Raw genomic sequence first — 57,671 nt, 5'->3', positions numbered from 1 at the left:
GTTCAGGAAAAAGTACCCTATCCGCCACACTGGCAGGCAAGGATGATTACGAGGTCGTCAGTGGTGAGATTGTTTTCAAAGGTCAAGATCTTACAGAGCTAGATCCAGAAGAAAGAGCCGGTGAAGGGGTATTTTTAACCTTTCAGTACCCTGTCGAAATTCCAGGTGTCAGTAACAAACTCTTTCTAAATACAGCTCTCAACGAGGTTCGTGAATATCGAGGCTTAGAACCAATCGATCGTTTTGACTTTGAAGATCTATTGGAAGAAAAAGCGCAATTGTTGAAGATGCCGGACAATTTACTCCAACGCTCTGTCAATGAGGGATTCTCTGGTGGAGAGAAAAAGCGCAATGACATTCTACAAATGGCGGTGCTCTCACCTGATCTTTGTATACTAGACGAGACCGACTCCGGTCTAGATATTGATGCTCTTAAAGCCGTCTCTGAAGGTATAAACGCGCTACAGAATGAAAAACGAGCTTTCATTTTAGTCACGCACTATCAACGTATCCTCAATTACATCAAACCAGATTTCGTGCACGTGTTGTACCAAGGGAAAATTGTAAAATCTGGTGACCATACGTTAGCTCAAGAATTAGAAGAGAAAGGCTATGGGTGGATCATTGATGAACAATAAACATTCATTGCTTGATTCATTTGAAACCCTTGTTCGACCGCATGAGTGGCAAAAAAAACAATGGTCTAAATTGCTTGGGGTTGAGTTACCGTCCCCTCAACATGAGGACTGGAAATACACGCCTCTTGACCGATTAAACGAACTAGAGCTAAGCAGCGCACCACAGCAGTCGACAGCTAACACGCCATACAACAAATTCAGTTTAGACATTGATGCTTATCGATTAGTCTTCGTCGACGGCTTCTTTTTAGCTCGATACTCCGACTGGATTCCAAAAGTTCGAGTGACTCCCATCTGCGCGCTCTCTCCAATTGAAATCGATGAGCTATCTCGTTCAATAAAGCCAGACGCTTTTACCTATATTACTGATGCTACCGCTTCAAGTGGCATATTAATCGAAGTCGAAGCTAACTCGCAGGTATCGAAACCTATTTATCTTCTGCATATCAATTCCGGAAAACAAGGTGATGTATCAAGCTACAGAAGCCATATTGAAGTCGCAGATCATGCGGAAGTCACCGTCATCGAACACCATGTTTCACAAGGTAGTGGTAGAGGCGTAACATTATCTCGCTTAACACAACACGTTGGTTGCGGTGCTCACTATCATCACACTAAAATTGTCGAAGAGGCCTTAAGTCAACATCACTTCGGTCATAACGATTTGGTGATTAATGCGCATGCTAGCGCCTACTCTTGTTGCTTGCTCTACTCCGGCCAATTGATACGACATCAAGTAAGTTCAGAACTAACTGGCGAACAAGGTTTTGTCGCTATGGACAGTATTTCCCTACCTCAAGGTGAGGCAGTTTTTGATACTCGCACCTATTTGAAGCACAATGCAGCTCACTGCCAAAGTGAACAAAATCATAAAACCATTGCCCGAAATCAATCTAAGTCTGTTTTCGACGGCATGATCTATGTTGACCCTACCGCGCAAAAAACAGACGGACAAATGGACACCCACAGTCTGATTCTAGGCGATGACGCCCAGGTAAACTCTAAACCTCAATTAGAGATTTATGCCGATGATGTCAAATGCAGCCATGGTGCAACAACAGGGCAAATAGACCCAAGCCAAATCAACTACTTACGCTCTAGAGGTATCCCAAAAGAACGAGCAGAACACATGATTACCTCTGCGTTTGTCATTGACGTTACCGAGAGAATTAAACACCCCGCCCTAAGACAATCTGCGATAGATAAAATCAATGCGTCACTCAATAAAGGATGTCCTAATGATTGATTCGAGCGAAAAGACAAGCCCTTGGTTTAATGACTTCCCAGCTCTAAGAACTCAAGTTTACGACAAGCCTTTGGTCTATTTAGACAGTGCTGCAACGGCCCAAACCCCTCAAGTCGTTATCGACCGCATGACTCAGTTTTATCAACATGATTATGCGAGTGTTCATCGCGGTGTCCATTACCTAAGCTCTAAAGCAACCGAAGAAATGGAACAAGTAAGAGAAAAACTTGCTCAGTTCATTTCAGCTAAATCCAGAGAAACTATTGTTTTTACCAAAGGGACGACAGAGGCCATCAATCTCGTTGCGAATAGCTATTTGCGCCCTAGGTTAAAAGCGGGTGACGAAATCATCGTGACGGAAATGGAGCATCACGCCAACCTTGTTCCTTGGCAGATGCTTTCTGAAATTTATAATGTCAACATTCGTGTTTGGCCAATGGCAAAAAATGGCTATTTGAATCTCAACGACCTTGTCTCGCTAATGAATACAAAGACAAAGCTGCTGGCGATTAGCCACGTATCGAATGTTCTAGGCCGCGTAAACCCAATTAAAACGATAGTCAAAGCTGCACATAAAGCAAAAGTCCCCGTGTTAGTCGACGGGGCTCAAGCTGTCATGCACGATGAAGTCAATGTGACGGACCTCGATTGTGATTTCTACGCCTTCTCTGGGCACAAACTGTATGGCCCGACAGGCATCGGCGTGCTTTATGCAAAAAAAACACACCTCGACAACATGGTGCCATGGGAAGGCGGCGGAGCCATGATCGATCAAGTTACACTGCCTTTGGGAACCTCGTTTGGCCAAGCTCCGTGGAAGTTCGAAGCGGGCACTCCGAATATTGCAGGCATTTTAGGTTTAGGCGCCGCTCTAGACTACATAGAAACTATCGGCTTCAAAGAGATCTCTGACTATGAAAAAAATGTAATGAATTATTTGGTGGAGAGCATTAGACAGATACCAGCAATAGAGCTCTATGGCGATGATGATAACCGCACGGGCGTTTTGGCTTTTAATATGAAAAATCAACACTCTTTTGATGTGGGTTCATTCTTAGATAGATATGGTATTGCGATTCGTACCGGGCATCTCTGCGCAATGCCCCTTATAAAACGACTCGGTCAGAACTCGCTGTGTCGCGCATCGATTGGCATGTACACAAGGCCCAAAGACATAGACGCCTTGTGCCAGTCACTAAAACGAATCCACCAACTGTTAAGGTAGCTTATGTCCCCTGAAAAGCTCCAGAAAAACTTCGAGCGATGCGCTGACTGGGAAGAACGTTATATGTATTTGATAGAATTGGGGGACCGATTAGAGCCCTTCCCTGTGACAAAGATGAATAAAACACATCTTATCGCAGGCTGCCAAAGTAACGTATGGCTAGATCTTTCCATCAGTCAACAGAACAAAATGTCGATACAAGCGACCAGCGATTCTTCATTAGTTAAAGGTTTGCTGGCATTGGTGTTGATCGCCTATAACAACCAACAACCCGCGAGCGTTCTAGAATTCGATATTAAAGACTGGTTCCGCCAGCTAGACCTAAAATCTCAGCTTAGCGCCAGTCGGAGTCAAGGTTTAGAAGCCATAATAAAACATATTCGGTGTCACGCTCGGGCTGTTTAACCGCTCAATGCACGACAGTCCGGGATCATTAGACCACACAAGGGTTACCGCCCTTGGATAGTGTCTATGCTCTGGTTATAGGCGTTTCCTAGCATCTAATGCATCGTGCATTTCTCACGTGTTTTACAAGAAACAGCTCATTTACAAGAAGCAAGTAAAGAGTTTCGTGTTATTAAGTTTTGGTACATGACTATGATCACCGTTCTCAATAATACGTATCGATAACTCTAAACAAATACCCCCCTCTATAACAATGGAGAACAACGTATGTCTTTACGAATAATCACAACAACGATAGCTCTTATTGGTGCCAGTTTTACCGTTCAAGCAAACTCGGAATGTGAAGTATCGATTGATGCCAGTGATCAAATGAAGTTTTCAACCGATATTTTAAGTATCCCTTCAAGTTGCAAGGAAGTAAAAGTAACGCTAAACCACACAGGCTCCCTGCCAGCACAATCAATGGGGCACAATATTGTGATAACAGATACTGCGTTATTCCAAGCAGTGGGGATCGATGGCATGTCAGCAGGTATCGACAACAACTATGTTAAGCCAAATGACAACCGCGTTTACGCGTTTACAAGAATCATTGGCGGTGGTGAATCCACTTCTGTTACCTTCAGCACCGAGAAAATGAAAGCGGGTGGCGATTACTCCTTTATTTGTTCTTTCCCTGGTCATTGGGCTATCATGAGAGGAAAATTTGAATTCAAATAAAATGTACGCTCTTTATTTCTTTTACGTTTAAAGTAACGAACATAAAAAAGCCCCAATCTAAGTTGGGGCTTCGTTTTATCTATCTAACTATCTAACTATCTAACTATCTATAATTACACCTTAAAACGGCTGATTTCACTTTCTAGTTCATGAGACAGTTCAGAAAGCTGAACAGCTTTAGAACCGACTTAAGCGTGAAATAGAAAGCAAACGAGCAATGTAATTACAACTGCTGCAATAATTGGTTTAGTCGAGAACAACAGCAGCATCTAAACTCAAAGTAATATTGAAATCAGACAGTTAAGGCAAACAAGAAACCTTTCCGAATATTTAAGCTATCAATGTTAAAACACACCAAAATCACACGTTAGCAAACCGTGTACTTTCGGTTATTACTTAAACAATCCAATAGATAAAAATATCAGCACAAACCCAAGCAATGTTGCTAATCAGGAGTTGAAAGTTGAAACGTATTTATCTAGCAGGACCAGAAGTATTTCTAAGTGACGCTGTCTCTATCGGTGATCAAAAGAAGAAGATTTGTGAAGCTTATGGCTTCGAGGGTATTTTCCCACTCGACAATATTATAGAGTTGAATGAACCTAGCCCTCAGCAAAATGGCTTAAAGATTGGCCGTGCTAATGAAGAGCTGATTAAAAGCTGTGATGCAGTAATTGCGAATATGACGCCTTTCAGAGGCGCGAGCTGCGATGTAGGAACTGCGTATGAAATGGGCTTTAGTAAAGCGTTAGGGAAAACCGTACTTGCTTATACCAACAGTACTGACCTTTTTTTAAAACGAAACTTAGAGCAACTGCCCAACGCACAACAAGTAGATAATCAAAGCTATGTTGATGGCATAGGTATGACTCTAGAAAACTTCGGCTTGATTGATAATCTTATGCTTGATAACGCTGTATCAGGCCAAATTGAGTTAGAAAATGTAGCCATTTTTGACGACCAAACAGAAGTATATCGAAACCTACGCGCGTTTATTCGCTGTTTAGAACAATTAAAAAACATTTAAATGTGCAAACGACCCTCCTGGCACCTCATGGTGTCAGGAAGGATAAGTACAAGTACAAGTACAAGGGCAAAATATGAATGATACTTGCATGATGTCTCTTACAAGAAGCGAATTGTCAGAAAGAAAAGATTACGATGCGATTAAAAAATCGTTAGAAGAATTATTATCAGCGGTTAAAGAAAATCAAGATGTACTCGTCAGCATTTGTACCAGTGAAGGTATCTGCCTTTTTATCGAAAGAAAAGGTTTATTATATAACATCAAGCTAGGCGTAGATCATAATCAAGAGTACATATCGTTCGCACTTAGCGAACTTAGATATGAAGCGGTCGAGGAGTTACTCCATAGCTATTGCACATACAGCAAAAGCGAATTACTCCAGTTAATAAAGCGTAAAAATACAGGACCTTGAACATAATATCCTACCTAATATATCCCTAGTCAACATCACCTTTGTCCTAGTCATTCAATTAGGCATTACTTATCAATCTATTGATTTTATTTAGCGTGACATTAAAAAACCAGCCTCTCAAAAGAGAGGCTAGTAAATAGAAAAATAGATGTATTAAGTTAAAAGTAACCATTCGATTACTATCATTAGCAAAGTTAATAAAATATTAACCCAGGGATTTTCTTTTATTTTTTGAATAGGTTTTATTGCTCAGATAGACACTTAATCTAAATTTTTCACCCGGCTGATCATCATATTGTTCAATCTTATTCACTGGATAAGATTTGGGCAAATCCAAATAGTACCCTTGATAGTAATCGGCATTATATCGTTCTGCCGTTTCTAGATTATAACTATTTTCAACACCTTCAAAGATAACTTTAATACCTTGTAATCTCGTTATTGTGTTTAGCTCTTCAAGGGGGTTGTTCTCTTTTGAATCACTCATTCCAAATTCAATGAGCATTTCTCGGCTGACTTTAATATAGTTAGGTTTCACAACGGCCATACGACTATACCCAGACCAACCTGTACCAAAATCGTCTAACGCGAAAGATAGACCTATACTTTTCAAGTATTCTGTACCTTTGTGTAAACTCTCAATGTCGGCTAAAGGGCAATAGTCCTCTACAATTTCAACAACGATTTGACTCAGTTCTACCTTCTCCTCTTTTATCTGAGGGAGGTACAAATTATCCAAATCTTGCCCCTGCGAGAAATACTTAAAAAAACATGGCGTTAAATTGAGAAACAATTTGGTTTCTCGATGATAAATTCTCGAATTTCTAAAGTTTCTTAAATGCATAATATTCATTAAAAACTTCAATCTAAACTCTGACTTCTCACCAAGGTCTTCTAGAATCTTAAAAAAATGTTTTATATTAACCTGCTCACCTTGCCTCTCAACACGGCAGAGTGCTTCGTATCCAAACACCGATAGATCAGAGCCGTTAATCGATTGGAATACGCTATGTACTCTAAATCCAAGAACCGCCATCTCGTATCGATGGTTATCAGAGTTCCACTCAATCATAAGATAACCTCAGTTAAATTGACTGTTATTGCACACCGATTTTAACGAATTCAATAATATTATTTCCGCCTCTTCTAACTCCATATTTTGAGCAAAAGCAACTTCAACCGTTACTAACTCTTTGATATGGTCTAACAAGGTTTGTCGATCATCGTCAGAGATGACTTTACTCCTCAGGCTACATAAACGAATAAGTAGACTTATAGCATCCAGTCCTTTTGATTCGACGCAAGCAAGTTGTTTGTACTCTTCAATACCATCTAAGGCACTTGCTACACACTCTTTAGAAAAAATTTTCATTCTCATCTCCGACGCAAATTAAGCTATTAGTTATCCCTATTAATTGACGTGCTATCCATGATAAATCCTACACTACATAAACAACGCTGAAATCACATCACCACGCGCTCACCAAAAAAACACAAAAAAAACACAACACACATTTTTCAAATTAACCCAATTTTCGGTAGCCAAAACCACGAAAAAAAATAGAATCGAAGCAAATGGGTTAAAGCAATAAAAGCGATTATAATTAACTTTTGAGACATAAAATGAATAATGATAATTCACTAGTAATTAATGACGAGCTACATATCAACTTAAGTGATCGTTCGATCATGAACATAGGAAATAAAACCTTAATCAAACTAAGGCCAAAGCCATTTCGAGTTTTACTCTATCTATACACTCATCGAGGCCGCTGCGTTAGCAAGGACGAGCTTTTTTCCGAATGTTGGAATGGCGCAGTTGTATCCGATCAATCACTCACTAATACAATTAGCACATTAAGAAAGGCACTCAATACCGTTGAAGTAAACAATATTAAGCTAACAACAGTCAGTAAAGCAGGGTACTTACTAGAAAATACAAGTAAATATGAACAGGTTGATATACAGATTGCACACGAAGCCGAGACTGAGGACTTTGTAGAAACTAAAATAAGAAAGCTTCACCTATCTAAAGAGGCAGATAAGAGTAACGATATATTATTATACTCAAACTATGATAAATTTTCATACCTTAAGAAGTTAGTAATGCTAATACTGGCTCTTACATCTATTTCATTAATTATAGGTTACTACAACACTAATATCATTGAAAATAACATGAACCAGAATTTAGTCTCTACAGAATACATTTCATATAACCTTGTCGATTATACAGGAACATTAGATCTTAAGAACATGGAAGAACAAGTAAGATCAAAAAACTATAAAGATTGTAAAGCTAAACACATCGATATTACGGTAAAAAATAATAACAACGATTTCTATGCAACAGATTTTTCCATCACATACAAAAACAGGTCTCATAATTACTTGCAATTATATAAAATAAAAAAAGACACTCCCGAAATTCGTATAGTACAGCTATCGAGAATACTTAGCTTGTGTAAGCTTTCGTTTTAAACATTCGGGAATTTATAATTAACTCGTTGATAAAAATCACTACAATTACATTGGTGTTATTGTAATAATATATAATTCAACAAAACCTTTAAAATTAACTAGCGCTGACCGACTAGACACAACGATAAATTAATTAAAGAGACTAAACACTTATTTGGTTATAAGTCCGGCACGCAAATCAGCGAACCCGGCTTACTTGCTCGTAGTACTTTCGTTGTTGCAAATACAATAAAATCGCCCATACTCAAATAGTGTCATAGCCAGCTCTGTTCCTAGAGCCAAACAAAGCTTTTGAAGTTGCGGAACAGTACGCCTGAATATAGTCCTCCAATGAGCGAGCCCACTTAAATCCTAACTTCTTGAAAATATCTTCTGATACAAATATATTAGGCCAACTATCTATCACATTGGTAGAAATGGGTACAAAAAAACCGGATATGATATATCATATCCGGCTTCTAAATAACGTGTAGCGTATTCACTACTGTACGTTTATTAGTTCTGCTTTATCAATTGGCTTAAAGCTTAAAACGGCTGATTTCATTTTCTAGTTCATTAGACAGTTCAGAAAGCTGAGCAGCTTGTTCTGCAGCTTGGTGCGCTTCACCTGCTAGCTCGTTAGATACGTCACGGATTCCTTCAGTGTTACGAGTAATCTCAGACGTTACTGACGCTTGCTCTTCTGCAGCAGAAGCGATTTGAGTCGCCATATCACTGATACGTTCAACAGCAGCATGAATTTGCGTTAAGCTAGCGGCCGCTGAGTTTGAGTCATCAACACTGGTTTCAGCAAGCGTTCGGCTATCGTTCATGATACTTACCGCTTTGCCCGTTGTACCTTGCAGTAATTCAATCGTTTGTTGAATTTCTTGAGTTGAACCGTGTGTACGTTGGCTCAAAACTCTCACTTCATCAGCAACAACCGCAAAACCGCGACCTTGTTCGCCAGCACGGGCAGCTTCAATCGCCGCGTTAAGTGCAAGTAAGTTAGTTTGTTCAGCAATGCCTTGAATGTTAGACAAGATAGCGTTGATGCTATTGCCGTGCTCTTCTAGCTCAAGAATCACGTTCGTTGCAACTTGAACTTCTTGTGCAAGGTTTTGGATTGAGCTTTGAGTCTGTGTAACTTGACCCGTACCGTGCTCACACGCGCCAACGGCCTCAGATGAATTCTGTGCAGTTTGATCAGCGTTACCCGCAATCTCTTGTGTTGCTGCAGCCATTTCGTTCACGGCTGTTGCTACCATATTGATTTCGTCTTGTTGCATCTGAATGCGAGCACTACGCTCTTCAGCTTGAGAAGCTGTTTGACGTGCTTGGTTACCCAATGCAGCAGACACTTCACTTAGCTTGAGTACCATGGTGTGCATGTTGCCCACAAAATGATTGAAATTTGCCGCAAGTTTACCAATTTCGTCATCACTTTTAAGCTCAAGACGTTGAGTCAAGTCGCCCTCGCCTGAAGCAATTTCTTCAAGTGCCGCTGAAACGCGGTTTAAGTCGCGGAATAGGAAACTAACCAACATAGAAACCAACACGATAACGATCAGAGTAATTACAACCGCTGTAGTAATGAGTTGCGTAAGAAGTATTGAGTGATTCGCTTCTTCTGTTGCTTTGTCCATCTGAACTGCAAAAATCCAGTTCGTATTAGGCACATTAGTGAAGTAAAGAAGCTTCTCAGCACCGCGCTCTTTGATGATCTCGATGCTACCCGTACGCACTGCGTTTTCGATGATAGGCATAGAAATGTCGTTTGAAAGCTGGCTTACAGGCTTAAGGCTCAGTGCTGAGTCTGGGTGTGCTAGGAATGTGCCGTCAGAGGCATCAATGAGCATTGCGTAAGCGTTGTCACCAACATCTAAGCTGATAACATCGTTGACTAGTTGATCAATAAGTACATCCGCACCAACAACACCAACAAGCTTACCGTTATGACGAACAGGTTCAGCAATCGTAACTAGAAGCGCTTGGGTAATCGCATCTTGATAAGCGGTTGTAATAATTTGCTTACCGGCTGCGTTTGCTTCCTGGTACCAAGGGCGTTGACGAGGGTCGTAATCTGCACGATTACGTTCAGGATGTGAACGGTACATTCCGCCTTCTGGAGTACCTAAAAAGATATCGTCAAAGCCACCCGCTACACGAGCTTGCTTAAGGAAAGGAACAACATCATCCTCTCGTGAAAAGTCATTAAACGCTGATGCGATATCCGTGCGAATATCAATCCAGTTTTTAATACCTTCAGATGCTGCTTCAGATACGCTTTCAGCTCGTTGGTATACGCCATTACGAGTCTCTTCAAATAATTGGTTTGCTGATAACCAAGTCAAGGCTGTTGCCATGACGATAACAGCAGATAGGCTAGCACCTATCAACTTCTGCTTAAGTGTTAATTTCATTAGTAAGTTTCACGAGTGGTGGAAAATCTAGCGAATACTACCCAATTTAAGTAAACGATTCGAGCTATTTCACAGTTTCACATCACATTATATTTGCAATAAAACCAAAAACTTATCTTTCGCCAATTACTTGGCTTTTCGCCAAATTCAAGGCGCCATTTCAACGACAATTTAGACGACATATACGGTTCATCAGGCTGTAAAACGGATACAAAAAAGGCAGGAGAGTTTCCTCTTCTGCCTTTTGTTTTACTTTGTATTCAACTTCAAAAAATGAAAAATCGAATAGTAGGTAGTCTATCTTTTCTCTGTTCGCATACCCATTAGCAAGCTCACACACATCAACAATAGAATGATCGTGAATGGCAATGCGGTTGAGATTGCACCCGCTTGCAGAGCTTGAACGGCTTCAGTACCGCCAACCCACAATAGAGCTACTGCAATCGCACCTTCAAGGAACGCCCAGAACACACGTTGAGGCACAGGCGTATCAACTTTACCACCAGCAGTAATGCTGTCGATAACTAAAGAGCCCGAGTCAGACGATGTAATAAAGAATACGAGAACCAATACAACCGCAATGATTGAAAGCAGAGTACCAAACGGCAATACATCAAACATTTGGAACATTGCCAGTGATACATCAGTTAAGCCATTTTGACCTAGGGTACCAACCTTATTCACGATTTGATCAATTGCCATACCACCGAACACTGACATCCAAATGATAGTCACTGTCGTTGGAACAATCAGTACCGCTGTAATGAACTCACGAACAGTACGACCTTTAGAAACACGCGCGATAAACATACCGACAAATGGAGACCATGAGATCCACCAGGCCCAGTAGAATACAGTCCAACCATGTAACCAAGCTTCATCTTCACGACCGTGAGGGTTACTCAATGGAATGATGTTCTCGATGTATGCCATCAATGTTGTAGGGATTGAACCTAGAGTCACTGCGTAGCCGATTAGAGCTACTAGGATAAGCAGTAGGAAAGCAACCAACATGTTGATGTTACTGATAACTTTAACGCCACCATCAATACCACGAAGTACGGATACGACCGCTAGCAAAGTTACTACGGTAATAACAATGACTTGTAACCCTAAGCCTGCCTCAATGCCGAATACATGCTGAATACCACTTGCCGCTTGTTGCGCACCAAGGCCAAGCGATGTCGCCAAACCAAACAGGGTTGCAAGTACAGCAAGAATATCAACGATGTGACCAGCCCAGCCCCACGCTCTATCACCTAAAATTGGGTAGAAGATAGAACGAATTGAAAGCGGTAATCCCTTGTTGTAAGAGAAGAAAGCCAGTGAAAGCGCCACAACACCATAAATAGCCCAAGGGTGAAGCCCCCAGTGATACATGGTTGCACCGAGTGCTAGTTTTACAGCTTCTGGTGTATTTGCCTCTACGCCAAGTGGCGTTTCATACCAACCTGTGTAGTAAGCCGCAGGTTCTGCGACACTCCAGAACATCAAGCCAATACCCATACCTGCAGCAAACAGCATCGATAACCAAGACATGAATGAGTAATCTGCCGTTGCATCAACACCACCAAGGCGGATTTTACCAAACGGAGAAACAATCAAGCCTAAGCAAAAAATAACGAAAATATTGCCGGACCAAATGAACAACCAATCAAATGAATTGATAATTTGCCATTTAACACCATCCAATGCTGACTTTGCTGAAGCGGTATCTGTAAGCAGCACACCGATCAAGAACAAAGTGATGAGTCCCGCACTGATACCAAACACTGGGTTATGAACGTCAAAACCCCATTTTTGGACGTTATCTTGACCAACAGTGTAATCCGTACTGTCGATACTGTATTTATCTATACCTTTAGTCATTATTCCTCTCTACGGAATACTTATAAGGTCTGTTGACCTCATATCCCTTACTTTCCTGTGACTGAATCACAAACTCGAACATACGATCCAAGTAGTTCAAGCTGTTGTCACGATAATTCAAATACTTGGATGTCTGAAGTTTAGCAGGTTAACTTATTGTTTTCAGTAAACTAGAATCAGTTCGATGGATTTTCAAACAAAATATAGGTAATCACTTATATTTGCGGCGAAAAAAAGGCCGACTAAGTCGGCCTCTATTTGAAAAATACTTTTAGCTCAAAGCACTTTGCTGCTTAACCAATTGATTCTCTGTACGTAAACCAAGAAACAAACTTAGGCACATAAGCAATAATATGAAGGCAAATGGTAGTGCCATTGAGACTGTTCCAGCTTGTAATGCCTGAATAGATTCAGTACCACCAACCCACAGTAGAACCGCCGCAATCGCACCGCCCATCAATGCCCAAAATACACGCTGTGGAACAGGTGCATCGACTTTACCGCCAGAAGTAATGCTATCAATAACCAATGAACCTGAGTCTGATGAGGTGATGAAGAACACCATAATCAAACCAATCGATACCACTGAAAGCACTGAGCTCATTGGCAGCGCATCATAAGTGTGGAATAGAGAAAGTGTAATATCTTGCAGACCATTTATACCAATCTCACCCACTTTATTCGCCACCTGGTCAATCGCAATACCACCGAAAATAGCCATCCAAATGATAATGACAGACGTCGGGATAAATAAGACTGCAACGATGAATTCACGAATTGTACGACCTTTAGAGATACGAGCGATGAACATGCCTACGAATGGTGACCATGAAATCCACCAAGCCCAGTAAAATACCGTCCAACCTTGCATCCATGTTTCATCATCACGACCATGAGGGTTGCTAAGAGGAATAAAGTTCTCAATGTAGCCCATTAGCGCGGTTGGTATCGCCTTAATACCCGCCATGCCACCCGCGATAGTTACGAAGATCAGCAAGCCTAATGCAACAACCATGTTGACGTTGCTTAGAACCTTAACACCACCGTTAATACCGCGAATCACCGACATTGTTGCCAACAGTGTTACCACTGCAATAACAATAAGCTGCATACCAATACCGCCATCGGTACCAAATACATGGTTAATACCGCTTGCGGCTTGCTGTGCACCTAGGCCAAGTGATGTTGCAAGGCCAAACAATGTTGCAAGTACTGCGACAATGTCAACGATATGACCAAACCACCCCCAAGTTCTGTCACCGAGTAGCGGGTAAAAGATTGAGCGAATAGAAAGCGGTAAGCCTTTATTGAAAGTAAAGAAGGCAAGAGACAAAGCAACAACGGCGTAGATTGCCCAACCGTGCAAGCCCCAGTTGTAGATGGTTGCACCGAGTGCCAACTTAGCCGCTTCAGGAGAATACGCTTCAACACCGAGCGGTGTTTCATACCAACCGGTAAAGTAAGCTACTGGCTCTGCCACACCCCAGAACATCAAACCAATACCCATTCCCGCGGCGAATAACATCGACATCCAAGATAGGTTAGAGTGCTCTGCTTTAGCATCATCGCCACCTATACGTATCTTTCCGTACGGGGAGATAATGAGGACAAAACAGAAAAATACGAAAAGGTTCGCAGCCCACATAAAGAAACCATCGAAGTTACCGATGACTTTCCACTTAACGCCATCAAGTGCCGCTTTAGCTGTTTCAGGTTCTGCAACCAAAAGCGCAATCAGGAAAGCAATTATCGCCCCAGCACTGATTCCAAATACAGGGTTATGAACATCAAAACCCCATTTCTGAACATTATCTTGTCCTACGGTATAATCAGTATTATCAATACTATACCTATCCTTTACAGGCTCCATGCATCCTCTCTAATTAGTAGCGCACAATTTGCAACATTGCATTTGGCACTTAAATTTCGAAAGGAAGAATAACAACTCGTCGCAAAAATACTAAAAAACCATCAAAAAACGGGTGTAAACGGCACATTTGGTAATTAAATTACACATTCACTGTAATTTAGCGTAACATCACTCAACAAGCCCAGAGCTAACAGCATACTTGGCAAGCTCTGCCGTAGAGTGAATGTCGAGCTTATGCTTGATATTTTGTCTATGGGTTTCAACCGTTCGGTAACTGATATTTAATCCCTTCGCGATCTCTTTACTGCTCTCCCCTTTAGCCACTAATTTCAACACAGCTTCCTCACGCCTACTCAATGGGTTCTTCACAGATTGTGTGGGAGTAATAGGCTGAGTAAACAAGTTCTGAGTCACTTTTTCACAGAAATAGGTTGAGCCTTGATTGACCGTCTTGATTGCCTGCACCATTTTTTCAGCCGAAATTTCTTTCAACATATAGCCGACAGCACCCGATTGCATCACCTTCATGATGTATTCACGGTTGTTATGCATGGTCAGCATCAGCACCTTAGCTTGAGGATCTTCCTCTTTAATCAGGTGAGTGGCATCAATACCATTCATGATAGGCATGCTGATATCCATCAACACTACATCAGGGCGCTGGTCTTTAACCATTTCAACGGCTTCTAATCCATTGCTGGCTGTACCTATCACGCTAATATCAGGCTCGAGTTCTAATCTCGCCATAAAGCCATCCAGTACCACTTGGTGATCATCTGCAATCACAACTCGAATAACTTCACTCATTCACTAATCCCTCTAGTGTCAGTAACACTGTAATTTCCGTTCCAAAGCCAACCTCACTCATCAATTCAAAGTCACCACCGATGAACTCCACCCGTTCTCTCATGTTACGTAACCCAATACCTCGCTTTTCCATTGCTTTATAGGTATTAAAACCAACCCCATTATCTTGGATGAGCAACTGCAACACATTGCCAATTTGCTGTGCGATAACCGTTACTTTGGTCGCTTGTGCGTGTTTCTCTATATTATTCAGTGACTCTTGCACCACTCGATATAAAGTCGTCGCAGCTTCTGATTTCAACTTTCCCGGCTGCGTATTAAACAAGGTTTCCACTTCAATGCTCGAGTGTGCCTGAAAGTCTAATAACAGCGAAGACAACGCCGCTTCTAAGCCGATATCGTCCAATGAACTTGGTCGAAGTTGATGCGAAATATGCCTCACCTCTTCGATTGCCCGCATCAGTGAATGCTGAGACTTATTCAAATGCGCTTTAAGGTCTTCGCTTTGTAGCTTATTACCGAGCAGTTCTAAGTGACAGCGACTCGACACTAATAATTGGTTAATACCATCATGCAACTCACGCGCTAGATGCTTCTTTTCGTCCTCTTGAAACATCACCGTCTTATGCGCCAGTTCCTTCAAGTTGTTATCCGCTATCCGATGTTCATGCATGTTAATAGCCAAGGTCAGTACAATGATGACCGCGACCGTCACACTCAGAATCACCACAATCGAAAAGAACGTGGTTTCAATATTCTTGTTAATTGCGGCCTGCATCGAGGCCACTTCTTGATGCACGTCTTCAATATACAAACCCGTGCCAATCATCCAATCCCAACGTTCTAACCAAGCCGCATAGCTCAGCTTAGAGACCACTTCGCCGGTTGAAGGCTTTTGCCACAGGTATTGGTGAAATCCTCCGCCTGTTTGTGCTTCTCTTAACAAGGCTTCTATCAGAAAGTCGCCATCTTCATCTTGCAGTTGAAGTAAGTTTTGCCCTATCAACTCTGGCTGGATTGGATGAACCAAATTGGTTCCGTGGCGATCATACGCAAAGAAGTAACCGTCAGAGCCATACCTTAGTTTAGACAATATGGTTCGAACTTCTCTTTTGGCTTGTGCTTCTTGGATATCGGGATCGTTGTAGATATGTTCGATGGCATCAAATGCGAGATCAACAGTGTCTTTGAGGGCGTTTTCACGCGACTTTATTAAGCTGTCTCGGAAGATTTCGACCTCTTTCTCACCCAACGTCTTAGTTTGGTGTAACGAGATCCAACTAATGCTCGCCGTTACAATCAGCAACGGGAGTAGCGTCAGCAAAATCAGCTTAACTTTTAGAGGCATTCCTTTTCCTCACAAAAAACGGCTTATTGAACATCAATAAGCCGTTTTACTTTATCAATTTATGGATAGCCGTTGAAACATATCATTCACATTCTAGGCTTCACTCACATTCCATAGAAAGATGGGAAAGCGAGAAGTGATCCAAGTACGAGGATTTGAATCAAAATGAAAGGCATCACGCCTCGGTAGATATCCTTGGTAGTCACACCTTTTGGTGCCACCCCTTTTAGATAGAACAAACTGAAGCCAAACGGTGGCGTCAAGAATGAGGTTTGAAGGTTCATCGCGATAAGGATTGCGAACCAAGTCATGTTGATTCCCATCAGTTCAGCAACAGGCGCAATAATCGGCACAATGATGAAACAGATTTCTACGAAGTCGATGAAGAAACCCAGAATCAAAATCACCAACATGGTAATGATCAAGAAACCCCACTTCTCACCTGGCAGTTGTAGCATCCACTCTTCAACTAGATAATCACCACCAGTGTAGGTAAACGCCATTGAGAATGCCGTTGCACCCAACAAAATAGCAAATACCATTGCCGTTACTTTCACCGTCTCTTTAGAGGCGTCATACACCATCGACCAACTAAACTGACCGTAGAGCAAAGCGAGTACCATCGCACCCGCACCACCCAGAGCAGCAGACTCTGTCGGCGTAGCAACACCCGCAAAGATAGAGCCCAATACGACAATAATCAGCGCGAGTGGCGGTATGATTGCTTTCAATGCGTTGATGACTTCTTGTTTACGGCTGATGGAATCATCACGCTCAATTGGTTGAGCGGCTTCAGGGTTAAGCTTCGCGTATATTAAGATATAAACGATATAAGCCCCCACTAACATCACGCCCGGCCAAATCGCGGCTTGGAACAAGTCACCTACCGGAACACCCAATACGTCCCCCAATAGAATCAAGACGATGGATGGCGGAATGATTTGCCCTAACGTACCAGACGCACAGATGGTGCCGCAGGCTAAGCCTTTGTCGTAGTTGTACTTGAGCATGACGGGCAACGAGATAAGCCCCATTGCCACTACTGAAGCACCCACTACCCCTGTTGATGCGGCAAGTAGTGAGCCCACCAGCACGGTCGAGATAGCAATACCACCTCGAACACCACCAAACAGTCGTCCCATAGACTCAAGTAACTGCTCAGCAAGCTTAGTCTTTTGTAGAACAAGTCCCATGAAAACAAACAATGGAACGGCCATCAGCACCGTATTTTCCATGATTGATTGAATTCGATATGGCATGAAGGCAAACATTTCGATGCCTTCCGCCCAAACACCAAAGATTAGCGCGATACCACCAAAGGTAAACGCCACCGGGAAGCCTAGTAAAAGTGCAAACAAGGCTACGAAAAACATTACTATTCCAATCATGTTCAGCCTCTACTTATTCTTTGTATGAATATTGTTTGCATGCGTGTTATTTGCATGGATGAGATGGGGATTAAAAATTTTGTTCAACGAGTGCAGGATCAAACCGACTCCGCTGAGTGCCATCAAGAAAAATGACAGTGGAATCATGGCTTTGATGATCCATCGATATGGCAGGCCACCCGGGTCACCTGAGGTTTCGCCGAGGTTATAACTCTCTTTGGCAACATCAATACCAAACCAAGCAACCAGCAAACAGAAAGGCATCAGAAAGATCAGTGTGCCTAGCAGGTCAATAATGGCTTGCGCTTTAAAGCTCAATTGTTCGTAGAACACGTCTACTCGAACATGACCACCTGCCTTGATGGCATAAGGAACACCTAATAGAAAAACGGCGGAGAAAAGGTGCCATTCCATCTCTTGGAAAGCGATTGAGACATCATTGAAGGCATATCTCATGACAACGTCATACACAACGTTAGCGATAAGTAGAATGAACAACATACTGGAAAGCCATCCCAGTGCATCACCGATACGATTAAACAGGCGTTCAATATAAATTAGACTTCGCATTCCCGACTCCATGGAATTTGAAAAGACATCGCGCAGCACAACTAACCCAAACTAAAAACGATTCAGTTTATAGCTAGCAATAGGCACGACGTAGAAAGGGTTCTTGGGCATTTAATTATTATGGTTAAAATGAACCCGCCGCTTAGTCACTCTTAGTTACCTAACAAGAATAGCTTTGGGTTCATTTAGCTTCAGTTCAAAAACTGTCGATTATTTCGCTTGGCTATTTAAATAAGCTCTGTGTGAAATATCCGTCCATGAACGTACTTGCTCTAGGTAGCTTGCTTGTGAAGCTTGAATCTCTTTCGCCAGCTCATCTTTCTCAGCATGTGCAGCAAGTAGGCGATCGTTCGCTTCTTTCAGCGCCGACATTACTTCTGGCGGGAAATCTTTAACTTGTACGTCTGGGTATTCTGTTTTCATTGAAACCCAGTTCTTGCCACTTTCGTGCGTTGCTTGTGTGTACATGTCGTAAGCCGCCGTACGCATTGCAACACGCAAGATTTCTTGTAGGTCTTCAGGAAGCTTGTTCCATGTACGCTTGTTCACTAGGAATTGAAGCTCTGAACCCGGCTCATGCCAACCGGTGTAGTAGTAAGGCGCGATTTTGTGGAAACCCATACGCAAATCAAGAGATGGACCTACCCACTCTAGTGCATCGATTGTGCGACGCTCTAGAGATGTGTAAAGCTCACCTGGGGCAATATTGGTAGGTTTAGCGCCTAGCTCCGCTAGAATCTCACCAGCAAAGCCAGGAATACGCATTTTCAGACCTTGTAGGTCTTCCACACTGTTGATCTCTTTTTGAAACCAACCGCCCATCTGGATATCCGTATTACCACCTGGGAACGACATCAAATTATGTGGAGAGTAAACCTGCTCCATCAACTCCATACCACCACCGTGATAGAACCACGCATATTGTTCAGCTGGCGTCATACCGAAAGGCATAGAAGTGAAGTAAAGCGTGTTTGGAACTTTACCTTTCCAGTAGTAAGAGCCTGAGTGCCCCATGTCGTATTGACCAGACTTAACCATGTCAAAAACGCCAAGCGGTGCTTTGTGTTTGTTCGCAGAATCGATTCTGATTTGCAGTCGACCGTTCGACATTTTCTCAGCCATCGCAGCCATGTTCTTCGTCGCGTCACCGAATACAGGGAAGTTTGGTCCCCATGTTTCAGCAAGCTTCAAGCGATAAACCTTATCAGCAGCAGTTGCACCAGTAGCGACCAAAGCTAAACAAGCCGCTGCAGTAACTGCAACGTTTTTAAAAACTCGTGTGAGGGAGTTAGAAATGAGACTCATATTCACGTCCTTTGTTGGGTTAACACTCTTTCTATGAGCATTTTTTATGATTCAACATAAGAGTGCACCGTGATGTAGCAACAAGATATCAGGGAGAGCACGCACGACGGACTCACATAAACTGCGTATTAGACCAAAGGATTACGTAGAACTACGTAGGAGATAATTTAGCGATGTCGATTTTAAAGGCTCTGGGAGATTCGTTAGGGTAATTAGTATTGATAAATACCTAAGTAGTTATAGTGAAACTGCATTAACAATTGATTTCCATTTCGTGAGGAAGCTCTATTCTCGTCACACATCGAATACGCACTTAAATGCATTTATCCATATAAATCAAAGTTTCAGAGAATTAGAGGTCCTACTTTGGTGCCTACTGATTCGAAACATGGGACACGCGAAAGACAGGTGAATAACGGAAGAGGTCAGCCGATTGGAAGTAATTCTTCTGGGGCTAGGTTCGAATATGAGTATGGGGTCGAGTTTAGGATTTAGGATTTAGGATTTAGGATTTAGGATTTAGGATTTAGATTAACATGATCCGCCAGATACAAAAAAGCCTCGAAAATCGAGGCTTAAAAACTTAACGAAGCGAATGTAATCCCACAGGATTAGATAGCTTTGTAGATAACCTTGTTACCTGCAAGTTGCTCTTTCGCTACTAGGTTTTCTTCAAGAAGTTTTTTCAATGCGCCTGTTGCCCATGAAGCTGCTTTCGCGTCTTCTTGACCAGCTGCTAGGCCGATACCTTTAGGGTTAATGCCTTCAGCATTGCTAACAACGATGTCTAGAACTTGTTGTTGCTTAGGAGTCAGTGCTACTGCAACTTCTTTAGTTGCTGCTACTGCTTTCTCTACCGCTGGTTTTGCTGCTACAGTTTTTTCTGCTACAACTTTCTCTGCGACAGGCTTCGCTTTTTTCGGCGTTGCCACTGCTTTAACTACAGCCGCTTTAGTGCGTTTCTGCAGTTTAGCCTGCACCTTACGCTTATGAGCAAGTCTCATTGAATATTTCTCCAGTTCACTGCTCTTTTCGCAGTGGTGAAAATTTGAAGCGCGATTTATACCAAAAAACCGGAGCTATTTGTAGAGTGAAGCGTCGAAAGTCGACGAAAAATACCGATATTGTCTACTAGCGTCTATTATTTAATCATCGACTTATCAATTCAGGGTCATATACACTGGTTATCCATCCAGACAAAAATATGAAAATTTGGTGTTGCCTATGGACACTCGTCACCTTACAAATTTCTCTTTGCCTTCATTCAAACGTTCGTATCGTATTCTCGCCATCATTTTAGGCTTCGTTTGCTTGATCGTTGCGCTCTACAGTGACAACCCAAAGTTACTGATCGTGGGTGCTTTTTGCATTATTGCCCTACTAGGAACTGGCTATTATTTAATGTTGCGCAGCAGAGTGATCTTCACCCTCACACCGACTCATTTTCAGCAGCATTTTTATAAAGGCGGGTGGGTTTTAAAATGGAATAACATCCAAAAGATTGGGCTTTGTACCTATGAGCAAGATGGATGGCACCAACCTCTTCCTTGGATTGGTATCAAGGTTAAAGATTACTCGCCCTACCTCGATTCGATTTGCCCTAAAATCACTTGTGAATTACTGCTCAGCCAACGAGCACTTTTGTACTTGGGAGCGAAGCAAGCGGGTAAAGAATCGAACTTTGAAGATATGGTTTTAGACTCATCGCACTACCACACTCGTTGTACCGAAAACGGGTGTGTGGAATTAAGCCAATATAAAGAATCAAAGAATACCGACGAAGTGAGTTTCAGCACTCAACAAACGCAAATGGATGCGGATTCATCCGATAAAGCAAATAATCACAACGCGGTGATTAAAGATTATTCAGGATTACAGGCGATGCTTGCGAACAGGATGAAATATCAAAGAGGCTTCCACGGGTATGACATTTTCATATCAACACATGATCTGAATATCAGTGGGGAGGAGTTTGTTGGACTGGCTCGACGCTACTTGGCGGCAGCCGAACGTCTTTCTGATTAAAATTAAACAGGTTTAAAAGTAAAACCGCACGCAATAAAAAAGCTTAGCTTCCGTAACAAAAGCTAAGCTTCATTTTCAATCGTTCTTATATTAAATCAAAGATTTAATTAATAAATAGGCATCTCGTCGGCAACGAATGGATTTGATGCGCGCTCACGACCAAATGTAGACTCTGGACCATGGCCCGGTACAAATGTCACGTCACTGCCTAGCGGCCAAAGTTTAGTCTTGATTGAAGCAATTAGCGTGTTGAAATCGCCTTGCGGGAAATCCGTGCGACCAATAGCACCGTTAAATAAAACATCACCAACAAACGCCATACGCGCTTGCTCACTGAATAGCACGACGTGACCCGGAGTATGACCCGGCGTGTGAATCACATCGATAACTTGGTTACCAAAAGTCACTTTGTCGCCCTCTTCTAACCAAGTGTTTGGTTCAAAGGCTTTACACAGTGGGAAGCCGAACATCTGGCTTTGATTCTCTAGGCCTTGAAGCCAAAAGTTATCGGCTTTATGTGGGCCAACAATGTTCACGTTCAAGATTTCAGCAAGCGGTACTGTTCCGCCCACATGGTCTAGGTGACCGTGAGTCAATACCAAATTCACCACTTTAACACCTAACTCTTCGATGATAGCAGCCAGTTGCTGAACATCACCGCCCGGATCGACAACGATGCCTTCCATTGTCTCATCACACCACACAATTGAGCAGTTTTGAGAGAACGAGGTAACAGGGACAACTTGATACTTAAGAGACATATACAAACCTTAGAGGGCAAACTGAAATTTGGGCAAACTATGACATTGGATGTCTACTTTGACAAGTACCTAGCATTCGCTCGTAAATTCAGCTTAACGCTACCAACTGCGTGCTGGACCTGTATCAATATGGATAAAATTGCTACGTGCATAATAACCGACACCACCCGCATTCAAGCTTTTAGCAACGTCTCTTAATTCTTTTAGGTTAACGCCATCAATACGGAAATCGATCGCTTTACCTAACATGTGGTAGCTCTTCTTGGCTACGCCACTCGACTTTGAGCGCAGTGCTTCATTGGTCGCTGGAGAACGGTAACCAGAGATGATTTGAACTTCTTTTTGAATACCCAGTACATTTTGAATCTGAGTGATCTGATCAAACAGGTTCTTATCCATTGGATGAATCTCATTACGACGGAAATCACGGCACAGTTTGCTTAGACGAGCCATTTCATCACCAACATAGTTAGTACCATCGAAATAACAGGTCTCTAATCGTTCACCTGTGTGAAGATTGTTCATGCTAATCGTTCTTGGTTGATCAGGGTATGAAGCAAAAGCGATAGAAGGAGTAATTGAGGCGACAACAGCAGTACCACCAGCGTAAGTCAGAAACTGACGGCGTGAAAATAAACTTTGAGACATACAGCAAAAAAACCAATTAGATCGAACGAAAAATGCACGATACATAATGGAAATTGCTGCGTCAACGTACAAAAACCGCCCAAAAGGTTAGTTATTGATCCACATTATAATTTTATCAATAGAAGCTTGGTTGTCATTTTTTGGTCAAGATCACCCTTATTGGCTTCAATGATGGTTAACCACCCTCTTTATCATATTGGTAGATGTCACCACGATACTGTATGCCCCCTTCTTCAAACAGCACGGTTTGATAGATGATATGCACGGGGATTCGCTTCTTGAGGCGAACCTTAGTATTAGGAGCAAGATCGTTACTTTGGTTAGGTACTTTCCTTACCTTGGTGGCAAACAACAATTCAGCCAATTCCTCTGCATGTTCGACACGTATACAACCTGAACTGTAAGCACGGAAGTCATCATTAAACAGGCCTTTACTTGGCGTATCGTGCAGATAGATAGCTCGCTTGTTGGGTGTGTTGAACTTGTACAAACCTAGTGCATTACGTGAGCCTGCCTGTTGACGCATTCGATATGGGAACGAATTGAAATTGATGGTCTGCCAATCGATATCTGTGGTGTCGACGGTTTCCATGGTGCGCCAACCATCAATCACTTGGAAGTTGTGTGTCTCTAGGTAGCTTTCATCCGCTTTTACTTTAGGCAAGATGTCTTTGACCATGATTTTCCATGGCACATTCCAAGTAGGATTTAAGATAACCGAATCTAGGTTTATCTCTAAAAGCGGTGTTTTTCGCGACTTTCTGCCCACGACCACTTTGGACTCAAAGACCTCTTCACCATCTTCCCAATACTTCATATCAAAACTAGGGACATTGACGACGATGAGAGAGTCTCTGTCTCTTGGCCACAAACGAACACGTTCGGCATTGAGAGCCAGCGAAGTCAATCGTTCATCAAAGCTCATGTTGATCCATTTGATCGTATCCGGCCCGACGATCCCATCGTCTGTAAGGCCGTGCATTCGCTGAAAAGACTTAATTGCCGATTGCAGATCTTGGTCAAATACAGGGAAATCGACCGCGATCATCGAGGTATCAACACCAACCAAAGCAATGCGTTCAACAAGAATGGTTTTGTCTGAAAGCTCATCACCTAAGCGTTTCAACCCTTTCTGTCTGTATCGCTCTATATTGAGTTCAGACGCAGTTTCTAGCACGGAGTAGGTCGCCTTGAATTGGTCAAAATCCCCAACAGGCGGCGCATAGGACAATACCATTTCTAATAAGTAATCATTGGTGACACTGCTTTTCAATCTCATCAGGATATGTGGAGAAGGCGCAGGCAACTTGGAATGCAGCTTGCCCGAGAAATACCACTCTTTACCGGCAAGTGGCGCATTCTCAACGTAGCTTAGGTAATAAATAAAGGTATCGGTTAATAAGATGTCCAACTCTTGCCATTGCCCACGAGTTTGATAGTGGCGGATTTGCTTAAGTTGTCGTTCAAAAAGCGGGGCCATTTGCGATTGTTCGAGAAGTGACAACTGGAATTCAAACGCCTTAACAAGTTCAGGCGAATCCCAAAGAATAGGAAGAGATGAGTCTTGATAAATACTTTGGGTAAGCTCTGGATAAATCAGCATAAAAGAGAGCTCTGAATCAGCCGGAATAAATCGGCTCTCGTCAGAACTCGTATAGCTCCATGCATGCACAGAAACTAACACCAATAATCCACAGAAGTATTTTGCTAACATGCTTAACCCCATCACCAATCATCTCATAAGTATGGCAAAGAAATAGGAGTAAGCATGTTATTTTTTAAGGGGTTTTATGAACTAGATTGCACTCCAATGGTTATCCCACTGGACCGATGATTGCTGAGTTGATTTCTCATAAGGCTTGTGTTGGCTCACCACACTGCCCGCTCCAGAGCTGAGTCGAAATTCACCATCAAGCAGCACGGCACCAGAAGCATCAGACAGCGCAGATAGCTCTACCAATTCTTGGGTTTCTTTAGACCAAATACCGTAGCAGTTGCCTCTTGGCGAAGTCGCAATAATCCAATCATCTGACGCCGCAATACTGGCGATATAGTGATTGAACCTTGCCCATTGCTCTGGTTCTGCATTCAGTGATTCAAACTGCCCACCTTTAGTATGCATCGCCAACAGCGAAGGATACTCGTCTGGCTCGCCACGATATTGCTGACCACAAAGTACAGTTTCAGCACCATCATGGGCTAAGTGTCGAATGCTCAGCTTCTTATCCAACAATTCAACCTGATCAAGCAGCACACCTTCAGGTGAAACATAACTTAAACTCGGTTGCATTGAATTCAAGTTTTTCGGTGTTCTACCGTCAGTATGAACGCCGCCAACACCAATCGCGAGATTACCATCCGGCATGATGATCACTTCATGAGGGCCAATACCAAAGCCAGTGAACTCCTCGACCTTACGATAGCCTTGTGAGACATCGTAAACACCAATCACACCTTGGCTGCTGTCCGTTTTCCCTTCCGTGGCATACAGTAACTTGCCATCTAATGAGTAAACGCCATGACCATAGAAGTGGCGATTGTTACCTTTCACGACCATCTTGATCTGCTGACCATTTTTATAGTCAAACACCATAAAATAGTCACCAGGACGACGAGCAAAAACCACCGCATGTGATGATGTTGGGCAAATCGCGACGCCATGCCCACGATCTGGGATCGGCAGTTGACTCAGCGGCATACCATATTCGTCAGCCACAACCGCTGAATATTGGCCACGACCATTAAGCGCACAGCCGATCAGTTGAGGATCATTAGATGTGCTTGCTGCGCCAGAGCGACTAGCGCAGCCAAACGGAAGTACAGGTACAGCTGCACAACCCAGTGCAGCCTTGAGTAGCGTTCTTCGTGTAGTATCAGTCACCATCGGTAGCATTAAATCCTATTACCACGCCAAGCTCTATCGCCACTTCTTCATGAATCAAGTACTTCAAACGTTCTAGTTTGTTGTATTGAGTCAGCACATTTCGGTAGCCCTCTTTGCTCTGCAGCAACTCGAACAAACTAGAGTCTGTAGGCCAAGTATCTAGCGTTAGCGTGAACTGATCAGCAACACGATCAGCCAGGTCGTTTAAGCCCTTCTCTCTCAACAAGCGATCTAAGCCATTGCCATCGGCAAGGTACAAATTCTGAAGTGCTGCTACATTCGCTTTTAGTTGAGTCATTGAGGTTTGTGCACGCCATGATTCTGAGAAGTAAGGACGCGGATGACCGATTTTAGCCATTGGGCGACTCAGCTTTTTCATGCTGTAATCAAGTTGGTTGGTCAATAAAGCGATGTATTCAGACTCCCAACGAATCTCGTCTAACGCTAACCAAGGGTTAACCTGCCATGCCTGTGCAATCGAAGATGACTTAATCGTTAAGTTTTCAGTAATCGCTTGTGATGATTGGCAGCCTAGTGTTTTGTCTTGAAGCAGTGGCGATTGCTCGTCATAAAGCGACCATTCCAACGCGCCTAGCCCTTGAACGGTAACACTCTGTTGCGCGATTTCGTCTTGAGACCATGCTTTATCCTGCTGAGTCAATTGACGCATTTTAAGACCGGTGGTGTTCTTCTTATCTGGCCAAAATTGAATATTCCAGCTCTCTTCAAGTGCCGCTGTTGGGCCTCTTTCTTGTCCTTGCAGTGCCATCCAACTGTTCATGGTGAGCTGCCACTGATTTTTCAAAGCATCTAACTCAACATCATTAGTTTGGCAGTAACACTGCATCAAGACTTCTAGCTCGTTGGCTTGCTTGGCGAATAGGACGGCTGAATCAAACTCTTGTTGATACACACTGCGACTGATGTGATCGGTCGTATCTGCTTGATAAGAAACACCATTAACCTCAGATGAAGCAGCTTGCTCACCCGATGATTGGCAGCCTGCCATGATTAATACCGACAAAGGCATTAACAAAAATTTATGCGTCATGCTGTTACCTTACTTCCTAATTTTTCTTTTAATTATATGAGTTCATTAAATACCAAACGACCGCTGAACTCGTATTCCTACACGTTCAGCGGTTGTGTTCTTTGGGTTAACTCGATCTTTGAATGTCTGAATCTCAGACCGACTATAACGAATTCAAAAACGCCAGTAGTGCTTCACGCTCAGTGGCATTCAAAGACAGAACGTTTTGTTTCGCCATTTCTGCTTCACCACCGTGCCAAAGTACCGCTTCCATAACGTTTCTTGCGCGACCGTCATGAAGCAGGAACGTATGACCATTCACTTCTTTGGTATAGCCTAATCCCCATAATGGCGTCGTACGCCACTCTTGGCCATTGGCAAGATATTCAGGGCGATTGTCGGCTAAGCCTTCCCCCATATCGTGCAACAACATATCGGTATACGGACTGATTAATTGCTTAGACAATGCAGGTAACCCTTCACGCTCTGCTGTGCGAATTTCAGCTTGGTGGCAACTCTGACAACCAACGTCTTTGAATAATTTTTTACCTTGCACTACAGCAGGCTTATCGACGTTGCGACGAATAGGGACCGCTAAATGCTGCGAATAAAACTCAACGAAGTCTAATATATTATCACTGACTTCTGGCTCGCCACCATTTAGGAAATCATCACAGGTTGATTGCGCTGATGTGCAGTTTTCATTCGGGAATAAGCGACTCGTTAAGCCCAAATCACCGTTAAACGCAGCCGCATTTTGCTGCATTAGGTTTGGCTGGCCAGCTTTCCAACCGAATCGACCCAACGCCATATCGTTAGTTTGAACATCAAGAACGTAGTTCGCTTTGCCTGAAACACCTTGCTTGTCGGCCAACTGCTGTTTAGCAAATCCGAGAATCGTTTCTTGCGGGATGCTTTCAAGTAAACCAAGGCCAATCATTGGCGGCGCAACACGAGCTGAAAACTCAGTTTTAGGATGCATCTCGCCAAAGGCAAGATCAGTAATCTTTAAAATTGGTTTACGCAAAGTAACGACTGTACCGTCTTTGAATTCAACAGGAACATCGGTGTAGCTGATGTTCACTTTGCCCTCGGGTTTTACACCTTGAAGCGCGAAATCTTGTAACTGGCCACCGTAAGTTGGTTCAGGAATACCACCATCACGAATGAAGGCTTGTCTCTGCTCTGGCGTTTCGGCTGGAATACTTAAGCGAACTAACATTGAAACCGCGTTCTCATCGCCTTTTTCAGGCGCATGACCACGACCATCTTTAATATGGCAGTTTTGACAACCGTTGGTGTTGAATAGTGGGCCTAACCCATCACGCGCATCGGTTGATGAGGGTGCAGGTACCCAAGGGTTTCTAAAGAAGCTGTTACCTACGCTGAAATCCAAACGTTTGCTCATTGGAAGGTTGGCTGCAGGAAGAGAAAAAGCATTCGCTCCCTCTTTCTTCACAGTCGTTTTACCACCAGAGTAAGTTTCATGGGCATGTAATGGCGATAAGAAAAACAGTGCGGTTAATAGTGAGGCTGATAGATACGACTTCATACATTGCCTTGCGGTGTTTTTGATTTTAGTTTTTATGTGGGAGTAACTTTTTTGAATAACAAACAATTAAGGGCTCAATGAGAGCCCTTAATTGTTTTCGTCTCGGGTTCTTAGAACTCGTGATCAGCCGTGTCTGGGTTAAGGCTATCAATACCAATAACACCAGCGGCACGCTCAATCGCAGCCGTTTGAGACACTAGAGCAACAATTGTTTTGTTTACTAGTGCATTACCTGCAGCGTTGTCAGCAGCAATTAGCTGATCGAAGTGCTGGTTATTTTTCTCTGCAGAAACAACAAGCTGACCAACTTGTGCACGTGCTAGATCAAACTGCTTTTGAATCTCTTTCGCAGCTTGCTCGTCTTTTTGTTCAACTAGGTCAAACAGGCTAGGGCCTGAAAGTAGAGAACCATCTTCACGCTTGTACAAGCCAGTGTATACGTTGTAGATACCTTGCTCGTTGTAGTAGTGAGAGTTGTGCGTGTTATCAGAGAAACAGTCGTGCTCATCTTCAGTAGAGTTTGCTTCTAGTGCAACCTTCATACGCTCACCCGCTAGTTCACCTAGAGACAGTGAACCCATGCCAAATAGCATTTTACGTAGGCCGTTGTCGCTAGATTCAGAAAGAAGCTCTTGACGGTAGTTACCTTTCTCGCCTTCAGCCCACTGTTTTTCCATCCATTCTAGATCTTGGATAAGAAGTTCAGCTGATGCTTTTAGGTATGCGCCACGACGGTCACAGTTACCGTTAGTACACTCAGCGCCAACAACGAAGTCAGTGTAAGCACGCTCACCTGCACCGCTGTTTGTGCCGTTTAAATCTTGACCCCAAAGTAGGAATTCAATCGCGTGGTAGCCAGACGCTACGTTTGCTTCAGAGCCACCGATCTCGTTGAGATCTGCAATTAGTTCTGGAGTAATGTTGGTTGCGTCTACCGTTGTCTGACCAATTTGGAAAGTTTTATTAGCAACGATGTTTGCGCTAGCGCCTTCGTTACCAAGCTCATATTGGTAATCAGTCGAAACGTAATCGATTAGGCCTTCATCAAGTGGCCATGCGTTCAATTGGCCTTCCCAATCGTCAACAACAACGTTACCAAAGCGGAATACTTCTGACTGTTGGTAGGGTACGCGAGACTCAAGCCAAGCTTGTTTTACTTGTTCGAAATTGCCAGCAGAAGGAGAAGCTAAGAAGGTATCAATAGAAGAGTTCAACGCTTTTGCTGTAATTACTGAATCTGCAAACACGGCATGAGCAATATCTGCGTAATGTTCTACAACTTGATCTTGAGTTACTGCAGCGAAAGAAGAAGCAGAGGCAAAAAGGAGTGACGAAGTTACGGCTTTTGTCACTAAAGATTTAATAGTCATGAAGCATCCTTGTTGAGCTTTAAATTATTATTCGTAGTAATAGTGCAAACCATTATCATTTGCACTACGGATTGGAATAATACAAACTTACAATTTTATTGCAAGATAAATACAAAAAAACCTCACATATGTGAGGTCTTTAAACATTTTTATGTTAAGCGCAACAAAGAGGCTAATCAGATATCCAGATTATGCTTACCGTGTGAGACTTTTGCCTTCAGGTAGCTTTCATTACCCGACTTAACATGAGCAGAGGTGTTCACCACTTCTTCAATCTCAATACCAAAAGATTTCAGCTCATTGATTTTCTTTGGGTTGTTAGTGACTAGGCGAATTTTTGTGGTTCCTAAAGCACGAAGCATTTCTGCCGCTTCAGTAAAATCACGCAAATCGTCACCGAAACCTAGATGGTTATTGGCTTCGTAAGTGTTCATACCTTCACTTTGCAGGCGGTATGCATCGATTTTATTGTATAAACCAATACCACGACCTTCTTGGCGTAAGTAAAGAATCACTCCACCCGTCTCACCCATAATTCTAATGGTTTCGTCTAGCTGCTCACCACAGTCACAGCGAGAGGAATGGAAAACATCACCAGTCAGGCACTCAGAGTGCATACGAACAAGAGGTATGTCTTGTGTCTTGTCTGCTGATTTAAATATCACAGCAACATGCTCTTTATCTGTTTTCAATCCATGAAAAGACAGAAGTTCAGCATCAATACTGCTTGTTACCCCTACTTTGAAATCTATTCTGGCACGCACTTCCGCCATAGCTATACTCACTTGAAAATTCGATGTATTTAACAACACTACATTATATGTCTAGGCAATATTTTGTAGCTAACTATCTAATGATAGACACTATGAGGCTGTTAACAATTTTTTTCAAGGTCGACCATGCACTAATTGTTATATTATAACAATAATTTTTCAGGTAACAAAAAACCCCACATTGGGATGACCAGCATGGGGTTATAAATTAATCAGTTGCGGCTAAGGCTACGATTTTTTACAGAACGATTAACTTATTTGAGTTTGCTTCCAGATGACAAGCTGAACCCAAGCGTTCTCTAATTCGGTTAACTCTTCTTGAGTAAGCGTAGAAATGCTCGACTTTGCACTGTATTTTTCTGCCCATTTGTCAGATCGGACACGAGTATGGAACTCTTTCTTTAAATTTGAGATTACGTTATCCACAGATACATCCTTATATAACAGTGCTTAGCCTTTATAATCCTTTAATGTTACAAAATACAGGTCAATTGGTAAACAGTAATACATAATTTTTATGAGCTCTTTCTAACACTTTTTACTGATAGATATATAAATAAGAGAAATAATACGCTCGGAAGTAGCCAAAGTAATAAGTTTGAAACACTCATTGCTGGTTTATAGAGCACAAATTCACCGAACCTTTCCGTCATATATTGAGTAATTTCATTATTACTCTTCCCTGCTTTCACCATATTGAATACAACGAGGCGTAAGTCTTTTGCAATTGGAGAGTTCGACTCAATCAGGTTTTGATTCTGGCATTGCGGGCAACGTAGGTTTTTTGCCAATGTAATAGCGCGCTGCTGTTGTTCTGGGTTTTCAAACTCAAACAGTTCAACTTGAATACTCGTGTCCTTATTACTGGCTGTAAACAGATCTTCTGCCAAAGTCGGAAAACTAATAACCATAAGCGTAGACAGCACAACGAGTGCTTGTATTAAAGGCTTCATCATCCATTCGCACCATCAAAATACATCGCAAGTTCTTCTTGCCACACTGATTCGTTGATCACGCCCAGTAACTTCTTAATGATTTGGCCGTCAGCGTCGACCAGATACGTTTCAGGAGTACCGATTACGCCGAGTTCTAACGCTAGCTTACCTTGAGGATCACTGATCACCGTTGAGTACGGATTGCCATCGCTCGATAACACATTGATCGCTGCCCCGGAGTTATCTCGATAATTGAGCCCAACAATTGGAATACCTTTATCATGAAGTTTGAGCAAAAAAGCGTGCTCAGTTTTACATATACCGCACCACGAAGCCCATACATTAACCAGTTGATAAGGATGCTGAGTGACATCAGCCAACGTAATTTCCTGTTTACTACTGATGCCTTCACTATTCGCTAACGCAGTAGATATGAATTCTGGAAATGCCCTTTTTTGCTCCGACACAATCGTCGATTGCTGCTTATTATTGAGCGCAAAGGCAAAACCCAACACCACCATTAATGCCAAGATAATTAACGTGATGAGCTTGTTACGAACGCTGGTATGCATACTGTGACGCCTTAACGGTTTTCTTTTTACGATGACTCAATGAGAGTAAAGCGCCAAGAATGGAGAACAACCCACCAAACCAGATCCAGCGTGCATACGCCTTGTACTGCACTCGAAATGCATAAGCGGTGGAATCTACTTTCTCGCCCATGGTGATATAAACATCGCCATGCCAGAACCACTTCATTGCAGGCTCACTCATGTTCATGACTCGAACTTGGTAGTGTCTTCTTTCTGGCGCTATGGTAAAGCTTTTATCGCCGGCATCTAAGTTTAGTATCGCCTTCTCTGCGGTAAAATTTGAGGCGACATAAAGCTCGGTATCACGATGAGAAAGCGTCCAATCCATGAACTCTACTTGTGCGCCTGGGCTTAGTTTATAGCTGCGCTCAAATGAGTGATAGCTATTCATTGCAGCACCTACAGCGAGTACTGCAACCCCGACATGAGCAAAGGTCATCACCCAGACTTTGCGTTGGAACTTAGAACTTCGGGTAACCACTAAGCCGTAAATATGCGTCAGTAACACCCAGAATGCGAGGCCCCAAGTCAGCAGTGCCATCATTTGGGTCTGCTCGACTTGCAAAGCGTAACAGGCGAACCCTAGACCAATAGATACTAGAGCGATCAGCGTAATAACACCTTTAGTCGCTTGAGGTTTAATACTCAGCAAAGGGGCTAAGCCGACGACGGCTAACGCAAGCAAAGCCAAAGGAGCAATCAACAAATTAAAGTAAGGCGCACCTACCGATATGTTCCCCAACCCAAGCAGTTCAAAGACCATTGGATAAAACGTACCAAACACCACAACAGCGGTCGCCAGGACAAAAATGAGCACCGCAACTAGGCTTAAAAAGCTCTTACTCGCGAAGCTAGTAATCGGGTTAGATTCAAAAGACTCTCCTCTGATGATAAGCAGAGAAAATGAGCTCACCAGTACCAACACTAATATAAGTAGCAGTGCGATACCTTTGGTTGGGTCAACAGCAAAAGCATGCACCGACGTTAATACGCCAGAACGAACAATAAAGGTGCCTAAGATACTCAAACAAAACGTAATGAAAGCAAGGCTGAGAGACCATTTCAAGAGCTGTTGTTTGCCCTTAGCAACGCCTAGACTGTGCAGTAAAGCTGTTGAAGTAAGCCACGGCAACAAGCTGGCATTTTCAACAGGATCCCAGAACCACCAGCCGCCCCAGCCTAATTCGTAATACGCCCACCAAGAACCAAGAATGATCCCTGCAGTTAAAAAGATCCAAGCGACTAGACACCAACTGCGACAATGGGCAACCCAATCAAACTCAATAGGATCAACCAGCAAAGCGGCTACAGCAAATGCCAGCACCACAGAAAAACCGACATAGCCAAGGTAAAGTAATGGAGGGTGAAAGATCAGGCCGACATCTTGCAACATTGGGTTAAGGTCACGCCCTTCTAGCGGCAAGATCGAGTTCATTTCAAATGGATTTGATGCGAATAACGTGAACCAAGCAAATATCGCGAGCAGTAGATTCATTACCCACAACACACGGCTTTGGTATTCATTCGAATAGTGTTTTTGTAAGGCAATAACGCCAGACCAGACGCTGATCGTCAGTACCCAAAACAACAAGGAACCTTCATGGCCTGCCCATACGGCTGCGAGCTTAAAAAATGAGGGTAATTGAGTATTTGAATGTTCAGCGACATAGAGAATAGAGAAGTCATCACTGACAAAGGCATAGCCAAGCAATGCGACAGAAGTGAGAGAAAACAATGCACTTGAAAGAGAGAAACTGCGGATTAAACCTATATTTTGCGTCCGTTTGTTTAGCATTTGATAAAACGAATGCGCACCAATAATGCTACTGAGTACAGCAACCAACACTAAACTAAACAGCCCCAAAGAACCGACCATATCACCTCAATAAGGCTCCGCTTGAGCAGAGCCAATCTGAACACGCATCTCATGTTTATTTAAAGCATGTTCATTAATAAGCAGATATTTAGTATCTAACATCTGCTCACTAATAAACTTGAGCAAAATTAAGCTATCGTTAACTGCCCTGCATAAAGGACAAAAGTTCGCAGCATTAATACGCCCATTAGGCTTAGCGAAGTCACGGAGAAAATATACACCGAGCTATGGCGGATTGAGGTTGGTGTAACGGCATTCAGCAACAACGGTAAAACCATGCCAACACCGATGACGCCATACCAGAACCAACTCGCCCAGAAACCACTACCAATTGCGTTCCATACTGCTTGTTCACTTTGACCACCAGCGAAGATCAGCCCAGTAAAGAAAGTAATTAGAACAAACAATTCAAACATCACGACTGGACGTTCGAATCCGTGAATCCATGAAATAGTCGGGCTATGAGGTGATTCTTTAAAGACCAACACACCAAATAAAATACACGCCGCCGCTCCCGAAGATAAGCTCGAGAACAAGAACAAAATCGGCAGCACTGGGTTATTCAATAGTGGGAAAGTATTTAAAGCTGAAAGCAAGAATCCGGTATAAGCGGCAAGCATAAGAGCAAGAACAGCTAAGAATATTTCCAGAGCATTCTCAAACACTTCTAATTTGCCAATCCAATTACCGACAAAATCAAGTCGCCCTTTTAGCCATGCTTGATCATTCAAGAACACGACTATTTGATCTCTAAATATAATGCCGATCCAAAGGAATAAGATCACCATATATACTTGGAATAAGATCACACCCATCGACATCACAGACGTTGGATTATAGAAGATCATGATCTTCCAAAAGGATAACGGTTTTGTCAGGTGGAAAACCAAGATAAGCAGACCTGAAATGATCCCAAATGGCGCAAGAAAAGCCGTGGCCTTTAACACACCATTATGAGCAGGATCGCCTTCAATGATCTTACGTTTTAGGTAAATGGAGATCATTACAGCACCCGCCGACATCCCCGCGAGAAATAGATAGATTGCTATAATCCAGTCCCATACCACCGTACCAGACTGAAAAGCTGCGTCCCATGCACTCATAATCAAATCTCCCCTTTTTGGTGTGGCACTTTATAGAGTTTTGGCTGAGTACCTAGATAAGCTTTATCTCTGTAAACCACCTCAGATTGAAGCACCTGGTTTATCTCACTCTCAGGGTCATTTAGATCGCCAAAGACCAGCGCATTGGTCGGGCAAGATTCGACACAAGCAGGCAACTTCCCTTGTGCAAGATTGGTATCACGACAGAAGTTACATTTATCTGCGGACTTGTTCTCAGGATGGAAAAAGCGCACTTGATATGGGCAAGCCAATAGACAATAACCACAACCGACACACTTCTCTTGATGAACGTCGACAATGCCGGTTTTTTCATCTTTGTAGGCCGCGCCTGTTGGGCAAACCATCACACAAGGTGCGTTATCACAATGCTGGCAAGAGTTACGAGTAAAACGGTAATCAACATTGGGATATTCGCCTTGGGGCTCACTCTTAATAATTTCTAAGCGCGATACACCTTCAGGTACTTTGTTTACTTCACGACATGCTTCGGTACAGGCGGTACAACCAATACAAGCGGTTTCGTCATGAATCATTCCATAACGTTTAGTGCCATCTTCTTGAACATTGGCTAGCGTCTTGCGACTTGTTACTGCCGCAGTTCCCGCTACACCTGTGGTAAAAATAACGGCACCAGCGCCTGCTAAAAAGTTTCTTCTTGAGCAGCTCATAGATTACTCCTCTTCTTTCTTCTGGTTGAAGTCTGAATGGCAATCCACACACAGCTTGATGGTTTGCTTCTTATCTAAGCCCAACACCTTTGCTTCAGTCGCATGAACATCATGGCAGTTTGAACACGTTAAGTTTTGCGCGTGAACATCGTGAGTCCAACTCGCTTCACGCAGATCATCAGGCTTGTGACAATCGATACATTGGCTATTGGCATCTAAAATTAAGCTAGGGTCTAGGAAAACCTTTTCAGTTCCCGGTTGTGATTGAGCCTCGCGATACTTCACCACTTCAGGCGCACCTTCACGGTGATCGGGGCTAATAGAACTATGACAGTCGGTACAATTTACTTCGCGGCCAAGCAAAGCGTGTGCACTTTCACCATGTGAACCCAATACCGTTTCTTTTGAATCTTTATGGCATTGAACACACTTGTAGTCTTTGTCGCGGATTAATTCGACTTCATGTCTTGTTGATTCTCCTACTGGCGTAACAGCAGGCTCAGCAACAGCATGAATGGAATAACCATAGAGGCAGAATGCTAGAAGGGATTTAAGCATTATGACTATGGCCAATTTAATATTGCCCATTTTATCCTTTCCTTATACCGGCATTATTTAACTCTCAACTAAATAATATTCCGGTTAAACAAAAGTACCCTTAAACGATATTATTACCGCTTAAATGATATCAATTCTTATTTTGGATAAGCCACAACGCTTTCTATAGTTAGAATATACCTCTAATTGGGTAATACGAAATTTGGATGGGTTAATCTGTGAACGCAATCACCCTATTTATATCATGGTCAATTTAGGTAATTGATTGTTATATATGATAATAATTCTCAATTAAATTTTAATAACACTGCCCATCAATACCCCTTTAGGGGTATATAAACTTCAACGTGATTGAAGTCACTACCATTAATTGATCTAAGACAAGCTATATCCAACACGTAACAAAATGTGTTTGTTTATGAATTAATATAAACAGGAATTCTCCAGTTCTTAATTTGAATAGCAAACTCACAACGCTTGGTATAAGAATCAGTATATTGGAGATATCACTGTGAAAAAGCATTGGATACGTAATTCGGTCACAGCACTATTAATGGTTAGCGCATCACTAGCAAGCGCGACCAGTTTTGCTGCGTCTGAACAAAAAGAAATTGGCGATCCTCGTAACGACCAGTTCGAGCAAAACCACCCAGATCAATATCATTCATGGAGACAGACTTCAGAAAGCGAAGTTATTGAAGACGCACTAAAAGAAGATCCCAACATGGTTATCATGTGGGCTGGCTACGGCTTCGCAAAAGATTACAACAAGGCACGTGGTCACTTTTATGCGATTGACGATGTACGACAAACGCTTCGTACTGGCGGCCCAACAGACGAAAGCTCAGGCCCAATGCCAATGGCATGTTGGAGCTGTAAGAGCCCAGACGTAGCACGTGTTATTGAAGAACGTGGCGAAGATGGTTACTTCGAAGGTAAGTGGGCGCGTCTTGGCAACGAGATCATTAACCCTATTGGCTGTTCAGACTGTCACGATACCAAAAGCGAAGGCTTTAAAAATGGTGAACCAGCACTTAAGGTGACTCGTCCTTACGTTGAACGTGCATTTGAAACGATTGGTAAAAAGTTTGATGAACAAAGCCGCTTAGACCAACAAGCTTCTGTTTGTGCTCAGTGCCACGTGGAATACTACTTCACAGGGCCAACCAAAGGTGTGAAATTCCCTTGGGACGAAGGTACAACCGTTGGTGACATGGAACGCTACTATGATGCAATCAACTTTAAAGATTGGACGCATAAAGTATCGAAAGCACCCATGCTGAAAGCACAGCACCCAGGTTTCGAAACATGGCGCGAAGGCATCCATGGTAAGAACAAAGTCGTTTGTGCTGACTGTCATATGCCGAAAGTGACCAAAGAAGATGGCACTGTTTATACCGACCATAAAGTGGGTAACCCATTCGACCGCTTCGAAGATACGTGTGCAAACTGTCACACTCAATCGAAAGAAACCATGCGTAACATCGTTTCAAGCCGTAAAGCGCAAGTTCTGAACATGAAGCTAACTGCTGAGAAACAAATCGTAGCTGCTCACTTTGAAGCAGGCGCGGCATGGGAAGCGGGTGCGACAGAGCAAGAGATGGAGCCGATCCTACTGGATATCCGTCACGCTCAATGGCGTTGGGACTACGCTATCGCGTCTCACGGTATTCACATGCATGCACCTGAAATCGCTCTAGAAGTGCTAGGTACTGCCGTTGACCGCGCAGCGGATGCTCGAACTAAGATTGTTCGTCTACTGGCGAAGAAAGGCATCACCGATCCAATCGAAATTCCAGATATCTCGACAAAAGAAGCTGCTCAAAAAGCGCTTGGAATGGACATGGATAAGATGAACGCTGAGAAACAACACTTCTTAGACACGGTTGTTCCTAAATGGGAAGAGCAAGCTGAAAAGCGTGAAGCCAACTACGAATACTAGTTTCTTCAATTAGACCATTACGTAAAAACCAGTCACACTATTGTTGTGTGGCTGGTTTTTTTAGGTTTTGGGGGTATACACATCAATATCGAACCCCCGATCCACCCACTCGCCAATTCAAGGAATAAACAATGAAAATCTTACTTTCGCTTTCGGCATTATGTATTGCACTACTCAGTTCAGGCGTTCACGCATCTGAGCGTGCTGAGACAGGGTGGGAATTAATAGAGAAAGGTGCATTAGTGGTTGATGTCAGAACACCTGCAGAGTTCGAACAAGGGCATCTAGACAACGCCATCAACTACCCTCTTTCTGAAGTGGCTACTCACTTTGCTAAGATAGATAAAGAGCAACCCATCGTGTTGTATTGCCGCAGTGGCAATCGTTCAGGGCAAGCTTATCAGTTCTTGCGTGCTCAAGGGTTTACTCAAATCCATAACGCAGGTGGGTTAATCGAAATGCAAGAAAGCCAATAACTTGAGAGATTAATGGCTTTAGAGGCTAATCGTTTCAAAAGCAAATCGCTTCAAAGGCAAATCATTTCAAAAACAAATAGTTTCAAAGGCTAATCAGGAAGAACAGCCTATTGACCAAGCCTAGCGGATCATCTGTTTGGCTTGGTTGATCGAATGGATAATAGAAACACGATCAATGCCCTTTTGATTGGAATCGAGAATTTGAGTCCACGCATCAATCGCTTGTTGATAGCGCATGCTGATGAAGTGATCGGTCGCAATCAACATCAATGCCGTACGATCATTGGGATCAATCTGCATGGAGTGATCCAATAACGCATTCACGTCATCGCTCATAGCTTGAGAACTAAGATAGTAAAGTGCGGTTGCTTTGGCCGCATAGAGGCCAGAAGGTGCTTGAGGATCTAATCTAATCGCGTAGTCGTAACAGGTGAACGCTGCATCAAACTCCCCCTTCTGCATATACACACCACCAAGCTTAAACCACAAATCGGATTGATTCGGGTCTTGCTCAAGGCTTTGCTGAAGTTCATCTTCGAAATCTGTCGCCGTGTAGTTATTGTTATCGTCCAAAGGAAGTTGAGGTAACTCTTGTTTAAGTTGAGACCAGACAAGCACACTCAAAGCCACAGCAGTAAGTAAAATCATCACATTGCCTTTTAGATGACTGCCATTGTTGTTCGCGGCAATAACGATCACAATCAAAAACAGGCTCATTAGTATCAAAGCGACCAACAACCAGATATCCATTTCACACTCCTCTTTCATTCCCCTCTACTCTATCGTTTTCATCTCCTCGCTATATTGATCAAGGTTTAGCTATCGATATTTTGACGATCACAGTTCAACGATAAAGTCAGAGCAAGATCCACACATAGCAGGCAATAAAAAACCGAGCACTTAGGCTCGGTTTTTTCATTGGTAAGCTAAATTACTTAACGTAATAGAGATTACTCAGTGTCTTGCTCGCTATCACTTTCAGAGTCAGAAGCATCTGATGCTTGCTCTTCACTTGATTCAGAAACGACCGTTCCTTCTGCATTAACTGTTTCTGCGTTTACTGCGTCAGCATTTGCTTCTTCAGTTTCTTCGCCTTCAACAATCTCAGCTTCTTCTACTTCGTCGATACGTTGTAGACCTACAACATTCTCGTCTTCAGCAGTACGAATCAGTGTCACACCTTGAGTGTTACGACCAACTTGGCTTACTTCCGCTACGCGAGTACGTACTAGTGTACCTGCGTCGGTGATCATCATCATTTCATCGCCTTCTTCAACCTGAACAGCACCAACTACTGGGCCATTACGATCAGAGACTTTGATAGATACTACACCTTGCGTTGCACGGCCTTTCGTTGGGTATTCAGCCAGCTCAGTACGCTTACCGTAACCGTTTTGAGTCACAGTTAGGATATCGCCTTCGTTTGAAGGAACAATCAGTGAAACCACTTGATCGTCTTCTGGGAGCTTCATACCACGAACACCAGAGGCAGTACGACCCATTGGACGTACTTTGTCCTCGTTAAAGCGAACAACCTTGCCCGATTTAGAGAACAGCATGATGTCGCTATTACCATCAGTAATATCAACGCCAATCAGTGAATCATCGTCACGTAGGTTAACTGCGATTAGGCCGTTAGCACGTACGTTTGCGAATTGATCCAGTGATGTCTTCTTAACTGTACCGTCGCCTGTTGCCATGAAGATGAATTTCTCGTTAGAGAACTCAGAAACAGGCAGGATAGCCGTAATACGCTCACCTTCTTCTAGAGGAAGAATGTTAACGATAGGCTTACCACGAGCTGTACGGCTCGCTTGCGGCAATTGGTAAACTTTCAGGCGGTACGTTTTACCACGAGTAGAGAAGCATAAGATGTTATCGTGAGTATTAGCAACAAGCAGACGCTCAATGTAATCCTCATCTTTCATCTTAGTTGCACTCTTACCTTTACCACCACGACGCTGAGCTTCGTAGTCGCTTAGGATTTGGTACTTAACGTAACCTGCGTTAGAAAGCGTTACTACAACGTCTTCTTGAGCAATTAACTCTTCCATGTCGATGTCATGAACCGCTGCTGTGATTTCTGTACGACGCTCGTCGCCATAGATATCACGTACCGCTTCAAGTTCTTCACGGATCACTTCCATCAAACGCTCAGTGCTTGCAAGAATATGCATTAGCTCAGCGATCTCTTCTAGAAGTGCTTTGTACTCGTCTAGAATCTTCTCGTGCTCAAGGCCAGTTAGGCGGTGAAGACGAAGTTCTAGAATAGCTTGCGCTTGAGTTTCCGTTAGGAAGTATTGACCATCACGGATACCGTATTGGTCTTCAAGCCAATCTGGACGAGCTGCATCAGTACCAGCACGTTCAAGCATTGATGCAACGTTACCAAGATCCCAACCACGAGATACTAGACCAACTTTAGCTTCTGCTGGTGTTGGTGCGTTCTTGATCAGTTCAATGATTTCATCAATGTTTGCAAGCGCTAAAGATAGAGCTTCCAAGATATGTGCACGGTCGCGCGCTTTCTTCAATTCGAAGATAGTACGACGTGTCACAACTTCACGACGGTGATCAACAAAACACTTCAACATATCTTTAATGTTGAAAAGTTGTGGTTGGCCATTGTTCAGAGCAACCATGTTGATGCCGAAAGTTGTTTGCAGTTGAGTTTGTGAGTAAAGGTTGTTTAGTACAACTTCACCGACAGCATCACGCTTACATTCAATAACAATACGCATACCATCTTTATCAGATTCGTCACGCAGTGCACTGATGCCTTCAACTTTCTTGTCTTTTACAAGTTCTGCAATCTTCTCGATCAGACGAGCTTTGTTCACTTGATATGGAATTTCAGTAACGATAATTGTTTCTTTACCGTTCTTTTCCATTTCAATGTTCGCGCGCGAGCGCATGTAAACTTTGCCACGACCAGTCTTATATGCATCAACAATGCCCTTACGGCCACTGATTAATGCTGCTGTCGGGAAGTCTGGACCCGGGATATAGTCCATTAGCTCATCAATAGTGATGTCTTCATTATTGATAAATGCTAAACAGCCATCAACAACTTCGCCAAGGTTATGTGGCGGGATGTTGGTAGCCATACCTACTGCGATACCAGAAGCACCGTTAACCAATAGGTTTGGTATTTTTGTTGGTAAAACTGCTGGTATTTGCTCGGTTCCATCATAGTTAGGAACGAAGTCAACCGTATCTTTATCAAGATCCGTTAATAGCTCACCAGCTATTTTTGACATACGAACTTCGGTATAACGCATTGCCGCAGCTGAATCGCCGTCAACCGAACCAAAGTTACCTTGGCCATCGACTAACATATAGCGTAATGAAAACGGCTGAGCCATACGAACAATTGACTCGTATACCGCACTATCACCGTGTGGGTGATATTTACCGATTACATCGCCTACTACACGAGCAGACTTTTTATATGCTTTGTTCCAATCATTACCTAGTACATTCATCGCGAACAAAACGCGGCGGTGTACTGGTTTTAGGCCATCACGCACATCTGGAAGGGCACGACCAACGATGACGGACATCGCGTAGTCTAGGTATGAACCTCTAAGCTCATCTTCAATATTTACGGGCGTGATCTCTTTCGCTAGATCGCTCATAGAGCCATTTTCCCTCTATAGTCAGATCGTATTTTTGAATACGTATAAGACCGAAAAATATAACACAAATTTACCTACGGAGGCATCACTTTCCCTCTCCTTTTACCATCTTGTGACCCTTGTAGCCAATCTATTGATGAGAAATTGCACCTCAGCGTCATATCTTGCTGAAACATGGTCACTTTACACTCAATAAACTAGCAAAATTGTAGATCTTCTGGTCAGCAGGAAAAGGCAAGTTATAATGCCTGCAATTTCATGGATGCATTATTTAACTTGGAAATGCCGATTATGACTAAATCACAAAACGTAGACCCAGCAGAAATCAAAAAATTCGAAGACATGGCGTCGCGCTGGTGGGATCTAGAAGGCGAGTTTAAGCCACTACATCAAATCAATCCGTTGCGCTTAAATTACGTGCTAGAGAAAACCGAAGGCCTTTTTGGTAAGAAAGTTCTCGATGTTGGCTGCGGCGGCGGTATTCTGGCTGAAAGCATGGCTGTAGAGGGTGCGGTAGTCACCGGACTAGATATGGGTAAAGAACCGCTAGAAGTCGCTCGTCTGCACGCATTAGAAACTGGCACCAAGCTTGATTACATTCAAAGCACCATTGAAGACCATGCAGAGCAAAACCCACACACTTACGATGTGGTGACCTGCATGGAAATGTTAGAGCACGTTCCTGACCCACAGTCGGTTATCTCGGCTTGTTCAAAGTTGGTTAAACCGGGCGGCCATGTGTTCTTCTCGACATTGAACCGTAACTTTAAGTCTTACCTATTCGCTATAGTAGGTGCAGAAAAGCTACTTAAGATTGTCCCAGAAGGTACTCACGACCACGAAAAGTTCATTCGCCCAGCGGAACTTATCAAGATGATAGACAACACTCCGCTGCAAGAATTGGGGATTACAGGACTGCACTACAACCCGTTAACGGACACTTACCGTTTGGGCACAAATGTAGATGTTAACTACATAGTCCACACGCAAAATCTCACCCGATAACTATTAATATCCCCAGCTTAAAATCTTTTAGAAAAAGACGATTGAAAAGAGTTGTAATTAACATAACTTTACGACTTTTTTCAGTCTAAATTTCGTGCGCTCGCTTCCATTTTGACCACCTAGATTTAATTTTAATCATCCAAAATCCATTGCCCATTTTGCTCAAAGATCAAGGGATTTTTTTTTATGTGTGCGCAAAAATAAAGCAACCTTAAAAGGCTATTTTTATACAATCAAGTCACATCGAACCTCGTCAGTTAGTGGTCACTTACAGTTTTTTTTCAATCCACCACTTATCCACAAGCACTCCCATTTCTTTACCTTGAAAAATATAAGCTGTAGCACTATCTTGTAACCCAACAAACAAATGACCCCTATATGTTGTGTTTGAACTACAATGTATGGGTAGACCAAGATCACAAAGCCGAAACGTAATTTACAAAAATTACACAGAAATACACAAAAACACGGCTTTGTTCAGTTTTGTTAGGGAAATTAAGCAGAATGAACCAACAACTTACTGTTACCAAACGTAACGGGCGCAAAGAAACAATCGATTTAGAGAAAATCCATCGAGTGATCACATGGGCAGCTGAAGGCTTGCACAATGTTTCTGTATCACAAGTAGAATTGAAAGCTCACATTCAGTTTTATGATGGCATCACCACCACTGACATCCATGAGACAATCATCAAGTCAGCAGCGGATTTAATCTCTGAAGAGACTCCTGATTACCAATATCTAGCAGCACGTCTATCAGTATTCCACCTACGTAAAAAAGCGTACGGCGAGTACGAGCCACCGGCTCTATATGACCACGTTGCAAAACTGGTTGATATGGGCAAATACGATAGCCACCTAATGGAAGACTACACGAAAGCTGAGTTTGACGAGCTTGACGCGTACATCGACCACAAGCGTGACTTAGACTTCTCTTATGCAGCGGTCAAGCAGCTTGAAGGTAAATACTTCGTGCAAAACCGTGTAACAAAAGAAATCTACGAGAGTGCTCAGTTCCTTTACATCCTAGTTGCTGCTTGTTTATTCGGTAAATACCCGAAATCAACTCGTCTGGATTACATCAAACGTTTTTACGACGCCTCGTCTACGTTTAAGATTTCTCTACCTACACCAATTATGTCTGGTGTACGTACGCCTACTCGTCAATTCAGTTCTTGCGTACTGATCGAGTGTGGTGACAGCCTTGATTCTATCAACGCAACAGCAAGCTCTATTGTTCGTTACGTATCTCAACGTGCTGGTATTGGTATCAACGCAGGTCGTATCCGTGCGCTTGGTTCTGAAATTCGTGGTGGTGAAGCGTTCCACACTGGCTGTATCCCTTTCTACAAATACTTCCAAACAGCAGTAAAATGTTGTTCTCAAGGTGGTGTTCGTGGCGGTGCAGCAACCGTGTTCTACCCACTATGGCACGGTGAAGTTCAGTCTCTATTAGTACTGAAAAACAACCGTGGTGTTGAAGAGAACCGTGTTCGTCACATGGACTACGGCGTACAGCTTAATAAGCTAATGTACTCTCGTCTTGTTCAAGGTGGCAACATCAGCCTGTTCTCCCCTTCAGATGTACCTGGACTTTACGATGCGTTCTTCGAAAACCAAGAGCGTTTTGAAGAGCTGTACGTTAAGTACGAAAACGATCCTTCAGTGAAACGTGAAACTGTGAAAGCGGTTGAACTGTTCTCTCTACTAATGCAAGAGCGTGCTTCTACTGGTCGTATCTACATTCAGAACGTTGACCACTGTAATACACACAGCCCGTTTGATTCTGAAGTAGCACCTGTTCGTCAATCGAACCTATGTCTAGAAATCGCGCTACCAACTAAGCCACTTTCTAACGTGGAAGATGACGAAGGTGAGATTGCACTGTGTACGCTGTCTGCGTTCAACCTTGGCGCAATCAATGAACTCGACGACTTAGCAGAGCTTTCTGAGTTGGTTGTTCGTGCACTTGATGCACTGCTTGATTACCAAGACTACCCGCTTCCAGCAGCATACAAATCGACAATGAATCGTCGTACTTTAGGTGTGGGTGTCATCAACTATGCATACTACCTGGCGAAGAATGGTGTTAAGTACTCTGACGGTAGCGCAAATGGCCTGACTCACCGTACTTTTGAAGCAATTCAATACCACTTGCTAAAAGCGTCTGTTGAACTAGCGAAAGAACAAGGCCGTTGCCCATCTTTCCACGAGACCAACTACGCGAAAGGCCTACTGCCAATCGATACTTATAAAAAAGATATCGACTTAGTATGTGAAGAGCCTCTGCACTACGATTGGGACACGCTACGTGAAGAGATCATGGAGCACGGTCTGCGTAACTCTACGCTAACAGCGCTTATGCCTTCTGAGACTTCGTCTCAAATCTCGAACGCGACTAACGGTATCGAGCCACCACGTGGTTATGTATCAGTGAAAGCGTCGAAAGACGGTATCCTGAAGCAAGTTGTTCCTGATTTCTTAAATCTTAAAAACAACTACGAGCTACTTTGGAACATTGGCAATAACGACGGTTACCTACACTTAGTGGGTATCATGCAAAAATTCGTTGACCAAGCTATCTCTGCAAACACTAACTATGATCCAAGTGTTTACGACAGCGGTAAGGTTCCAATGAAGCAGCTGCTTAAAGACCTACTAACTGCATATAAGTATGGTGTTAAAACGCTTTACTACCATAACACGCGTGATGGTGCTAAAGACGACCAAGGCGATGCAGTTCAAGTGCCGGAAGAAGATTGTGAAGGCGGCGGTTGTAAGATCTAAACCGCAATAAACATTAAGACCCCAGAGAAGAGTTATCTTCTCTGGGTTTAAAGCATTAACAGGGTCCGTTTTATTGCGGGTCTTTAAAGGATTTGAGGCATTTATGGCTTACAGTACTTTTTCTCAACAAAAAAATGACCAACTAAAAGAACCAATGTTCTTGGGTCAGTCGGTAAACGTTGCACGTTACGACCAACAAAAATTTGAAATCTTCGAAAAGCTTATCGAGAAGCAGCTTTCTTTCTTCTGGCGCCCAGAAGAGGTCGACGTGTCTAGTGACCGTATCGACTACAACAAGCTTCCTGAGCATGAAAAGCACATCTTTATCTCTAACTTGAAGTACCAAACGCTTCTAGATTCTATCCAAGGCCGCAGCCCTAACGTTGCCCTACTTCCATTGGTATCACTACCAGAAGTTGAAACTTGGATTGAGACATGGTCATTCTCTGAAACGATTCACTCTCGTTCTTACACGCACATCATCCGTAACATCGTAAATGATCCAGGCGTAGTATTCGACGACATCGTTGAAAACGAAGAGATCCTGAAGCGTGCTAAAGACATCGCGTTTTACTACGATGACCTAATCAAACTAACGGCTGACTACCACCGCTACGGTGAAGGCAACCACAACATCAATGGCGAAGACGTTAAGATTTCACTTCATGACCTGAAGAAGAAGCTTTACGTATGTCTAATGTCTGTAAACGCACTGGAAGCGATTCGTTTCTACGTGAGTTTTGCATGTTCATTCGCATTCGCTGAACGTGAGCTAATGGAAGGTAACGCGAAGATCATCAAGCTAATCGCTCGTGATGAAGCACTTCACCTTACTGGTACACAGCACATGATCAACTTGCTGCGTAATGGCCAAGATGACTTCGAATTCATGCAGATCGCTGAAGAGTGTAAGCAAGAGTGTTTCGACCTATTCAAAGAAGCGGCTGAGCAAGAGAAAGAGTGGGCAGAATACCTATTCAAAGATGGCTCTATGATTGGTCTAAACAAAGATATTCTTTGCCAATACGTTGAGTACATTACCAACATCCGTATGCAAGCGGTTGGTCTAGGTACGGCTTACCCAGAAGCAACATCGAACCCAATTCCATGGATCAACGCTTGGTTGTCTTCAGATAACGTTCAAGTTGCTCCACAAGAAGCTGAAATCAGTTCTTACCTAGTTGGCCAAATCGACAACGAAGTAAAAGCTGACGACTTTGAAGGATTTGAGCTGTAATGCCAACAATCAAAATCAACAAGCTGACTTCTATTGAATCTAACCCTTCAAATACTCTATTGGAAACAATGGAACAAGCAGGGTTAGAGCCAGAATACAACTGCCGAGATGGCCACTGTGGCGCTTGCCGCTGTACGTTGGATTCTGGGGAAGTCGAGTACGTTGGTTTTGCTATGGCTTACACGCAAGGTGATGAAATTTTGCCTTGTATCTGTAAAGCAAAAACAGAACTATCGCTGAGTAACGTTATTCACAGAAATAAGCAAAAAAGTGCTTAATACTTGTACTTAGATCTTATACTTAGCTGCTTAGCGCGATTAGTACAATGTTGAATTGTTAGCAGAAAAGCTTAAAAATTTAAGGGCCCGATAATCTTCATTATCAGGCCCTTTTTGTATTTCATGTTGGCTCAATCAGACAACTCGCTTATTGCACCAACTCGGCTTTATTGATGTATATGATTTATTACATATATAGCTCTATAGCTTTAACTTGGACTTTATAGCGTTGACTTGGTTTTATAGTACCGCTTTAGGAATAAACATGTCTTTCAATCGCTTAACCGAAGAGTAAGTACCAAACATCGGTTTGTTGTCTAGATGCCTTCTCAGCATATCGGCGGCAACGGTCTTAATCACGTTGCGTTGGTCTTCGCGTGAGTACTGACGATAAAACTCAAGCACCTGTCCCCACTCTCCTGCTTCAGTAGACAATGCGACGCTAAATGTGTTGTCTTCTAACTTACCAGTAACCAAAGCCAGTTCTGTACCGCACTTCTCTCTTGTAGCGCCAGCCAGTGCAAAGGTTGCGGCTAATGGATCACTCTTTTCAAGTTGGCTCTCTTTTGGCTCAGCCATGACCCATGAATGACCAAAGCAGTCTTCAACCTGCTCATTCAATTGCAGCCACGCTGATAGGGCGCCTTTGGTCGACACTTCAGATACAGATAACGTCTTCTTTTTTTCCGCCATGATGTGTCCAATATGGTCAATCATTGGCTCATCAACGCTCACGACATTACTCTCTAGGAGCTTGTAAACCATTTGCAGAAGCTTAACGCGAGTTTCTAAGTCTGCCTTAGGACCAAACAGTTTGACCTCAATAAAAGGCAGATAAGAGCGGTAGCCAAGTTCATAGCCTGCTGGAAGCTTAAGCTGGTCTAACACATCCGAGATACCCGACTCAGACAAACCAAACGTAAACAATCGACTGCATTCAGAGGCAACCACTTGAGGGTAGGTACGCGACAAGTCAGGAAGAATCTCAAACGTAACCATACGTTTGAATTCACTCGGTACACCAGGAGTGAAATAGAAAGTCGCATCGTTGATTTTCAGCTTGAAGCCGCAAGCCGTACCCACAGGGTTATCAACAATCTCTGAACTCGCGGGTAATAAAGCTTGCTTAAGGTTACTGTCAGGCATCGGCATACCACGTCCAGAGAACATCTCTTCCATACGAGTCAGCCACTCAGGGAACATGACAAGCTTTTGATCTGAGGCCGCAGCCGCAGCGGCCGCACTCATATCATCAGTTGTCGGCCCCAAACCACCATTGACGATAACCACATCATAGTTGAAGCTCAGCATCAGAAGTTCTTCGATCAGAGCGTTCATTTGGTCGCCCACAGTTGAACGCTTTGCCAAAGCAAAGCCGTGCTGATAAAACTCAGCAGACATCCAAGCTGCGTTTGTGTCGACAATGTCCCCATGAAGAACTTCTTCACCAGTGCTTAACATTGCGATTTTCGTCATATTTATATCCCTTGTGGCCATTAAAAGACACGGCATTATTTACAAACTAGTCTAAGGTTGAGTTTGAGTCATTCACCTTTTCACAAATATTACTAATGCTTAATCTAAGGTTTTCTTAGGAAAAGCAATAAATTATTAGTTCCCTAAACTAAGCATTTAATAGATAATTGTGACTCGGATCAATTATTAACTTCTCATGGAGACCCTTGTGGCCAAATCACCGTTACTAACGAAGGTTACTGCTGCATTTACAATGCTAATGTCAGTTAACTCGGTTGCAAGCCAATACGACTTCGACCAACCAATCAACCTTTCTTATTCGGATGAATGCGCTCAAGATTACTGTGTTAATGAAAGCTTGTACACCTATAAGCCTAGTAACAATTATGCGCTAAGCGAAACAAGCGACCAATATGATTTAACGATCGAAAAACAACCACTCTACCTTACCGTTAGCGATGGCAAAGATTGGGATTACCTCATGGGCCAAACTTATACCATTCTTGGTTTAAGTGTCGCAACCGTTGGCCTCATGACGCTTTTACCGGAAAGCATCACTAAGTGGGATGATGACCAGCGTGATATCAGTGCACTAGGTAAAAAATGGAAAGATAACGTTTCTGAAGGCCCTGTATGGGACCGTGATGAGCACTTCCTAAACTACGTAATGCATCCGTATTTCGGTGGTGTTTACTACACCGCAGCTCGACATGCTGGTTATGACGAGTTTGAGTCTTTCTTATACTCTTGGACAATGTCGACATTTTTCTGGGAATACGGCGTAGAAGCGTTTGCTGAAGTACCGTCATGGCAAGATATCTTTATTACACCATTCTTTGGGGCTGTTGTCGGTGAAATGATGCTAGAAGCAGAGCAAGACATTGTTGCTTCAGGTGGCGAAGTGATGGGCTCTCAAACCATGGGTGATGTTTCATTATTCTTCCTCAACCCTGTTGGCCATATCCACTACTGGGTAAGTGATGCATGGGGTGGTGACGCAGAAGTTAATCTGAATACTAACCCTTGGTGGGATAACAAAGACGCAGCACGATTCGCCTACGATGCAGGGGCAACATACGACTCTCAGTTTGTTGGTATGAACTTTAAAGTAACGTTTTAAATCGACTTCCAGTCTCTGAACTCTATGTTACTGCATTTCAAATAAATGCGACAACTCTTCTAAAAGCGGCTCTCTAGCCGCTTTTTTTGTGCCCTACTCTTCATTCTCTTTTTTTTGCATCACAGCTTAGTTTCAAAAATTGACACAGGTCAAACATTGTTCGATGTAACCTTCTACACTGAAATTAAAGAACTTTATCACGTGATATCAAACATTTAATTAGCAACGAACAATTGAGACTTTGGGGGCTGATATGAACAGTACATTTATCGTAAACTTTATCGGACAAGCATCACCAGCAACAATCAAGCAACTTGCTGCGGTTACTCACGAAAACGACGGGAAATGGCTCATCAGTAAAGTTAACTTTATTGAAGATCAAGTTGCAGGCGTATTAAAGATTCAACTTCCAGCCATCAACGAATCAATTGTTAAGGATGCTTTCAGTGCCAATGCTGACTTGATCGTACAGTTTGTTGATTCAAACCACACTCACAACGCACAAGACACAATCCATCACCTAAGACTCGACTCTAACGACAGAGCGGGTATCGTCAACGAAGTGACACATGTACTAGACAGACAAGGGATCAGCATTCTTGATATGGATTGCCACCGAGTCTTCATCGCTGGCGGCGGTGGTGTTAGCTCAAGCTTATTTACTTCCAAGATTGCCGTTAAGCTACCAATCGAAGTTTTGATTGATGATGTCGTGAATGAATTAGAAACGCTCAGTGAAGATACTCGAGTGATGATTGAGAGCTAACGGATAGCATTTCACTTCTATCCTTACTCTTTTCTCTGGTAACAGTTATCTATAAAAAAAAAGAGCAGCTCACCGGCTGCTCTTTTTATTGTTCTAAAACTATGACTTAGTTACTTAACCGACCATTGCGACAATGAGCGTTTGAAGTCTTCATAGCCAAATTCATTTAGCTTCTGAACTTCACCACTGCTACGTTCGCAGTAGATTGATGGCATTTTTAGGCCATTGAACCAGTTTAGTTTCACCATGGTGTAGCCTGCACTGTCTAGCAGGTGCAGCTTTTGACCAATCTTAAGTGGCTCTTCAAAGCTTGCTTCACAGAACTGATCGCCTGCAAGGCATGAACATGAACCAATCACGTAGTCATGATTGCCGTTTTCAGACGCTTCTAATACCGATGCTGGTTCATTGTAGATAAGCGTATCAAGGCGATGAGCTTCGGTTGCCGAATCGACAATAGCGGTTTTCTTCACGTTCTTGACAATATCAACCACAGTCACTACTAAGTCAGTTGTCTTGGTAATGATAGCTTCACCCGGCTCTAGGTACATCTGCACGCCGTGTTTTTCAGAGAAGGCTTTTAGCGCAAGACCCAGTCTCTCGATGTCATAACCCGGCCATGTGAAGAACACACCTCCGCCCATGCTCACCCAATCCAACTTATCTAAGTACTCACCAAACTGCTCTGAGATTGAATCAAGCAAACCGATAAATGCATCGACGTCTTTGTTCTCACAGTTCATGTGGAACATCACACCATTAATCTCACCGAAGATCTCCGGTTTAATGTGATCTGCTTGCACACCCAAACGCGAGAATTGACGCGCTGGGTTTGCCAGATCTTGTCCTGCGTAGCTCACGCCCGGATTTAAACGTAAACCCAGCGAAGCCTTACCTTCAACGATGTGTCGGTAAGCAGCAAGTTGGCTTTGAGAGTTGAAGATCATCTTGTCGCAGATATCCGCAACTTCTCTCACGTCATCTTCGCTGTAACCCACACTGTAAGCGTGCGTTTCACCACCAAAGGTTTCGTGGCCAAGCTTGACTTCGTATGGGCCAGAGCTTGTCGTGCCATCGAGGTAAGGTTTGATGATGTCAAACACACCCCATGTCGAAAAACACTTCAGTGCCAATACCAATTTCACACCTGAAATCTCTTTCAGTTGCTTGGCTTTCTCTAGATTCGCAATCAACTTGTCTTCGTTGATCATGAAATATGGGGTTTTTAGTTCTTCTTTCTTAAACGTCATTTTTGTAAACACTCAAGCAGCATCTATAGATGGAAAGGTAAATTAACAATTTTGGTGTGATTTATTTTGATTTTGTCCTGTCCGAGCGCAGTGAGTTACAAAATCAAAATAAATGATACCAAAGCTTCAAGGCTATCATCATCGAAAAGGGAACAATCCATGTCCCCTTTAATTAGCAATCAAAACAAGAAATCAGTTCTTATTTTTTCAGCTCTTGAATCACAGGAAGACCTTGGCCTGCTTCAAGTTCTTGAACATGCCAATCTAGACCGATTTCCGGCATGGTTGCTAGGAACGGGTCTGGGTTTAGCTGTTCCATGTTGAACACGCCTTTATCAGCCCATTCGCCACGGAAGAACTGAAGTGCAGCAGTAATCGCAGGTACACCTGTTGTGTAAGAGATCGCTTGGTGCTCTACGTCTTCGTAAGCCACTTCGTGGTCTGCGTTATTGTAGATGAATACGCTACGCTCTTTACCGTCTTTCTTACCTTGAACCCAAGTACCGATACACGTTAAACCTGTGTAACCCGGAGCCAAAGATGTTGGATCTGGTAGCAGCGCTTTAAGAACATGAAGAGGCTGAACCACAGTGCCGTCGTGCAGTGTTAGCGGATCAGGGCTAAGAAGGCCGATATCACGCATGCAGTTGAAGTAGTTCAAGTATGCATCACCAAAGCCCATCCAGAATTCGATACGCTTAGCTGGGATGAATTCCTTCATTGAACGCACTTCATCGTGTGCCATTGAGTAAACTTTGTGAGAACCACAGTTCGGGAATTCAAACTCAAGCATACGAGAGTGGCAAGGTACTTGCTTCCACTCTTCATTTTCCCAGTAGAAAGAATCACCTTGGATCTCAAGCATGTTGGTTTCTGGGTCAAAGTTTGTCGCAAACTTCTTGCCGTGGTCGCCAGCATTGACGTCCATTACATCAATTGAGTCAATCTCATCGAACAAGTGCTTAACCGCGTACGCTGCAAAGATTGATACCACACCTGGATCGAAACCAGCGCCAAGAATACCTGTGATGCCCGCTTCAGCGAACTTCTCACGGTAGCCCCACTGCCAATCGTAAGCTTGTGGTACTTGTTGGCCTTCAGAACATAGGTCAACCGCTACCGATGTATCTAGATAAGAGACTTTCGATTGGTAACACGCTTCCATGATCGCCATGTTTACCCAAGGAGGACCAGCGTTGATCACTAGATCCGGCTTAACTTCTTTAATCAAAGCAACAAGCGCATCAACATCGTCAGCGTCTACTGAACGAGCTTCTAGTTTCTTAGTAGAATCTTTAAGGTTGTTTTTGCCTTTGATAGATTCGATGATTTTTTCACACTTCGCAATTGTGCGAGAAGCGATTGTGATATCACCCAGCACTTCGTTATTTTGTGCTGCTTTGTGTGCAACAACCCAACCAACGCCGCCTGCACCAATTTGTAGAATAGCCATAGTTTTAATTACCCTTGTTGTTCTGCTAGCTCAATAGCTAAAGTTTGAATTTTATTAATTAGAGATTTGAAATCTGATGTCGTTAAGCACGGATTCAAGATAGTGAATTTCAGCGCGCTTTTACCATCAACGACCGTTTCGCCAAGTACTGCAACGCCACGAGTCAGCGCCTCCAGTCTTAACGTCTGATTCAGTTTGTCTAAATCAAGAACGCCGTTTGCTGATAGCTCGTTGTTCGGTAACGCACGGAACAGCACAGTCGACAGTGACGGCTCAGCAAGCAACTCGAAATCTTCATGCTTCTGAATCAGACCGGCAACTTCAAGCGTCTGCTCTAGAAGATGGTCGTACATATCACCCAGTTGCTTTGGTCCAACGCTTTGCATCGTCATGAACACTTTCAATGCATCGAAACGCTTGGTGGTAGCGATAGACTTATCGACTAGATTTGGCAGTTCATCGTGTTCGCGGTTCAAGTAGTCTGCGTGATGCAGTAGGTACTTAAAGTTCGCTTTGTCTTTCAGCAGCACTGCACCACAGCTGATTGTTTGGAAGAACAACTTGTGGAAGTCGACACTCACTGAGTCCGCTTTTTCGATACCTTTCAGACGAGCTTTATGGCTACTTAAGATAAGCGCGCCACCGTAAGCACTGTCGACATGGAACCAAAGATCTTGTTGGTTGGCGATGTCAGCAATCGCTTCAAGGTCATCAATAGCACCGTGATCGGTCGTACCCGCAGTACCGACAACCGCAAAAGGAATCAACCCTTGAGCTTTAAGCGCTTTCACTTCTGCATCTAACAAGTCAGGCTTGATAGTGCCGTTTGCATTGGTGTCAACACAGCATACTGCCGCTTCACCTAGCCCTAATAGAGAGGCTGACTTTTGAACCGTGAAGTGCGATTTCTTTGAACATAAGATACGCAGCTTGCTCGCGTATTCTGGTAAGCCAAGCTTTTGGATAGAATGACCATTGTGCTTATCCGCAACCCAGTCTCTCGCAAGCAATAAACCCATTAGGTTACTTTGCGTGCCGCCGCTAGTGAAAACACCGTCAGCTTGTGCGCCAAGTTGGTATTTGTCGCACATCCAATCCACGACACGCTGCTCTACATAAGTCGCAGCAGATGCTTGGTCCCATGAATCCATTGATTGATTCAACGCCGCGATAATCGATTCCGCAGCTACCGAAGCCATAAGCGGTGGAGTGTGAAGGTGCGCAATGCAGTCTGGGTGTTGCACGAAGATGGAGTTTGCAGCGACAAGGTCTGCAGTGCTATCTACAACATCAACCAAAGCGTGTTGATTGTTATCGAGATCAACAGCATTGATAGCTGCTTCTAACACTTTTGGATCTAAACCCGAATAAGGGGTTTCAACCTGTTCAAAAACGGCTTTCATCGCTTGAGTGGTTTGGTTCATCACGCTAGCAAATTCGTCGCTACCGCCTAAACCTATCTGGATGAAATGCTTATTCCATTCTTGGTTAGTTTGCTCGCTTGAAGCTGGGTCTTGTTGTAAACCGCCACCCGCTGCGATGATCGCTTCTTCCATGACACGCAGTGCAAAGTCGATCTGCTCGAAAGAGATAGTCATTGGCGGAAGGAAACGAATGACCGAACCATCACGACCACCCTTTTCAACCATCAAGCCGCGCTCCAATGCTGCTCGTTGAATCGCTAGAGTCAGTTCGCCGTCTGATTGCGGCTCGCCAAATTTGTTGAGCTCACCATTTGGTTGCTTGATCTCAGCGCCAAGCATCAAGCCTTTACCACGAACTTCAGCAATACAGTTCACACGCGATTGAATCTTCTCGAGCCCGTGACGTAAATATTGGCCTGCGATGTTCGCGTGCTCAACCAAACCATCACGTTCGATGATCTCTAACGCCTTAGCGCCAGATACCATTGCCAACTGATTACCACGGAATGTGCCGGTGTGCTCACCCGCTTTCCAAGTATCGATGCTCTTATCGAATACAAGCAGCGACATAGGCAGTCCGCCACCAATCGCTTTAGACAAACATAATATATCTGGATTAACGCCTGATTCTTCAAACGCAAAGCGATGGCCGGTTTTACCCACACCACACTGAATTTCATCAAAGATCAGTAGGATGCCGTGTTCATCACAGATGCGACGTAGGCCTTGTAGCCAAGACGCCGGAGCTGGAATCACACCGCCCTCACCTTGTACAGGCTCAACGATCATCGCAGCAGGTTTCATGATGCCAGATTCGTCGTCATTCAACATACGCTCGATGTAACGAATGCTCGCGTTAGCACCCGCTTCACCACCAATGCCAAACGGGCAACGAAGGTTGTATGGGAAAGGCATGAAATGTACGTCAGACATTAAGCCACTACGACGTTCTTTAGTGCCAAGGTTACCCATCATGCCCATAGTGCCGTTAGTCATGCCGTGGTAAGCACCACGAAAAGCAAACATGGTGTTGCGACCTGTAGTTTGCTTGGCTAGCTTGATCGCGGCTTCCACAGCATCAGCGCCAGACGGGCCACAGAATTGAAGAACCGAGTTCGTTGAAAAGTCTTGAGGGAGAAAAGCTTTAACTCGCTTGATAAACGTCTCTTTTGCTTGAGTCGTAATATCAAGTGTCTGATATGGCAAACCAGAATCGAGTTGGTCTTTAAGTGCTTGGTTAATCTCAGGGTGGTTGTAGCCCAGAGAAAGTGTACCTGCACCGGCTAAGCAATCGAGAAAGAGTTGGCCACGAGTATCTTCAACTAAAACACCACATGCTCGTTTAATAGCAATCGGTAGGCGTCTTGGGTAAGAGCGAACATCCGACTCATGCTGTTCTTGCTCTAGCAAAATAGCGTCAGGTGTTAAGTCGTAAGTTCCCTCTACGATAGGAACCATAGTTGAAAATGAATTTGCGATAGTATTAATATCGACTTCAAAGGCGGTAGTCATAAAAGTCCCCTTGAATGTGTTCATACTCACCTCCATCAGACACAATTGCACACCGTCCCTCTATTGATTTAGAGAGAGTTCATAGTGAAACACGCGTATTGTCTAGAAATGAGATATAGCTGTACGCTCGCATAAGTCAAATAACGAATACGAAATTAGGCCGTCTTAGGACAGCAAAAATTAGTTAGCGTGAGCTCAAGGTTCAGTAATGCTACTGTTTTGAAGAATTGGACATTTGTGCAGTATCGGACAGCTATGAAGAACTGGCCCTTTTGGAAATGCAGAGCTGATTAGCAATGTTGTTATTAGTGTGTTCAATGTTGGGTTTCCCATTAGCATGGCGAATTGCGCCATAAGTATCCCGTCTATCAGCTAAAGGCTAGCTGATACCTACCCTACGTAATGTCCCAATCAGCAAGAATGGTCACTACGCGTATCCCCCAGAAGCAATCGTTGCTCTTCTTGAACATTGTTCATTCCGAGATTGCGCGGGAAAGTAACATAAAGTGAAATGAACGATCAATAGTTTTTAATAATCGCTTGATAAATAGGAGCGGTAACTGACAAATTGCTGAAAATATCGACAAGTTAATCTTTTGATAAGGAGCTCCCCGGTTCACTCATTCCTCGCGCCCGAGGATGACGACATGGGCATATAAACGTTGTTAGTGAGGCTTTGAGACCAGAAAAATCAGAACGGCAGAAACCAAAAAGCCCGAACATTTCTGTTCGGGCTTTCTAATTTGGAGCGATACATCGGGTTCGAACCGATGACCTCAACCTTGGCAAGGTTGCGC

At 43.3% G+C, this 57,671-nt stretch carries 49 protein-coding genes (1 of these 49 running past the window's edge); 17 read left to right on the top strand and 32 right to left on the bottom strand.

Features of this window, described 5'->3' with window-relative positions:
- From sufC to ACED59_RS17140, 7 genes are all read left to right on the top strand, one after another.
- Positions 1–638: the 3' portion of a Fe-S cluster assembly ATPase SufC gene (gene sufC, locus ACED59_RS17170; protein ID WP_371705061.1), read on the top strand. The gene continues 109 nt to the left of window position 1, outside the view; the window shows 638 of its 747 coding nt (coding positions 110–747); its start codon lies off the left edge, out of view; the stop codon is at positions 636–638.
- Positions 628–1,884 carry a Fe-S cluster assembly protein SufD gene (sufD, locus tag ACED59_RS17165; RefSeq protein WP_371705062.1) on the top strand — a complete coding sequence of 419 codons (1,257 nt, stop codon included), beginning with the start codon at positions 628–630 and terminating at the stop codon, positions 1,882–1,884. Before sufC ends, sufD begins: the two co-directional genes overlap by 11 nt.
- Positions 1,877–3,109, top strand: coding sequence for a SufS family cysteine desulfurase (locus ACED59_RS17160; protein WP_371705063.1), 1,233 nt, complete (start codon positions 1,877–1,879; stop codon positions 3,107–3,109). Before sufD ends, ACED59_RS17160 begins: the two co-directional genes overlap by 8 nt.
- Positions 3,110–3,112: 3 nt before the next feature.
- Positions 3,113–3,514 (top strand): SufE family protein, encoded by a 402-nt coding sequence (locus ACED59_RS17155; protein WP_012604295.1) that lies wholly within the window; start codon positions 3,113–3,115, stop codon positions 3,512–3,514.
- 267 nt (positions 3,515–3,781) lie between these two features.
- Complete coding sequence (gene azu, locus ACED59_RS17150; RefSeq protein WP_371705064.1) at positions 3,782–4,234, top strand: azurin; 453 nt, start codon at positions 3,782–3,784, stop codon at positions 4,232–4,234.
- A gap of 463 nt (positions 4,235–4,697) precedes the next feature.
- A complete protein-coding gene (locus ACED59_RS17145; protein WP_017098856.1) occupies positions 4,698–5,261 on the top strand; it encodes a nucleoside 2-deoxyribosyltransferase in 564 nt (187 codons plus the stop codon).
- Between the two features lie 88 nt (positions 5,262–5,349).
- Positions 5,350–5,673, top strand: coding sequence for a hypothetical protein (locus tag ACED59_RS17140; RefSeq protein WP_017098857.1), 324 nt, complete (start codon positions 5,350–5,352; stop codon positions 5,671–5,673).
- A gap of 205 nt (positions 5,674–5,878) precedes the next feature.
- Here ACED59_RS17140 and ACED59_RS17135 read toward each other — a convergent pair whose 3' ends face one another.
- Together ACED59_RS17135 and ACED59_RS17130 are read right to left on the bottom strand one after the other, a co-directional pair.
- On the bottom strand, positions 5,879–6,745 hold the full coding sequence (locus tag ACED59_RS17135) for an EAL domain-containing protein (RefSeq protein WP_017098858.1): 867 nt from the start codon (positions 6,743–6,745) through the stop codon (positions 5,879–5,881).
- A gap of 9 nt (positions 6,746–6,754) precedes the next feature.
- The gene (locus tag ACED59_RS17130) at positions 6,755–7,045 is read right to left on the bottom strand and encodes a hypothetical protein (RefSeq protein ID WP_017098859.1); all 291 of its coding nucleotides are present in this window, start codon (positions 7,043–7,045) and stop codon (positions 6,755–6,757) included.
- Positions 7,046–7,296: 251 nt separating this feature from the next.
- Between ACED59_RS17130 and ACED59_RS17125 the strand changes: the two genes are divergently transcribed.
- The gene (locus tag ACED59_RS17125; protein WP_017098860.1) at positions 7,297–8,154 is read left to right on the top strand and encodes a winged helix-turn-helix domain-containing protein; all 858 of its coding nucleotides are present in this window, start codon (positions 7,297–7,299) and stop codon (positions 8,152–8,154) included.
- A gap of 518 nt (positions 8,155–8,672) precedes the next feature.
- On the opposite strand, the gene ACED59_RS17120 is transcribed toward ACED59_RS17125, so the two are convergent.
- The 9 genes from ACED59_RS17120 to ACED59_RS17080 form a co-directional block, all read right to left on the bottom strand.
- Positions 8,673–10,556, bottom strand: a complete 1,884-nt coding sequence (locus ACED59_RS17120) for a methyl-accepting chemotaxis protein (RefSeq protein WP_012604296.1) — start codon at positions 10,554–10,556, stop codon at positions 8,673–8,675.
- 297 nt (positions 10,557–10,853) lie between these two features.
- Entirely contained in the window at positions 10,854–12,425 is a 1,572-nt protein-coding gene (locus tag ACED59_RS17115) for a BCCT family transporter (RefSeq protein ID WP_017098861.1), read from the bottom strand.
- Between the two features lie 271 nt (positions 12,426–12,696).
- Positions 12,697–14,295 (bottom strand): BCCT family transporter, encoded by a 1,599-nt coding sequence (locus ACED59_RS17110; RefSeq protein WP_012604297.1) that lies wholly within the window; start codon positions 14,293–14,295, stop codon positions 12,697–12,699.
- 168 nt (positions 14,296–14,463) lie between these two features.
- Positions 14,464–15,102 carry a response regulator transcription factor gene (locus ACED59_RS17105; RefSeq protein WP_017098862.1) on the bottom strand — a complete coding sequence of 213 codons (639 nt, stop codon included), beginning with the start codon at positions 15,100–15,102 and terminating at the stop codon, positions 14,464–14,466.
- Positions 15,095–16,450 (bottom strand): cache domain-containing protein, encoded by a 1,356-nt coding sequence (locus ACED59_RS17100; RefSeq protein WP_017098863.1) that lies wholly within the window; start codon positions 16,448–16,450, stop codon positions 15,095–15,097. The genes ACED59_RS17105 and ACED59_RS17100 overlap by 8 nt, the downstream gene beginning before the upstream one ends.
- A 104-nt stretch (positions 16,451–16,554) precedes the next feature.
- Positions 16,555–17,838, bottom strand: coding sequence for a TRAP transporter large permease subunit (locus ACED59_RS17095; protein WP_009847136.1), 1,284 nt, complete (start codon positions 17,836–17,838; stop codon positions 16,555–16,557).
- A 9-nt stretch (positions 17,839–17,847) separates the two neighbouring features.
- Positions 17,848–18,420 (bottom strand): TRAP transporter small permease subunit, encoded by a 573-nt coding sequence (locus tag ACED59_RS17090; protein ID WP_049779139.1) that lies wholly within the window; start codon positions 18,418–18,420, stop codon positions 17,848–17,850.
- A gap of 198 nt (positions 18,421–18,618) precedes the next feature.
- Positions 18,619–19,713: a TRAP transporter substrate-binding protein gene (locus ACED59_RS17085; protein WP_017060957.1), complete on the bottom strand. Its 1,095-nt coding sequence runs from the start codon at positions 19,711–19,713 to the stop codon at positions 18,619–18,621.
- 611 nt (positions 19,714–20,324) lie between these two features.
- On the bottom strand, positions 20,325–20,717 hold the full coding sequence (locus ACED59_RS17080) for a hypothetical protein (RefSeq protein WP_004733388.1): 393 nt from the start codon (positions 20,715–20,717) through the stop codon (positions 20,325–20,327).
- Positions 20,718–20,937: 220 nt separating this feature from the next.
- Here ACED59_RS17080 and ACED59_RS17075 point away from each other — a divergent pair, with 220 nt between their 5' ends.
- Positions 20,938–21,738 (top strand): DUF2982 domain-containing protein, encoded by an 801-nt coding sequence (locus ACED59_RS17075; RefSeq protein ID WP_017098209.1) that lies wholly within the window; start codon positions 20,938–20,940, stop codon positions 21,736–21,738.
- A gap of 107 nt (positions 21,739–21,845) precedes the next feature.
- Here the strand turns inward: ACED59_RS17075 and ACED59_RS17070 are convergent, their stop codons facing one another.
- The 15 genes from ACED59_RS17070 to nrfB form a co-directional block, all read right to left on the bottom strand.
- Positions 21,846–22,499, bottom strand: coding sequence for an MBL fold metallo-hydrolase (locus ACED59_RS17070; RefSeq protein ID WP_029223976.1), 654 nt, complete (start codon positions 22,497–22,499; stop codon positions 21,846–21,848).
- A gap of 99 nt (positions 22,500–22,598) precedes the next feature.
- The gene (locus ACED59_RS17065) at positions 22,599–23,147 is read right to left on the bottom strand and encodes a YcbK family protein (RefSeq protein WP_009848830.1); all 549 of its coding nucleotides are present in this window, start codon (positions 23,145–23,147) and stop codon (positions 22,599–22,601) included.
- Between the two features lie 175 nt (positions 23,148–23,322).
- Positions 23,323–24,861 (bottom strand): murein L,D-transpeptidase, encoded by a 1,539-nt coding sequence (locus ACED59_RS17060; protein WP_029223975.1) that lies wholly within the window; start codon positions 24,859–24,861, stop codon positions 23,323–23,325.
- Positions 24,862–24,942: 81 nt separating this feature from the next.
- Entirely contained in the window at positions 24,943–26,031 is a 1,089-nt protein-coding gene (locus tag ACED59_RS17055; RefSeq protein WP_032499886.1) for a DUF1513 domain-containing protein, read from the bottom strand.
- On the bottom strand, positions 26,021–27,082 hold the full coding sequence (locus ACED59_RS17050; RefSeq protein WP_017098204.1) for an imelysin family protein: 1,062 nt from the start codon (positions 27,080–27,082) through the stop codon (positions 26,021–26,023). The genes ACED59_RS17055 and ACED59_RS17050 overlap by 11 nt, the downstream gene beginning before the upstream one ends.
- Positions 27,083–27,224: 142 nt before the next feature.
- Positions 27,225–28,613, bottom strand: coding sequence for a di-heme oxidoredictase family protein (locus ACED59_RS17045; RefSeq protein WP_029223974.1), 1,389 nt, complete (start codon positions 28,611–28,613; stop codon positions 27,225–27,227).
- A gap of 110 nt (positions 28,614–28,723) precedes the next feature.
- A complete protein-coding gene (locus tag ACED59_RS17040; protein WP_017083887.1) occupies positions 28,724–29,983 on the bottom strand; it encodes an imelysin family protein in 1,260 nt (419 codons plus the stop codon).
- 176 nt (positions 29,984–30,159) lie between these two features.
- Complete coding sequence (gene ribA / locus ACED59_RS17035) at positions 30,160–30,756, bottom strand: GTP cyclohydrolase II (RefSeq protein WP_004733379.1); 597 nt, start codon at positions 30,754–30,756, stop codon at positions 30,160–30,162.
- 249 nt (positions 30,757–31,005) lie between these two features.
- On the bottom strand, positions 31,006–31,182 hold the full coding sequence (locus tag ACED59_RS17030) for a hypothetical protein (protein ID WP_017098202.1): 177 nt from the start codon (positions 31,180–31,182) through the stop codon (positions 31,006–31,008).
- Positions 31,183–31,271: 89 nt separating this feature from the next.
- Positions 31,272–31,712 (bottom strand): heme lyase NrfEFG subunit NrfF, encoded by a 441-nt coding sequence (gene nrfF / locus ACED59_RS17025; protein WP_017098201.1) that lies wholly within the window; start codon positions 31,710–31,712, stop codon positions 31,272–31,274.
- Complete coding sequence (locus ACED59_RS17020; RefSeq protein ID WP_004733376.1) at positions 31,709–32,263, bottom strand: DsbE family thiol:disulfide interchange protein; 555 nt, start codon at positions 32,261–32,263, stop codon at positions 31,709–31,711. The genes nrfF and ACED59_RS17020 overlap by 4 nt, the downstream gene beginning before the upstream one ends.
- Complete coding sequence (locus ACED59_RS17015; protein WP_017098200.1) at positions 32,244–34,160, bottom strand: heme lyase CcmF/NrfE family subunit; 1,917 nt, start codon at positions 34,158–34,160, stop codon at positions 32,244–32,246. Before ACED59_RS17015 ends, ACED59_RS17020 begins: the two co-directional genes overlap by 20 nt.
- Positions 34,161–34,288: 128 nt before the next feature.
- The gene (nrfD, locus tag ACED59_RS17010) at positions 34,289–35,263 is read right to left on the bottom strand and encodes a cytochrome c nitrite reductase subunit NrfD (RefSeq protein ID WP_029223973.1); all 975 of its coding nucleotides are present in this window, start codon (positions 35,261–35,263) and stop codon (positions 34,289–34,291) included.
- Between the two features lie 2 nt (positions 35,264–35,265).
- Positions 35,266–35,952 carry a cytochrome c nitrite reductase Fe-S protein gene (gene nrfC / locus ACED59_RS17005; protein ID WP_004733373.1) on the bottom strand — a complete coding sequence of 229 codons (687 nt, stop codon included), beginning with the start codon at positions 35,950–35,952 and terminating at the stop codon, positions 35,266–35,268.
- A gap of 3 nt (positions 35,953–35,955) precedes the next feature.
- Positions 35,956–36,540, bottom strand: a complete 585-nt coding sequence (gene nrfB, locus ACED59_RS17000; protein ID WP_004733372.1) for a cytochrome c nitrite reductase pentaheme subunit — start codon at positions 36,538–36,540, stop codon at positions 35,956–35,958.
- 481 nt (positions 36,541–37,021) lie between these two features.
- On the opposite strand from nrfB, the gene nrfA reads away from it, so the two are divergent.
- Complete coding sequence (gene nrfA / locus ACED59_RS16995; RefSeq protein WP_017098197.1) at positions 37,022–38,452, top strand: ammonia-forming nitrite reductase cytochrome c552 subunit; 1,431 nt, start codon at positions 37,022–37,024, stop codon at positions 38,450–38,452.
- Positions 38,453–38,583: 131 nt separating this feature from the next.
- The gene (locus ACED59_RS16990) at positions 38,584–38,928 is read left to right on the top strand and encodes a rhodanese-like domain-containing protein (RefSeq protein ID WP_017085724.1); all 345 of its coding nucleotides are present in this window, start codon (positions 38,584–38,586) and stop codon (positions 38,926–38,928) included.
- Between the two features lie 120 nt (positions 38,929–39,048).
- Here ACED59_RS16990 and ACED59_RS16985 read toward each other — a convergent pair whose 3' ends face one another.
- Entirely contained in the window at positions 39,049–39,678 is a 630-nt protein-coding gene (locus tag ACED59_RS16985) for a tetratricopeptide repeat protein (RefSeq protein ID WP_371705065.1), read from the bottom strand.
- Positions 39,679–39,878: 200 nt separating this feature from the next.
- Entirely contained in the window at positions 39,879–42,566 is a 2,688-nt protein-coding gene (gene gyrA, locus ACED59_RS16980; RefSeq protein WP_004733368.1) for a DNA topoisomerase (ATP-hydrolyzing) subunit A, read from the bottom strand.
- A 258-nt stretch (positions 42,567–42,824) separates the two neighbouring features.
- Between gyrA and ubiG the strand changes: the two genes are divergently transcribed.
- From ubiG to yfaE, 4 genes are all read left to right on the top strand, one after another.
- Positions 42,825–43,571, top strand: a complete 747-nt coding sequence (ubiG, locus tag ACED59_RS16975; protein WP_017098195.1) for a bifunctional 2-polyprenyl-6-hydroxyphenol methylase/3-demethylubiquinol 3-O-methyltransferase UbiG — start codon at positions 42,825–42,827, stop codon at positions 43,569–43,571.
- 504 nt (positions 43,572–44,075) lie between these two features.
- On the top strand, positions 44,076–46,358 hold the full coding sequence (gene nrdA / locus ACED59_RS16970) for a class 1a ribonucleoside-diphosphate reductase subunit alpha (RefSeq protein ID WP_009848849.1): 2,283 nt from the start codon (positions 44,076–44,078) through the stop codon (positions 46,356–46,358).
- 103 nt (positions 46,359–46,461) lie between these two features.
- A complete protein-coding gene (gene nrdB, locus ACED59_RS16965; RefSeq protein WP_004733365.1) occupies positions 46,462–47,595 on the top strand; it encodes a class Ia ribonucleoside-diphosphate reductase subunit beta in 1,134 nt (377 codons plus the stop codon).
- Entirely contained in the window at positions 47,595–47,873 is a 279-nt protein-coding gene (yfaE, locus tag ACED59_RS16960) for a class I ribonucleotide reductase maintenance protein YfaE (protein ID WP_012604325.1), read from the top strand. Before nrdB ends, yfaE begins: the two co-directional genes overlap by 1 nt.
- A 240-nt stretch (positions 47,874–48,113) precedes the next feature.
- On the opposite strand, the gene ACED59_RS16955 is transcribed toward yfaE, so the two are convergent.
- On the bottom strand, positions 48,114–49,349 hold the full coding sequence (locus ACED59_RS16955) for a CinA family nicotinamide mononucleotide deamidase-related protein (RefSeq protein ID WP_029223972.1): 1,236 nt from the start codon (positions 49,347–49,349) through the stop codon (positions 48,114–48,116).
- A 208-nt stretch (positions 49,350–49,557) separates the two neighbouring features.
- Here ACED59_RS16955 and ACED59_RS16950 point away from each other — a divergent pair, with 208 nt between their 5' ends.
- Positions 49,558–50,469 carry a DUF3943 domain-containing protein gene (locus ACED59_RS16950; protein WP_009848852.1) on the top strand — a complete coding sequence of 304 codons (912 nt, stop codon included), beginning with the start codon at positions 49,558–49,560 and terminating at the stop codon, positions 50,467–50,469.
- A 253-nt stretch (positions 50,470–50,722) separates the two neighbouring features.
- A complete protein-coding gene (locus ACED59_RS16945) occupies positions 50,723–51,235 on the top strand; it encodes a glycine cleavage system protein R (RefSeq protein WP_017098194.1) in 513 nt (170 codons plus the stop codon).
- Positions 51,236–51,345: 110 nt separating this feature from the next.
- Here the strand turns inward: ACED59_RS16945 and nspC are convergent, their stop codons facing one another.
- The 3 genes from nspC to ACED59_RS16930 form a co-directional block, all read right to left on the bottom strand.
- Entirely contained in the window at positions 51,346–52,485 is a 1,140-nt protein-coding gene (gene nspC / locus ACED59_RS16940) for a carboxynorspermidine decarboxylase (protein ID WP_029223971.1), read from the bottom strand.
- 199 nt (positions 52,486–52,684) lie between these two features.
- On the bottom strand, positions 52,685–53,938 hold the full coding sequence (locus tag ACED59_RS16935) for a carboxynorspermidine synthase (protein ID WP_017098192.1): 1,254 nt from the start codon (positions 53,936–53,938) through the stop codon (positions 52,685–52,687).
- 8 nt (positions 53,939–53,946) lie between these two features.
- Positions 53,947–56,898: a pyridoxal phosphate-dependent class III aminotransferase gene (locus ACED59_RS16930; RefSeq protein WP_029223970.1), complete on the bottom strand. Its 2,952-nt coding sequence runs from the start codon at positions 56,896–56,898 to the stop codon at positions 53,947–53,949.
- Positions 56,899–57,671 lie beyond the last annotated feature (773 nt).

It is taken from the genome of Vibrio sp. FF266 (genome assembly GCF_041439695.1).
Lineage (GTDB): Bacteria > Pseudomonadota > Gammaproteobacteria > Enterobacterales > Vibrionaceae > Vibrio > Vibrio tasmaniensis_A.
Note: the sequence above shows the minus strand (reverse complement) of the source record. Positions and strands in the feature narration are given on the sequence as shown.

Bases quoted from the DNA above. Each gene is read 5' to 3' on its own strand.
- sufD (WP_371705062.1), top strand. From the start codon at position 628: ATGAACAATAAACATTCATTGCTTGATTCATTTGAAACCCTTGTTCGA.
- ACED59_RS17160 (WP_371705063.1), top strand. From the start codon at position 1,877: ATGATTGATTCGAGCGAAAAGACAAGCCCTTGGTTTAATGACTTCCCA.
- ACED59_RS17155 (WP_012604295.1), top strand. From the start codon at position 3,113: ATGTCCCCTGAAAAGCTCCAGAAAAACTTCGAGCGATGCGCTGACTGG.
- azu (WP_371705064.1), top strand. From the start codon at position 3,782: ATGTCTTTACGAATAATCACAACAACGATAGCTCTTATTGGTGCCAGT.
- ACED59_RS17140 (WP_017098857.1), top strand. From the start codon at position 5,350: ATGATGTCTCTTACAAGAAGCGAATTGTCAGAAAGAAAAGATTACGAT.
- ACED59_RS17135 (WP_017098858.1), bottom strand. From the start codon at position 6,745: ATGATTGAGTGGAACTCTGATAACCATCGATACGAGATGGCGGTTCTT.
- ACED59_RS17130 (WP_017098859.1), bottom strand. From the start codon at position 7,045: ATGAAAATTTTTTCTAAAGAGTGTGTAGCAAGTGCCTTAGATGGTATT.
- ACED59_RS17125 (WP_017098860.1), top strand. From the start codon at position 7,297: ATGAATAATGATAATTCACTAGTAATTAATGACGAGCTACATATCAAC.
- ACED59_RS17120 (WP_012604296.1), bottom strand. From the start codon at position 10,556: ATGAAATTAACACTTAAGCAGAAGTTGATAGGTGCTAGCCTATCTGCT.
- ACED59_RS17115 (WP_017098861.1), bottom strand. From the start codon at position 12,425: ATGACTAAAGGTATAGATAAATACAGTATCGACAGTACGGATTACACT.
- ACED59_RS17110 (WP_012604297.1), bottom strand. From the start codon at position 14,295: ATGGAGCCTGTAAAGGATAGGTATAGTATTGATAATACTGATTATACC.
- ACED59_RS17105 (WP_017098862.1), bottom strand. From the start codon at position 15,102: ATGAGTGAAGTTATTCGAGTTGTGATTGCAGATGATCACCAAGTGGTA.
- ACED59_RS17100 (WP_017098863.1), bottom strand. From the start codon at position 16,450: ATGCCTCTAAAAGTTAAGCTGATTTTGCTGACGCTACTCCCGTTGCTG.
- ACED59_RS17095 (WP_009847136.1), bottom strand. From the start codon at position 17,838: ATGATTGGAATAGTAATGTTTTTCGTAGCCTTGTTTGCACTTTTACTA.
- ACED59_RS17090 (WP_049779139.1), bottom strand. From the start codon at position 18,420: ATGGAGTCGGGAATGCGAAGTCTAATTTATATTGAACGCCTGTTTAAT.
- ACED59_RS17085 (WP_017060957.1), bottom strand. From the start codon at position 19,713: ATGAGTCTCATTTCTAACTCCCTCACACGAGTTTTTAAAAACGTTGCA.
- ACED59_RS17080 (WP_004733388.1), bottom strand. From the start codon at position 20,717: ATGAGACTTGCTCATAAGCGTAAGGTGCAGGCTAAACTGCAGAAACGC.
- ACED59_RS17075 (WP_017098209.1), top strand. From the start codon at position 20,938: ATGGACACTCGTCACCTTACAAATTTCTCTTTGCCTTCATTCAAACGT.
- ACED59_RS17070 (WP_029223976.1), bottom strand. From the start codon at position 22,499: ATGTCTCTTAAGTATCAAGTTGTCCCTGTTACCTCGTTCTCTCAAAAC.
- ACED59_RS17065 (WP_009848830.1), bottom strand. From the start codon at position 23,147: ATGTCTCAAAGTTTATTTTCACGCCGTCAGTTTCTGACTTACGCTGGT.
- ACED59_RS17060 (WP_029223975.1), bottom strand. From the start codon at position 24,861: ATGTTAGCAAAATACTTCTGTGGATTATTGGTGTTAGTTTCTGTGCAT.
- ACED59_RS17055 (WP_032499886.1), bottom strand. From the start codon at position 26,031: ATGGTGACTGATACTACACGAAGAACGCTACTCAAGGCTGCACTGGGT.
- ACED59_RS17050 (WP_017098204.1), bottom strand. From the start codon at position 27,082: ATGACGCATAAATTTTTGTTAATGCCTTTGTCGGTATTAATCATGGCA.
- ACED59_RS17045 (WP_029223974.1), bottom strand. From the start codon at position 28,613: ATGAAGTCGTATCTATCAGCCTCACTATTAACCGCACTGTTTTTCTTA.
- ACED59_RS17040 (WP_017083887.1), bottom strand. From the start codon at position 29,983: ATGACTATTAAATCTTTAGTGACAAAAGCCGTAACTTCGTCACTCCTT.
- ribA (WP_004733379.1), bottom strand. From the start codon at position 30,756: ATGGCGGAAGTGCGTGCCAGAATAGATTTCAAAGTAGGGGTAACAAGC.
- nrfF (WP_017098201.1), bottom strand. From the start codon at position 31,712: ATGATGAAGCCTTTAATACAAGCACTCGTTGTGCTGTCTACGCTTATG.
- ACED59_RS17020 (WP_004733376.1), bottom strand. From the start codon at position 32,263: ATGCATACCAGCGTTCGTAACAAGCTCATCACGTTAATTATCTTGGCA.
- ACED59_RS17015 (WP_017098200.1), bottom strand. From the start codon at position 34,160: ATGGTCGGTTCTTTGGGGCTGTTTAGTTTAGTGTTGGTTGCTGTACTC.
- nrfD (WP_029223973.1), bottom strand. From the start codon at position 35,263: ATGAGTGCATGGGACGCAGCTTTTCAGTCTGGTACGGTGGTATGGGAC.
- nrfC (WP_004733373.1), bottom strand. From the start codon at position 35,952: ATGAGCTGCTCAAGAAGAAACTTTTTAGCAGGCGCTGGTGCCGTTATT.
- nrfB (WP_004733372.1), bottom strand. From the start codon at position 36,540: ATGGGCAATATTAAATTGGCCATAGTCATAATGCTTAAATCCCTTCTA.
- ACED59_RS16990 (WP_017085724.1), top strand. From the start codon at position 38,584: ATGAAAATCTTACTTTCGCTTTCGGCATTATGTATTGCACTACTCAGT.
- ACED59_RS16985 (WP_371705065.1), bottom strand. From the start codon at position 39,678: ATGGATATCTGGTTGTTGGTCGCTTTGATACTAATGAGCCTGTTTTTG.
- gyrA (WP_004733368.1), bottom strand. From the start codon at position 42,566: ATGAGCGATCTAGCGAAAGAGATCACGCCCGTAAATATTGAAGATGAG.
- ubiG (WP_017098195.1), top strand. From the start codon at position 42,825: ATGGATGCATTATTTAACTTGGAAATGCCGATTATGACTAAATCACAA.
- nrdA (WP_009848849.1), top strand. From the start codon at position 44,076: ATGAACCAACAACTTACTGTTACCAAACGTAACGGGCGCAAAGAAACA.
- nrdB (WP_004733365.1), top strand. From the start codon at position 46,462: ATGGCTTACAGTACTTTTTCTCAACAAAAAAATGACCAACTAAAAGAA.
- yfaE (WP_012604325.1), top strand. From the start codon at position 47,595: ATGCCAACAATCAAAATCAACAAGCTGACTTCTATTGAATCTAACCCT.
- ACED59_RS16955 (WP_029223972.1), bottom strand. From the start codon at position 49,349: ATGACGAAAATCGCAATGTTAAGCACTGGTGAAGAAGTTCTTCATGGG.
- ACED59_RS16945 (WP_017098194.1), top strand. From the start codon at position 50,723: ATGAACAGTACATTTATCGTAAACTTTATCGGACAAGCATCACCAGCA.
- nspC (WP_029223971.1), bottom strand. From the start codon at position 52,485: ATGACGTTTAAGAAAGAAGAACTAAAAACCCCATATTTCATGATCAAC.
- ACED59_RS16935 (WP_017098192.1), bottom strand. From the start codon at position 53,938: ATGGCTATTCTACAAATTGGTGCAGGCGGCGTTGGTTGGGTTGTTGCA.
- ACED59_RS16930 (WP_029223970.1), bottom strand. From the start codon at position 56,898: ATGAACACATTCAAGGGGACTTTTATGACTACCGCCTTTGAAGTCGAT.